Annotated in this window: 29 protein-coding genes, 2 tRNA genes, 1 other RNA gene and 1 pseudogene; 20 read left to right on the forward strand and 13 right to left on the reverse strand. The window is 64.6% G+C overall.

What is annotated here, in order from left to right; translation table 11 throughout:
• Positions 1-356: 356 nt before the first annotated feature.
• Together XBLMG947_RS17450 and folE2 are read left to right on the forward strand one after the other, a co-directional pair.
• The gene (locus XBLMG947_RS17450) at positions 357-1,514 is read left to right on the forward strand and encodes an N-acetylmuramoyl-L-alanine amidase (protein ID WP_065469872.1); all 1,158 of its coding nucleotides are present in this window, start codon (positions 357-359) and stop codon (positions 1,512-1,514) included.
• Between the two features lie 37 nt (positions 1,515-1,551).
• On the forward strand, positions 1,552-2,469 hold the full coding sequence (folE2, locus tag XBLMG947_RS17455) for a GTP cyclohydrolase FolE2 (RefSeq protein ID WP_065469873.1): 918 nt from the start codon (positions 1,552-1,554) through the stop codon (positions 2,467-2,469).
• Positions 2,470-2,970: 501 nt separating this feature from the next.
• Here the strand turns inward: folE2 and XBLMG947_RS17460 are convergent.
• Positions 2,971-3,045: transfer RNA gene (locus XBLMG947_RS17460), tRNA-Glu, on the reverse strand.
• Positions 3,046-3,092: 47 nt separating this feature from the next.
• On the opposite strand from XBLMG947_RS17460, the gene pcnB reads away from it, so the two are divergent.
• The 8 genes from pcnB (at position 3,093) to XBLMG947_RS17500 (ending at position 9,840) form a co-directional block, all read left to right on the forward strand.
• Entirely contained in the window at positions 3,093-4,460 is a 1,368-nt protein-coding gene (gene pcnB / locus XBLMG947_RS17465) for a polynucleotide adenylyltransferase PcnB (RefSeq protein WP_065469874.1), read from the forward strand.
• A gap of 3 nt (positions 4,461-4,463) precedes the next feature.
• On the forward strand, positions 4,464-4,949 hold the full coding sequence (gene folK / locus XBLMG947_RS17470) for a 2-amino-4-hydroxy-6-hydroxymethyldihydropteridine diphosphokinase (protein WP_065469875.1): 486 nt from the start codon (positions 4,464-4,466) through the stop codon (positions 4,947-4,949).
• A 35-nt stretch (positions 4,950-4,984) separates the two neighbouring features.
• On the forward strand, positions 4,985-5,800 hold the full coding sequence (panB, locus tag XBLMG947_RS17475) for a 3-methyl-2-oxobutanoate hydroxymethyltransferase (RefSeq protein ID WP_065469876.1): 816 nt from the start codon (positions 4,985-4,987) through the stop codon (positions 5,798-5,800).
• On the forward strand, positions 5,797-6,639 hold the full coding sequence (gene panC / locus XBLMG947_RS17480; protein ID WP_065469877.1) for a pantoate--beta-alanine ligase: 843 nt from the start codon (positions 5,797-5,799) through the stop codon (positions 6,637-6,639). The genes panB and panC overlap by 4 nt, the downstream gene beginning before the upstream one ends.
• Before the next feature lie 178 nt (positions 6,640-6,817).
• Positions 6,818-7,198 (forward strand): aspartate 1-decarboxylase, encoded by a 381-nt coding sequence (gene panD / locus XBLMG947_RS17485; protein WP_065469878.1) that lies wholly within the window; start codon positions 6,818-6,820, stop codon positions 7,196-7,198.
• Positions 7,195-8,709 (forward strand): glucose-6-phosphate isomerase, encoded by a 1,515-nt coding sequence (pgi, locus tag XBLMG947_RS17490; protein WP_065469879.1) that lies wholly within the window; start codon positions 7,195-7,197, stop codon positions 8,707-8,709. The genes panD and pgi overlap by 4 nt, the downstream gene beginning before the upstream one ends.
• 156 nt (positions 8,710-8,865) lie before the next feature.
• Complete coding sequence (locus XBLMG947_RS17495; protein WP_065469880.1) at positions 8,866-9,210, forward strand: type II toxin-antitoxin system prevent-host-death family antitoxin; 345 nt, start codon at positions 8,866-8,868, stop codon at positions 9,208-9,210.
• Positions 9,211-9,213: 3 nt separating this feature from the next.
• On the forward strand, positions 9,214-9,840 hold the full coding sequence (locus XBLMG947_RS17500) for an ATPase (RefSeq protein ID WP_065469881.1): 627 nt from the start codon (positions 9,214-9,216) through the stop codon (positions 9,838-9,840).
• Between the two features lie 876 nt (positions 9,841-10,716).
• Here the strand turns inward: XBLMG947_RS17500 and XBLMG947_RS17505 are convergent.
• Positions 10,717-12,672 (reverse strand): PhoX family protein, encoded by a 1,956-nt coding sequence (locus XBLMG947_RS17505; protein WP_065469882.1) that lies wholly within the window; start codon positions 12,670-12,672, stop codon positions 10,717-10,719.
• 434 nt (positions 12,673-13,106) lie between these two features.
• Here XBLMG947_RS17505 and XBLMG947_RS17510 point away from each other — a divergent pair, with 434 nt between their 5' ends.
• Positions 13,107-15,719 (forward strand): glycoside hydrolase family 3 protein, encoded by a 2,613-nt coding sequence (locus XBLMG947_RS17510; RefSeq protein ID WP_065469883.1) that lies wholly within the window; start codon positions 13,107-13,109, stop codon positions 15,717-15,719.
• Positions 15,720-15,975: 256 nt separating this feature from the next.
• The gene (locus XBLMG947_RS17515) at positions 15,976-17,538 is read left to right on the forward strand and encodes a sodium/sugar symporter (RefSeq protein WP_065469895.1); all 1,563 of its coding nucleotides are present in this window, start codon (positions 15,976-15,978) and stop codon (positions 17,536-17,538) included.
• A gap of 244 nt (positions 17,539-17,782) precedes the next feature.
• Here XBLMG947_RS17515 and XBLMG947_RS17520 read toward each other — a convergent pair whose 3' ends face one another.
• Positions 17,783-19,639 (reverse strand): putative bifunctional diguanylate cyclase/phosphodiesterase, encoded by a 1,857-nt coding sequence (locus tag XBLMG947_RS17520; RefSeq protein WP_065469884.1) that lies wholly within the window; start codon positions 19,637-19,639, stop codon positions 17,783-17,785.
• 469 nt (positions 19,640-20,108) lie between these two features.
• Here XBLMG947_RS17520 and XBLMG947_RS17525 point away from each other — a divergent pair, with 469 nt between their 5' ends.
• Complete coding sequence (locus XBLMG947_RS17525; protein ID WP_065469885.1) at positions 20,109-21,095, forward strand: cellulase family glycosylhydrolase; 987 nt, start codon at positions 20,109-20,111, stop codon at positions 21,093-21,095.
• A gap of 205 nt (positions 21,096-21,300) precedes the next feature.
• Here XBLMG947_RS17525 and XBLMG947_RS17530 read toward each other — a convergent pair whose 3' ends face one another.
• A complete protein-coding gene (locus XBLMG947_RS17530) occupies positions 21,301-21,867 on the reverse strand; it encodes a response regulator transcription factor (RefSeq protein ID WP_003481988.1) in 567 nt (188 codons plus the stop codon).
• On the reverse strand, positions 21,864-23,090 hold the full coding sequence (locus XBLMG947_RS17535) for an ATP-binding protein (RefSeq protein ID WP_065469886.1): 1,227 nt from the start codon (positions 23,088-23,090) through the stop codon (positions 21,864-21,866). Before XBLMG947_RS17535 ends, XBLMG947_RS17530 begins: the two co-directional genes overlap by 4 nt.
• 120 nt (positions 23,091-23,210) lie before the next feature.
• On the opposite strand from XBLMG947_RS17535, the gene ispG reads away from it, so the two are divergent.
• From ispG to XBLMG947_RS17550, 3 genes are all read left to right on the forward strand, one after another.
• Positions 23,211-24,476: a flavodoxin-dependent (E)-4-hydroxy-3-methylbut-2-enyl-diphosphate synthase gene (gene ispG, locus XBLMG947_RS17540; protein ID WP_065469887.1), complete on the forward strand. Its 1,266-nt coding sequence runs from the start codon at positions 23,211-23,213 to the stop codon at positions 24,474-24,476.
• Entirely contained in the window at positions 24,457-25,188 is a 732-nt protein-coding gene (locus XBLMG947_RS17545; protein ID WP_065469888.1) for a phosphatase PAP2 family protein, read from the forward strand. Before ispG ends, XBLMG947_RS17545 begins: the two co-directional genes overlap by 20 nt.
• Before the next feature lie 57 nt (positions 25,189-25,245).
• Positions 25,246-25,321, forward strand: a non-coding RNA gene (locus XBLMG947_RS17550) — sX9 sRNA.
• A 13-nt stretch (positions 25,322-25,334) separates the two neighbouring features.
• Here XBLMG947_RS17550 and XBLMG947_RS17555 read toward each other — a convergent pair.
• The 8 genes and pseudogenes from XBLMG947_RS17555 to amaB form a co-directional block, all read right to left on the reverse strand.
• Positions 25,335-26,609, reverse strand: coding sequence for an MFS transporter (locus tag XBLMG947_RS17555; RefSeq protein WP_065469889.1), 1,275 nt, complete (start codon positions 26,607-26,609; stop codon positions 25,335-25,337).
• A gap of 196 nt (positions 26,610-26,805) precedes the next feature.
• Positions 26,806-27,508, reverse strand: a pseudogene (locus XBLMG947_RS17560) (aspartate/glutamate racemase family protein).
• Positions 27,509-27,651: 143 nt separating this feature from the next.
• Entirely contained in the window at positions 27,652-28,563 is a 912-nt protein-coding gene (locus tag XBLMG947_RS17565) for a DMT family transporter (protein WP_065469890.1), read from the reverse strand.
• Positions 28,557-29,609: a UDP-N-acetylmuramate dehydrogenase gene (gene murB / locus XBLMG947_RS17570; protein ID WP_065469891.1), complete on the reverse strand. Its 1,053-nt coding sequence runs from the start codon at positions 29,607-29,609 to the stop codon at positions 28,557-28,559. The genes XBLMG947_RS17565 and murB overlap by 7 nt, the downstream gene beginning before the upstream one ends.
• Positions 29,606-30,661 carry a quinone-dependent dihydroorotate dehydrogenase gene (locus tag XBLMG947_RS17575; protein ID WP_065469892.1) on the reverse strand — a complete coding sequence of 352 codons (1,056 nt, stop codon included), beginning with the start codon at positions 30,659-30,661 and terminating at the stop codon, positions 29,606-29,608. Before XBLMG947_RS17575 ends, murB begins: the two co-directional genes overlap by 4 nt.
• 5 nt (positions 30,662-30,666) lie before the next feature.
• Complete coding sequence (locus XBLMG947_RS17580; protein ID WP_065469893.1) at positions 30,667-31,440, reverse strand: class I SAM-dependent methyltransferase; 774 nt, start codon at positions 31,438-31,440, stop codon at positions 30,667-30,669.
• On the reverse strand, positions 31,437-31,721 hold the full coding sequence (locus XBLMG947_RS17585; RefSeq protein WP_065469896.1) for a DUF4190 domain-containing protein: 285 nt from the start codon (positions 31,719-31,721) through the stop codon (positions 31,437-31,439). Before XBLMG947_RS17585 ends, XBLMG947_RS17580 begins: the two co-directional genes overlap by 4 nt.
• Before the next feature lie 498 nt (positions 31,722-32,219).
• Positions 32,220-33,752, reverse strand: coding sequence for an L-piperidine-6-carboxylate dehydrogenase (gene amaB, locus XBLMG947_RS17590; protein ID WP_065469894.1), 1,533 nt, complete (start codon positions 33,750-33,752; stop codon positions 32,220-32,222).
• A 135-nt stretch (positions 33,753-33,887) separates the two neighbouring features.
• Between amaB and XBLMG947_RS17595 the strand changes: the two genes are divergently transcribed.
• From XBLMG947_RS17595 to XBLMG947_RS23390, 4 genes are all read left to right on the forward strand, one after another.
• A tRNA-Arg gene (locus tag XBLMG947_RS17595) sits at positions 33,888-33,964 on the forward strand.
• A gap of 911 nt (positions 33,965-34,875) precedes the next feature.
• Positions 34,876-36,576: a ShlB/FhaC/HecB family hemolysin secretion/activation protein gene (locus tag XBLMG947_RS17600; RefSeq protein ID WP_065469897.1), complete on the forward strand. Its 1,701-nt coding sequence runs from the start codon at positions 34,876-34,878 to the stop codon at positions 36,574-36,576.
• A gap of 70 nt (positions 36,577-36,646) precedes the next feature.
• Positions 36,647-37,450, forward strand: a complete 804-nt coding sequence (locus XBLMG947_RS24245) for a filamentous hemagglutinin N-terminal domain-containing protein (protein WP_245228248.1) — start codon at positions 36,647-36,649, stop codon at positions 37,448-37,450.
• Positions 37,408-49,713: hemagglutinin repeat-containing protein (locus tag XBLMG947_RS23390; RefSeq protein WP_245228249.1), on the forward strand; the 12,306-nt coding region annotated here is incomplete at its 3' end. The genes XBLMG947_RS24245 and XBLMG947_RS23390, both read left to right, overlap by 43 nt.

A 49,713-nucleotide genomic window follows, 5' to 3' on the forward strand; every position in this document is an offset into this window, starting at 1 on the left:
GTGTGGTGATCGGCAGGGTCGTGGAGAGCTGCGAGGCGCTGGGCGATGAAGGTGGCTGTCAGGGGCTGGGCGCAGTCGATCTCGATGCAGTGGCGCCAGGCGGAATAGCTCTCGGGGAGATGGTGTGACATGGGCGGCTTCTGGACGAGGAGATGAACGCGGGTGCGTAAGACGAAAGCGACAGGCTTGTTTTCGCCGGATTAGTGTTACTTTATAACACTCTATCGTCGCCGCGCAGTCTTACCTCCCGTGTCGTCCCTTCTCGCTTTTTGGATGTGTTGTCCGGCCTCGTGCCAAGGTCTGTGCTGCCGCCCGCTATCGCAGGTCGATTGCTTGGGTCGTGAGGGCAGGGCGTGATGAAGCGTCGTCACCTGTTACAGGGCGGAGCTGCTGCGTTGATGCTTTCGCCGGCGTTGGGATCTGCGCAGGGGCTGCCGGTCTTGCGGGAATGCAGCGTGCAGCAGCAGGGCGAGTTGGTGCGCCTTCGGCTGGAGTTGGGTGCGCAGGTCGTCTATCGCAGTTTCCGGTTGACCGATCCCGAGCGTTTGGTCATCGATCTGTCTGGCGTGTCGTCGCAATCGCCACACATCGATCCGATGCCCGCCGGTGCTGCGGTGACCCGTATACGCAGTGCCCCGCATCTCGATGGTCTGCGCGTCGTGCTGGATCTGCAGCGGCCAAGTTCGACCAACATGCACTGGGAGGACGGTGCGCTTGTGCTGGAGCTTGCCGCCACGTCCGGCGGCGCGGTGCTGGACGCAGGCGACGCAGCGGCAGCGACAGCGCCAGTAGAGCCGGCCCGCTCACGCCTGCATCCCTACGTGGTTGCCATCGATGCCGGCCACGGCGGCAAGGATCCGGGTGCGGTCAGTGCCGATGCGCGTTACGAAAAATATGTCGCCATGGCGGTCGCTGGGCGGCTGCATCAGCGGCTGGCCGCCGATGCGCGCTACCGGCCGACCATGATCCGCAGCGATGACCGCTTCGTGCCGCTGCACGAGCGCGTGTTGATCGCGCATCGCCACAGCGCCGATCTGTTCGTCTCCATCCACGCCGATGCCGCGCCGACACGCGAAGCGCGCGGCGCTTCGGTCTTTGCGCTGTCGCAGACCGGCGCCAGCTCCGCATTGGCGCGCTGGATCGCCGACAGCGAAAACGCTGCCGACGACATGGGCGACACCGCGCGCCGGCTGCGGGTGCCGAGCAATCCGGTGCTGTCGCAGGTATTGGCCGACCTGTCGTTGAGCGGCACCATCGCCAGCAGCCTGGCGTTCGGCACGTTGATGCTGGAGCGCCTGCAGCAGGTGACGCACCTGCATCAAAACCAGGTAGGCCAGGCAGGTTTTGCGGTGCTGAAGTCGCCGGATATCCCATCGCTGCTGGTGGAAACCGGCTTCATGAGCAATCGCGACGATTGCCAGCGCCTGTGCGGAGATACGCATCAGGACGAACTCGCACAGACGCTGCATGCGGGAATCGACGACTACTTCGCTGCGTTTCCCGGTCGCGTCTGAGGCGCGGTTGTCACCTTCATCCTCCGACGAGTGCCTGATGTCCGCCACGCTTCCCGATATTGCCGTTACCGAGCCCTCCACGCTGAGCGCGCCCTTGCGGTGGGTGGGCATGCAGGACATCGCCATTCCCGTGCATCTGGACGTCGGTGGCAGTGCGCTTGCGGCGCGCGCCGGCGTGCAGGTGGATCTGCCGCGGGCAGAGCTGAAAGGCATTCATATGTCGCGGCTGTATCGCCTGCTGGATCTGCATCTGCAGCAGCCATTGTCGCCTGCCATGCTGTCGCAGCTGCTGCAGGCGCTGATCGAGAGTCATGCCGATTGCGCAAGCCGCGCCGCGCGGCTGACGCTCGGCTTCGAAGTGATGCTGCGCACGCCGGCATTGCGCAGTGAGGGGCTGAGTGGCTGGCGTGCCTATCCAGTGCAGATCGCGGCGCAGTGCCGGGCAGGGCACACCACGATCCAGCTACACGTCGATGTGCTGTACGCGTCTACCTGCCCCTGTTCGGCGGCGTTGTCGCGTCAGTTGCTGAGCGATGCGTTCGTGCAGCAGCACGCCGGGCGCGATGCGCTGCCGTTGCAGGACGTCGCGCAATGGCTGCAGGAGCACGGTTCCTACGCCACGCCGCATAGCCAACGCAGCGTGGCACAGGTACGCGTCGATCTGCCCGCGGATGCGCCGCGCTTCGCTATCCCGCAACTGATCGGTCGGTGCGAGCAGGCGTTGGCAACCCCGGTGCAGGCCGCAGTACGGCGTCCCGACGAGCAGGCATTTGCGCGCTTGAATGGCGCAAACCTGATGTATGTCGAAGACGCAGCACGACGCCTGCGCAAGCAGCTGGCCGAGCACTACCCGGTGTTTCATGTGGCGGTACGCCATCTGGAAAGCCTGCATGCCCACGACGCCGTCGCCGAAACCGGCAGTGACAACGAGACCTCTTTCCAGGTAACCGACTGAGCACACGCCATGTACTGCAAATTACCAAGGCGGCCTGCACGCACGGCGCACAAGCCAAGCCGGTTGACTGCAGCAGCCAAGCGCAGCGAACTCGGCTTGCGGGGCGCATTGCTGGTGGATCCGTCTGTTTTTTTCTGTGTGTTGATCTGGCTGATATGAACGGCGTAACCGTGATCGATACGTCGCCGAACGCTTACCCCGCGATGCCCTCGGAATATGCACGCGCGTTGGCTGCAGTGTGTGGATGTCCACGCTCGCATGGCGTCCCGACACGCGCCGATGCATGGCGCGCGTCCGATGCGATCTGCGCATCGAGGCGGGCCGGCAACCAACCTCGACCAGGTCGTGGTCAGGTCGATCCTGTCCAGACCAAGGCGCGCCGCGGAGACCGTCGCGGCGCGGCGCACGGCGGCGCAGTCCAGGGCGGATGCGATGTGCCTGCGCTACAACGCAAAAGCCCCGCAATGCGGGGCTCTGGCGTTTCTGCAGCGAAACGAGAGGTGGTGCTCCCTAGGGGGCTCGAACCCCTGTTTTAGCCTTGAGAGGGCCACGTCCTAACCATTAGACGAAGGGAGCTTTTGTCACGTCTCGTGCAGCGCGCTAGTATAGTGAGGTAATAGCCGTTGGGCAATCCTGCAACACAAGACGGAAGCGCCATCATCGAACCCTCAGTTACATCTCCGTTCACGCTGCGCGTCATTCCACGCGATCAGCACACTATCTCGCGCAAGGACATCAGCCCCAATGCGCTGCGCGTGCTGTACCGCCTGCGCGAATCGGGCTTCGGCGCCTACCTGGTCGGCGGCGCGGTCCGCGATCTGCTGGTCGGCGGCCATCCGAAGGATTTCGACGTGGCCACCAGCGCCACGCCGGAAGAGGTCAAGGCGCTGTTCCGCAATTGCCGCCTGATCGGCCGCCGTTTTCGCCTGGCGCACGTGGTGTTCGGCCGCGAGATCATCGAAGTGGCCACCTTCCGCGCCAACGTCGACGACGGCAGCGGCGACCGCGAACTCGATAACGGCCGGCTGGTGCGCGACAACGTGTACGGCACTATCGAAGACGACGCGATCCGACGCGACTTCACCTGTAACGCCTTGTACTACGCCATCGAGGATTTCTCGGTGCGTGACTACTGCGGTGGCTTCGAAGACGTTCAGGCGCGCCTGATGAAATTGATCGGCGACCCAGAGCTGCGCTACCAGGAAGACCCGGTGCGCATGCTGCGCGCGGTGCGCCTGGCGGCCAAGTTGAACTTCGATATCGAAGCCGGCAGCGCCGAACCCATTCCGCGTTTGGCCGGGCTGTTGTCCGAGGCCGCGCCCGCACGCCTGTTCGAAGAAATTCTCAAGCTGTTCCTCTCCGGGCACGGTTTGGCCAGCTTCGAAGGCTTGGAGCGTTACGGCCTGCTCGGTGCGCTGTTCCCGGAAAGCGCGGCGGCATTGAAATCCAACCGCAGCGGCGCGTTGCGCGCGATGGTGCTGGAAGGCCTGCGCAATACCGATGCACGCGTGGCCAATGACGAGCCGGTGTCGCCGGCATTCTTGTTCGCGTTGCTGCTGTGGCCGGCGTTCTGCCGCACTTTGATGGGGCTGCAGGCGCAGGGCGTGCAACCGGAAGATGCGCAGCGCCGCGCGGCCGATCGCGTCACCTTGCATCAGCTGGAGCGTGTCGCGTTGCCGCGCCGTTTTTCGTTGCCGATGCAGGAAATCTGGTTGTTGCAGACACGCTTCTCGTCGCGTCAGCGCAAGCGGGTGTTCCGCACCTTGTCGCATCCGCGCTTCCGTGCGGCGTTCGATTTCCTTGTGCTGCGTCAGTTCGCCTCGCCCGATCATGCCGCCGATGTGGAGTTCTGGCGCGAAGCGCAAAAGTCGTCCGGCCAGGAACTGGTGGATGCGATCGAATCGGCGCAGGCCGACCATGAAGGCGATGAGGGCGCACCGCGCAAGCGTCGCCGCCGCCGCCGTCGCACTGGCGCACCTGCAGGCGAGTAGGGGATGCAGACCGCCTTTGTCGGCCTGGGTGCAAACCTGGGCCGCGCCGAGGCCAGCGTGCGCGCGGCCATCGCCGCGCTCGGCGCCTTGCCGCAGACCACGCTCATTGCGGCCTCGCGCCTGTACCGCACGCCGGCCTGGGGCCGCGAAGATCAGCCCGACTTTATCAATGCCGTGGCGCAGCTGCGCACTAGCCTCGCGCCTCTGCCGCTGCTGGAGGCCTTGCTCGGCATCGAACAGTCGTTCGGCCGTGAGCGCCGCGCGGGCGAGCGCTGGGGCCCGCGTACGCTGGATCTGGACCTATTGCTTTACGCCGAGCAGGTGGTCGATCTGCCGCAATTGCAGGTGCCGCACCCGCATCTGCAGGCGCGCGCCTTCGCGCTGCTGCCGCTGTCCGAACTGGCGCCGGAGGCGATCATTCCGGGCCATGGAACAGTGCGGCACGCCCTCCAAGCTATCGATATCTGCGGGCTGGAGCCGATTGAGTAGATAATGGCCGGCTTATCACTCCACGTAATGACTTCATGAGCAGCCACGCCGACAGCAAGCCCTGGACCGTGCCCGCCTTGGCGCAGGCCAAGCGCGAGGGTCGAAAACTGGTCATGTTGACCGCGTACGACGCCGGATTTGCGCGGACCTTCGACGCCAATGGCGTGGATCTGATCCTGGTCGGCGATTCGCTCGGCATGGTCGTGCAGGGGCACGATTCCACCTTGCCGGTGACCACCGCCGACATGGTCTACCACACCGCCTCGGTGGCCCGTGCGCTCGATCGGGCCTTATTGGTGGCCGATCTGTCGTTCCAGGCCGACTCCACCCCTGAGCGTGCATTGGATGCTGCCACCCAGCTGCTGCAGGCCGGTGCGGAGATGGTCAAGATCGAAGGCGCCGGGCACAAGCTCGAGGTCATCCGTTACCTGGTCGAGCGCGAGATTCCGGTCTGCTCGCACCTGGGGCTGACGCCGCAATCGGTGCTTCGGTTCGGCGGCTACAAGGTGCAGGGTCGCGGCGAAGCCGGCGAGCAGTTGCGCCGCGACGCACAGGCGGTGGTCGATGCCGGTGCCAGCCTGGTGGTGCTGGAATGCGTGCCGACGCCGATCGCCGCGCAAATCAGCGCCGAACTCCGTGTGCCCACCATCGGCATCGGTGCCGGCCCCGCTTGCGATGGCCAGGTGCTGGTGATGCACGACATGCTGGGCCTGGACAGCGGCCACCGCCGGCCCAAGTTCGTCAAGGATTTCCTGGCCGAAGGCGGCTCGGTCGCCGGCGCGGTGCGCGCCTACGCGCAGGCCGTGCGCGACGGCAGCTTCCCCGATGCCGAGCACGCGTACGCCGCATGATCCAGACGCTCACCGATCTTTCCGCACTGCGCGCCCTGGTCACCGGCTGGAAGCGCGAGGGCCTGCGCGTGGCGCTGGTGCCCACCATGGGGAACCTGCACGCCGGGCATTATTCGTTGGTGATGCTGGCGCGCCAGTACGCCGACCGCGTGGTGTCGAGCGTGTTCGTCAACCCGACCCAGTTCGGGCCGAACGAAGATTTCGCGCGTTATCCGCGCACCCCCGAGTCCGACCTGCGCGGCCTGGAAGATGCAGGCTGCGACGCATTGTGGCTGCCTGACGTGGACACCATGTACCCGCTCGGCACCGCGCTGGCCACGCCGATCCATGCGCCCGGCGTCAGCGACGTGCTGGAAGGCGTGTGCCGTCCCGGGCATTTCGATGGCGTCTGCACGGTGGTGGCGCGGTTGTTCAATCAGGTGCAGCCGGACGTGGCGGCCTTCGGCAAGAAGGATTACCAGCAGTTGGCGGTGATCCGGCAGATGGTGGCCGACCTTGCGTTTCCCATTGAGATCCTGGGCGGCAGCATCGTGCGCGAGGCCGATGGCCTGGCGATGAGTTCGCGTAATCAGTATCTCTCGGCCGAGGATCGGCCGGTGTCGGCGCAGATCCGCAAGGTGCTGCTGCAGGTGCGTGACAGCTACGCCGCCGGCACGCCGCGCGCGCAGGTGGAAGCCGCGGCCAGCCACGCGCTGGAGCAGGCCGGCTTTCGGGTCGATTACGCAGTGGTGCGTTTGCCCGACCTGAGCGAGCCGGGCGACAGTCCAACCGGCGCACGCGTGGCCTTGATCGCGGCCCGCCTGGGCAGCACGCGGTTGATCGACAACCTGGAATTCTGAGCAGGCCGGCGCTGCGTACGCGGCGTCCGACCCAGCCGGCAATGCCAGCAAACCAGTGGACCCGCGTCTGCTCCAGATGCGCCGGCCTGAAGCCCTTACCACCGTCCGTAGCGCAAGCCGGTGGGAGCGGGCGCTTTCCGCTAAAATGCCGGCTTTCCTTTTGCCGTTGCCTGCGTCCATGCACCTGTCCCTGCTCAAAGCCAAGATCCACCGCGCCACCGTCACTCACTCCGAGCTCAATTACGAAGGCTCGATCGCCATCGACGGCCTGCTGCTGGAAGCGACCGGCATCCGTGAGTTCGAACAGGTCCATATCTGGGATGTGACCAACGGTGCGCGCTTCAGCACCTATGCCATTCGCGCCGAAGACGGCAGCGGCATCATGTCGCTCAACGGCGGTGCTGCACGTCACGTGCAGGTGGGCGATCTGATCATCGTGGCGGCGTTCGCCAGCATGAGCGAAGACGAAGCCAAGACCTTCAAGCCCAATCTGGTATATGTGGACGCGCACAACGCGATCTCCCACACCAACCACAGCATCCCCACGCAGGCCGCATGACACACACCAACGGATTCGACGCGCTTCACGCCCACGCCCAGCGCCTGCGCGGCGCTGCCATCCCCGCATTGCTTGCCGCCGAGCCGGAACGGCCGACGCAATACGCCAGGCAGGTCGGTCCGTTGTATTTCAACTTCGCGCGGCAGAAGTACGACCGTGCCGCGCTCGATGCCTTGTTCGCCATTGCGCGCGAGCGCGATCTGGCTGGTGCGTTCCAGCGCCTGTTTCGTGGAGAGCAGGTCAATGTCACCGAACAGCGCGCTGCATTGCACACCGCGTTGCGTGGCGACTTGACCGACGCGCCGGTGGCCTCTGAGGCCTACGCCACTGCGGCAGAAGTGCGCCAGCGCATGGGTGCGTTGATCGAGCAGCTGGACGCCACCGACGTCACCGATATCGTCAGTGTCGGCATCGGTGGATCGGACCTGGGCCCGCGTCTGGTGGCGGACGCACTGCGTGCGCCGTCCGGTGCGCGCTTCCGCGTGCATTTCGTGTCCAACGTCGACGGCGCCGCCATGCAGCGCGCGTTGGCCACATTGGACCCGGCACGCACCGCCGGCATTCTGATTTCCAAGACCTTCGGCACCCAGGAAACCTTGCTCAACGGCAGCATCCTGCATGCCTGGCTCGGTGGCAGCGAGCGGCTGTACGCAGTGAGCGCCAATCCCGAGCGCGCCGCCAAGGCCTTCGACATCGCACCGAGCCGCGTGCTGCCGATGTGGGATTGGGTCGGCGGTCGCTATTCGTTGTGGTCGGCGGTGGGTTTCCCGATTGCGCTGGCGATCGGCTTCGAGCGTTTCGAACAGCTGCTCGAAGGTGCTGCGCAGTTCGATGCGCATGCGCTCAACACGCCGCTGGAAGAGAACGTCGCCGTGCTGCACGGCCTGACCGCGGTGTGGAACCGCAATCTGCTCGGCAGTGCCACGCATGCGGTGATGACCTATGACCAGCGCCTGGCGCTGCTGCCGGCGTATCTGCAGCAGCTGGTGATGGAAAGCCTGGGCAAGCGGGTCAAGCTCGACGGTTCGGCGGTGGACAGCGACACCGTGGCGGTGTGGTGGGGCGGTGCGGGCACCGACGTGCAGCACAGCTTCTTCCAGGCGCTGCACCAGGGCACCAGCGTTGTGCCGGCCGATTTCATCGGCACCGTGCACAACGACGACCCGTACGCGGAAAACCATGTCGCGTTGATGGCCAACGTGCTGGCGCAGACCGAGGCGCTGGCCAACGGCCAGGACAGCAGCGACCCGCATCGCAGCTATCCGGGTGGCCGCCCGAGCACGGTGATCCTGCTCGATGCGCTGACCCCGCAGGCACTGGGCGCGCTGATCTCGATGTACGAGCACAGCGTCTACGTGCAGTCGGTGATGTGGGGCATCAATGCGTTCGACCAGTTCGGCGTGGAGCTGGGCAAGCAGCTGGCCAGCCAGCTGTTGCCGGCGCTGAAAGGCGAATCGGCCGATGTCGCCGACCCGGTGACGCGCGAGTTGCTGGGCAAGCTGCGCGGCTGAGCGGTTGCGCATCGTGTATACGGAAAACGGGGCTTGCTGGCCCCGTTTTGCTGTGGCCAACACCGTTGAATGCGCTGTTGGGCCAAAATGGACAAATTTCCTAAATTGGGAAATTGAGAGTAGCCTGATCGCCATCACTCCGCGCCGGACTGTCCCATGTCGCGCTTCCAAGATCTGCCCGAGCTCGAAAAATCTCCTGCCGCCGACATCAAGGTGAAAGGCTGGCCCAGCCTGATGCGCAAGGTGCGCTCGCACGGGGCGGTCGTCATCACCAACCACAATCACCCCGAAGCGGTGGTGGTGGATGCCGAGGAGTATCGGCGCCTGGTCAATCAGGCGAGTGCGGCGGCGGTAGCCTCGGCGCGCGCGCAATCGCTGCAGGCATTGCAGGCGAAGTTCGATGCGCATCTTGCAGCGGCGACCGACGGTGCAGGCCTGGCCAAGGCGATCGGCACACCGGCACGCCGCGGCCGCAAGGTCACCCTGGGCCCGTCGCTGTAGCCGATGGGTCATCTCCTGGTGTTGGCCGGCGTCAACGGCGCCGGCAAGAGTTCGTTATTGGGCCGTTTGCTGCAGGAGGACGGCGTCACCTGGTTCAACCCGGACGCGTTCACCAAGGAACTGGCCGAGCAGGGCTGGGCGCCCGCAGAGGCGAACGCACAGGCCTGGGAAGAAGGCGTGCGGCGGCTGCGCCAGGCGATGGCAGATGGCAGCGATTTCGCCTTCGAAACCACGCTGGGTGCGACGACCATTCCGCGCCTGCTGCGCGAGGCCTGCGTGCAGCACACGGTGGCGGTCTGGTTCTGCGGGTTGGCGACGGTAGAACTGCACATCGCGCGCGTGGCGGCGCGGGTTGCGGCCGGCGGTCATGCAATCCCTGAGCACAAGATCCGCGAGCGTTACGACGCGTCGCGCGCCAACCTGATCGCGTTGCTGCCGCATCTGGCAGTGCTGCATGTCTACGACAACAGCGCGCCGGCCGACGCGGTGGGCGAGGCGACGCCCATGCTGGTGCTGGAACTGGATCGCAGCGGCCTGCATTACCCGCAAACACCGGAGGAATTGGCGCAGGTGCCCGATTGGGCCAAGCCCATCGTGATGGCGGCACTGGAAGCGCGTCGTATGTCTTGAATCGCGCATCTGGTCCTACGAGCGGCGAGGGCGCCACGTGCCGGACTCACTCAGTTTCTGGCGCTATCCAGAGACTGCGACGACTCAAATCCTTGGCTGCTTTTGCATCTTGTCTGCGTCTGGATGGAATTCGCCATTTCGGATAGATCAAATGCAGAGCGAATGATTTACAGCTTGGCTGCAAGGCCCTTGCCCGCCCACCATCGCGGGACACGCTGCAAGTACGTCCCTGTAAGCTCTTACGCGGCATCCATGTCGCGTAAGTTCCTGCGACGGTGAGCGGGCAAGGACCAGTCGGGCAGGTCGATGTGCCAAGTTTCAGCACGGCAACCAACAACCCTAGACCGCGCGAACTGATGTCCTTTGCTCTTCAACAAACCACCAGCCAACTCTCTGGTGCGGTGTTCTCGCCGATTGCGGGACCGTTGGCGGCATGGATGCCGCCATCGAGCCCCCAGGGACGGGTTTACGGCGTGTCCCGCGAGCGGTGAGGGCGCCGCGCCCTAAGCGCCACTCAGCGTTTGACCTGGTTTCTGCCGGCACGCATCAAAGTGCGGCCGATACAACCTGCACGCACCGCCAAGCGAGCGCTCGCAACGTTGTGTAGCCGCTCCAAGTCTATGCCCAAGGAACGCCACGATTGCACAAGCGCGGACCTGTCTCCCCCGATTCGGCAAGTATTGGTGTCTCGGAGCAAACGCGTCGCCAAGCCGCAGAAATGCAGACGGATCGGATTCAACGCATCGGGTTGTCCGCACGGAATGGCCCTATGCCTGCGCGCCCTTATGCAAGCGCCCGTCGCGCAGGTGAGACGACGGATGAAAGAAAATGCCGCTCGCAGCGCTTTACCAGCCCTGCGAGCGACGACATCTGCGCTTACGCCTTGCCCAACTGCACCGCCACCGGATCGCCGGTGAGGTAGCCCACCGCTGCGCCGAAGCGATCCTTGTAGTTGGCGCGGACCAGCGGATCCAGCGTGGCCTTGACGGTGTCGTGCAACGGGCTTTCCCAGTCGCCGGGGTGCTGGAAATTGCTCATCACATAGGTCCAGCCGTGGATCTCGTCGACCGCATGCAGGCCGGTCGATTCGGCGCCGGCCGGCACCGACAGCACGCGCGTCAGCGTGCCGTTGTCGACGTGGTAGGCCCACAGGAAATTGTTGACGTGCAGGCTGCTGTCTTCGCCGATGAACAAGGTGCGCAGCGACTCGGAGAACTTGAGGTTGTCCGGGTTGGCCAGGCGTTCCGGATCGGCCAGATTGCCCAGCGCATCGGCCTTGGCCAGGTTGTGGCCGGTGAGGGCCGCCGGGGCGGCCATGTCGATCGGCACCCAGTCGCTGTGAATCGGCGCGCCGTGACTGTCGCGCTGGCCGCCGCGCAGGTTCAATGCATACACCGCGCCGGCTTCCGGGCCCTGAACTTTCACATCGCCCGAGCCATTGAGCATGCTGGTGACGATGTAGGACATCGCCATGTAGGCGATCTTGTCCTTGGCATTGACGGTGGTGCCTTCGAGCTTGGTAAAGCCCAGGCTGCCGCCGGCCAGCGCGGCATAGCGATGGGTTTCTAGATAGGTGGCGGCCTTCTCCATGCCGGGTTTGATGCGGATCCAGTTGAAGGTGCCGTTGAACGGGATCTTGGTGAACGTGGCATCGCCCGGGTCGCTCAGGTGTACGTCGAGGATGTCTGCGGCGGTGAGGCGGTCGGCCATGGCCTGGATCTCGGTGCTGGTGGCGTGGCCCAGCTTGATCCAGCTCAGCGTGGCCGCGCCCGGGCCGACGCCGGAGGTCTGGTGCCACTTGCCGACGTACAGGGTGCCGGCAGAGAGGTCCGCCTTGCGGTCGGCAATGAACATGAACAGCCCGCCGTTGGTGGCGTCGTCGCCCATCAGCACGGTGCGCTGGTCGGGCATCACCTGCACCAGTTCGTGCGAAATGCGGCCCAGGCAGTAGTGCTTGCGCACGCTGCCGGTGCCGTCCGGATGCACGGTGATTTCCGGCAGGTGGCCGTAGTGATACGGATTGGCTTTTTCCGGGTCGCCGTACAGATGCGTGCTGTAGCTGCGGAACTGGGTGTTGCCGGCCAACGCGGTGGCGTCGGGCTCGTACTCTTCGCTGGACAGGTGGGTATTCCAAGGCGACAGGCTGGCGCCGCAGGTGGTCCATAGCCCGTGGACCGGCGCGGTGTCGACGTTGTGGTACTTCACCAGCGACAGCTTGCCGGTGGCCGGGTCCTGATCGAGGGTGAGCACGGCGATGGGCGCGGGCAGGTGGCGGTTGGTGTCGTTGCCGGCCTGGTCGCGGGTGGTGTATTCGAACTGCACCACCGCGAACACGTGGTTGCCCTTGACGCCCGTCACCTTGGCATTGGGCAGGGTCAGCAGCGAGGAGCCGTCGGGGCAGTCGGAAAAGAACGGACGTTCGGCACCGGGCCTGGAGCGGTCGATGATCGGGCGATGCTGGATGTCGTAGTACCCACCCGCCAGTAAGGTGCCGCCCTTGCCGTCCGGCACTTGGTCGCCGGTAACGAAGAACGGGTGGTAGGCCAGCGCATAGCGCTGCGTGCTTCCGTCGCTGCGCGTCACGCTGAGTGCCGAGCCGACCGTGGTGGTGGCCATTGCCGCAGGGTTCGCCAGGCTGGGGGCCGGCATGCCGTGGAAGGTGGCCGAGACCAGCCGGGGCGGGTCATTCGATGGACGCAAGAGGCGTGCGGCCGATGCCGCGCCACCCAGTTGTTGCAGGGCGGCAGCACTGGCGTTGCCGAGCGGCAACAGGGGAATCGCCGCCAGCAACTGCATCAGGCGACGACGGGAGGGGTCGGGGGAGGCGGACATCGAAACTCCAGGCAAAGGCAACGATCAACGATGGCAATGGCGCATCGGCAAGCCGGTCACGCTAGGCTGCGGATATGACAGTTGTTTGACAACAAGCTCACCGGTTGGCCTGTCGTCGAACGACTCGGCACGAGCGAGCGCTGCCAGGCGTCAGCCGCATGCCGATGCTGCGCACTGAACAAACCTCTAGGTGGTGCGATGCAGCAAAATGCGCTCGCCCCGAACGCCAGGAGCGTCAGCGGATTGGGCGGTTTTGCGCGGTTTCGCAGGTGCTGCCGATATTCCAATGCTATAGCCCCTGTCGATAAGTAGCCTGTTATTCGGCATATAGGCAGCTGTGGTTGACAGGGTAGGGGAATCACGCAAGCGTACGCCGCCTAATGGCCTGCGACGCAACGCATCGCCGTGGGAGAACCACCCTGGAGAACCGAATCTTGGACAAGCTGCTCCGTCGTACCGCCGCGCCCGTCGCGCGTTGCGCCCTCTGCCTGGCAACCGCTGCGGCGGTGCTGACATTGGCCGCCTGCCAAGGCAAGGACACCGCTGCCGAGGCGAGCAAGACCGCCCCGGCCGCCGCACCTGCCGAGGCTTCGACCACCATCCATCCGGACCAGTGGCCGTCGCCGAAGTGGCCGTTCGCGCAGGACGCGGCGCTGGAGCGGCGCATCACCGATGTAATGGCCAAGATGAGCGTGGAAGAGAAAGTCGCCCAGACCATCCAGGGCGACATCGCCAGCATGACCCCGGACGACGTACGCAAGTACCGCATCGGCTCGGTGCTGGCCGGCGGCAACTCCGATCCGGGCGGCAAGTACAACGCCAGCCCGGCCGAATGGTTGAAGCTGGCCGACGCGTTCTACGAGGCGTCGATGGACACCTCCAAGGGCGGTCATGCGATTCCGATCATCTTCGGTATCGATGCGGTGCACGGCCAGAGCAACATCGTCGGCGCCACGCTGTTCCCGCACAACATCGCCCTGGGTGCCACGCGCAACCCCGACCTGATCAAGAAGATTGGCGAAGTCACCGCCGCCGAAACCCGCGTTACCGGCATGGAGTGGACCTTCGCGCCCACCGTGGCGGTGCCGCAGGACGACCGCTGGGGCCGGACGTACGAAGGCTATTCCGAGTCGCCGGATGTGGTGGCCAGCTTCGCTGGAAAGATGGTCGAAGGCGTTCAGGGCGTGCCAGGCACGCCGCAGTTCCTGGATGGCAGCCACGTGATTTCGTCGGTGAAGCATTTCGTCGGCGACGGCGGCACCACCGACGGCAAGGACCAGGGCGATACCAAGGTGTCCGAAGCCACCATGCGCGATATCCACGCCGCGGGTTACCCGCCGGCGATTGCGGCGGGCGCGCAGAGCGTGATGGCCTCGTTCAACAGCTTCAACGGCGAAAAGATGCACGGCAACAAGGTCATGCTGACCGACGTGCTGAAGGGTCGGATGAACTTCGGCGGTTTCGTGGTCGGCGACTGGAATGGCCACGGCCAGGTCAAGGGCTGCACCAACCAGAACTGCCCGGCGGCGTTCATTGCCGGCGTCGACATGGCGATGGCCGCCGACAGCTGGAAGGGCATCTACGAAACCGAACTGGCGGCGGTGAAGTCCGGCCAGATTTCGGCCCAGCGTCTGGACGATGCGGTACGCCGCATCCTGCGCGTGAAGATGCGTCTGGGCTTGTTCGAGGCAGGCAAGCCGTCCAAGCGCCCACTAGGCGGCAAATACGAGTTGCTTGGCGCACCGGAACATCGTGCGATCGCCCGCCAGGCGGCGCGTGAGTCGCTGGTGCTTCTGAAGAATCAGGCGGGCATCCTGCCGCTGGATCCGAAAAAGCGCGTGCTGGTGCTGGGCGACGGTGCCAACGACATGGGCAAGCAGTCCGGCGGCTGGACGCTGAACTGGCAGGGCACCGGTACCAAGCGCAGCGACTACCCCAACGGCACGACTATTTGGGAAGGCCTGGACAGGCAGATCAAGGCCGCCGGCGGCAGCGCCGAGCTGGCTGTAGACGGCGCCTACAGGACCAAGCCGGACGTGGCCGTGGTGGTGTTCGGCGAAAACCCGTACGCCGAGTTCCAGGGCGACATCGCCACTTTGCTGTACAAGCCGGGCGACGACAGTGAACTGGCCTTGATCAAGAAGCTCAAGGCCGCGGGCATCCCGGTGGTGGCGGTGTTCCTGAGCGGGCGCCCGCTGTGGATGAATCCGTACATCAACGCATCCGACGCTTTTGTGGCGGCCTGGTTGCCGGGTTCCGAAGGCGAGGGCATCGCCGACGTGCTGTTGCGCAAGGCCGATGGCACGGTGCAGAACGACTTCAAGGGAAAACTCAGCTTCTCCTGGCCGAAGACGGCGGTGCAGTTCGCCAACAACGTCGGCCAGAAGGACTACGACCCGCAGTTCAAGTTCGGCTTCGGCCTGACCTATGCCGACAAGGGCGACCTGGCCGCGCTGCCGGAAGAATCGGGCGTGTCCGGCGAGCAGTCGGTGGGCGGGGTGTACTTCGTGCGCGGCAAGCCGGCGCTCGGTATTGCGATGCAGCTGTCCAACGCGGGCCAGGCCAACATGCCGGCGACCACGCTGCCGGTGGGCCTGTCCGATGGCAGCCTGAAGATGACCGCAGTCGATCACAAGGCGCAGGAAGATGCGCGCCGCCTGGTGTGGTCCGGCAGTGCGGCGTCCAGCGTGCTGCTGGTGTCCGGCAAGCCGGTGGATGTGTCGCGTGAGAGCAATGGCGATGTGCAGTTGCAGCTGACCCTGCGCCGCGACAGCGCAGTGACGGCGCCGGTGTGGCTGGGCGTGGGCTGCGGCGACAGGTGCAGCGGACGCGTCGATGCACACAAGACCCTGGCTGCGCTGCCGCAAGGCCAGTGGAAGGTGGTGGGCATTCCGCTCAAGTGCTTTGCCAAGGCCGGTGCCGACGTGACCAAGCTGACCCAGGTCGCCAGCATCGAAAGCGCTGCTGCGCTGGACCTGTCGGTGTCGAAGGTGGCGCTGGGCGCGCTCAACGAAGCCGAAGTCACGGTGGATTGCCCGGTCAAGTAAGCAGCATTCCCGCAGGCGTGCGCGCGCCTGCGGGAGATCGAACGAAACAGATGCGTCGCCAGTCCTGGCGACGCGTTATAGCGGCCACCCTGATCGGTGGTGTCATCAGCCGCCGCGGGACGCGTGCGTCGATCGGCCCGGATGGCCTGCAGCCGCGGTTCGCCGCGCTGCCCTGGCGCACGCTGTGCGTTGCGGCGGCATGCTGCAGGGTTATCCCGCCTTAGACGCATACCCCAAAGCCAGACAGGAGAGTGCAGTGGGTTTGGCGACGTTGGATATCGTGATTGTGTTGGTGTACCTGACCGGCATCTTCGTGCTCGCGCAGTGGGTCTCGCGCGAGAAGGCAGGCCACAGCAAGAGCGCCGAGGATTACTTCCTGGCGAGCAAGTCGTTGCCGTGGTGGGCGATCGGCGCCTCGCTGATCGCTGCGAACATCTCGGCCGAGCAGATCATCGGCATGGCCGGTTCCGGCTATGCGATCGGGCTGGCGATTGCGTCCTACGAATGGATGGCGGCATTGACGCTGCTGATCGTCGGCAAGTTCTTCCTGCCGATCTTCCTGCGCAACGGCATCTACACCATGCCGCAGTTCCTGGAGCAGCGCTACGGCAAGTGGATCCGCACGCTGATGGCGGTGTTCTGGCTGCTGCTCTACGTGTTCGTCAATCTGACCTCGATCCTGTGGCTGGGGTCGATCGCGGTCAGCCAGGTCACCGGCATGGACCAGACCCTGGCGCTGGCGTTGATCGGCGTGTTTGCGCTGGTCTACCAGCTGTACGGCGGGCTGAAGGCGGTGGCGCTGACCGACATTGTGCAGGTCACGCTATTGGTGCTGGGCGGTCTGTTGGTGGCCGGGTTGACGCTCGCGCGCATCGGCGATGGCGCTGGCGTGCTGGCCGGCTTCCAACACCTGTGGAATGCGCACCCCGAGCACTTCCACATGATCCTGACCAAGGACAACCCGTTCTACAAGGATCTGCCGGGCCTGAGCGTGCTGCTGGGCGGGCTGTGGGTGGTGAACATCAGTTACTGGGGTTTCAACCAGTACATCATCCAGCGCGCGCTGGCGGCCAAGAACATTGGTGAAGCGCAGAAGGGCATGGTGTTTGCGGCATTCCTGAAGTTGCTGATGCCGTTGGTGATCGTGGTGCCGGGCATTGCCGCAGTGGTGCTGGCGCCGGATCTGGCCAAGCCCGACCAGGCCTATCCGACCATGATGCAGCTGCTGCCGACCGGCATCCTGGGCATGGTGTTTGCGGCGCTGGTCGCCGCGATCGTGGCCTCGCTTGCGTCGAAGATCAATTCGGTGGCGACCATCTTTACCCTGGATTTCTACGCCAAGTTCCGTCCGCAGACCGAGCAGAAGCAGCTGGTGCGCGTGGGTCGGATCGTGGCAGCGGTGTCGGTGCTGATCGGTATCCTCACCGCGCGGCCATTGCTGGGCAACTTCGATCAGGGTTTCCAGTTCATCCAGGAATTCACCGGCTTCTTTACTCCGGGCGTGGTGGTGATCTTCATGCTCGGCCTGTTCTGGAAGCGCGCCAACGAAGCCGGCGCGCTGACTGCGGCAATCGGCTCGGTGGTGTTGTCGTTCGCGCTCAAGTTCGCTTGGCCGGAACTGCCGTTCATGGACCGCATCGGTGTGGTGTTCGTCGCCGCGCTGGTGCTGGCGGTGGTGGTGTCGCTGATGACTGCGCCTACCCAGGCACGCGACCTGATTCGTACCAACGATGTGGCCTACGGCACCACGCTGGGCTTCAAGATCGGCGCAGCGGGCGTGATCGCGATCCTGATCGTGCTGTACACGGTGTTCTGGTAGGCAGTTGATGTCGTGAGACGCAGCGCGGCGCGGCACGTCGAGGCCGCGCCGCGCTACGTTTACAGCCTGCGGTTTCGATGTTGTCTGGAGCAGCGGCTATCAACGCGTTGCGCTAGCCATCGTCAGGTGCGTGTGGGCGAGATGCAGGAACCGCAGCCTGCGCGTGGGATATGCCGCACCGCGCACCGCGCACCGCGCACCGGTCGCCCGCCGAGTGGCGAGCGCAGTCCGTTGTTCGATGCGATTAGACGCGTGCTGCGGTCAGGCTGGCGGCAAGCAGGTTGGCCGGCGCGGTATGCTGCGCGTGCCACGGCGTTTCCAGCCAGGTTTCTAGTGCGGCGGCCGGCATTGGTTTTGCGATCCAGTAGCCCTGGCCTTCGTCGCAGCCCCATTCGCGCAGCTGCGCATAGGCCTCTGCCGATTCGATGCCTTCGGCCACCACGCGCTGGCCCAGGCTGTGACCGAGCTGGATCATCGCCGGCACCAGGGTGCGGTCGGTGCGGTTGTCCGGCAGCGAGCGGATGAAGGATTGGTCGATCTTCAACGAGCTGGCCGATAGCTGCTTGAGATAGCTGAAATTGCTATAGCCGGTGCCGAAGTCGTCGATGGCGATATGCACGCCCAACGCAGCAATGCCAGACAGCTGTTCGGCCAGCTGTTCGGGGTGACGGATCATTGCGCTTTCGGTGAATTCGATTTCCAGCCGGCGTGGGTCCAGTTTGTGACGATCCAGGCCGCGCCGCAGCAGGCCGGCAAAGCCGGGACGGTCCAGATCGGCAGCCGATACGTTCAGGGCCAGGTTGAAGTCCAGACCCTGCTGCTGCCAACGCGCCGCCTGTGCGATGCCGTTGTCGATGACCCAGGCTGTGATGCGGTTGATCAGCGCGGTTTTCTCGGCCATTGGAATGAAATCCGACGGCATCACCGGGCCGGTCATCGGATGCTGCCAGCGCAGCAACGCTTCCACGCCCACGCAGCGGTGGTCGTGCAGATCCACGCGCGGTTGATAGTGCAGGCGCAGCTGGCTGGCGCTGTCCAGGGCAGCGGGCAGGGCGGTGAGCAGGCGGAAGGTGTTGCGCTGGGCCACATCATGCTTGCGCTCGTACAGGCTCCACGGCTTGCAGCGCTCGCGCGCGATATCCACCGAGGTGGTCAGCGAACGGATGGTGTCAGCGGCGCCGTAGCTGGAGTGCAGCAAGACCGCGCCGATCGACGCCACCGCGGTATGCGGGATGCCTTGATGTTCCAGTGGCTTGGTGAATGCTTTGGAGATCTTGGTGCACAGCGTGGCCAGGCGCTGGCCTTCGGCCTGCGCCAGGAAGCCGAAGGTGGTGGGGTCCAACCGATACAGCAGGATGCTGCCGGGTAGATAGGCGACCAGGCGGCGCTGCGCCATGGCGACATAGCCGTCTGCGTATTCCCAGCCCAGCGCCTTGACCATGTCGCGGAAGTAATCGCTGCCGCAGACGTCGATGGCCACCGCCGTGGTGGCCGGTGCGGCGTCGCGTTGCGACAGCCAGGTATCCAGGTCTTCGCTGAAACGCGAGCGGTTGGGTAGCCCGGTCGGACCATCGCGGTAGGTGGTGCTGCGCAGGTTTTCCACGCGCAGCACGGCCAGGTCGCGCAGGCCTTCCAGCTGGGTGAGCGCTGCTGCATCCAGTCCCGTGCGCGGGCTGGTGCCGATCACGCACAAGGTGCCGATGCTGTGGCCATCGCGCAGCTTCAGCGGTGCGCCGGCGTAGAAGCGGATGAACGGCGGGCCCAGCACCAGCGGGTTGTCGCAGAAGCGCGGATCCAGTTGCGCATCCGGCACCACCATCACTTCGTCCGAGCAGATCGCATGCGCGCAGAACGCCAGGCTGCGCGGCGTTTCGCGGGCTTCCAAGCCAATGCGCGCCTTGAACCACTGACGATGTTCGTCCACCAGTGACACCACCGCAATTTCCGCGTCCAGGCTACGCGCCGCCATGGCGGCAACGGTGTCGAATACCGGGTCCGGCAGCGAATCCAGCAGACACAGGCCGCGCAGCACTTCGAGCCGGGTGGACTCGTCGAGCGTGGGCGGAAGAAGAGGGTCGACGGAGGCAGGCACGGGATGCATGTGTCCGTATCGGCCTGAAGCGTCATCCCTTGATTGGCGGAGATTGACTCCATTCAGTTGCGGCAGGGCGAGGCGTGGGACGCGTTGTTGCTTATGAACCGCGCCACCGCTGCGCCAGTGGTCCACCGCACGCGCTCTGCGACGCCATCTGGCTGGCGCAACAGCCCCACGCTGTTCCCGCGACCGGTCACCGTCTGTCTGAGCGGGAAGGTGTATTAACACCAACATACATGTCGCGTGTTTTGTGCGGCGACACGCCTAAATATTACGCGTGCGCTGCCGATCATTGTCTTACCCACAACAATGCTCATTCAACGCAACCATCCTGTATCGCTCATGCGACCAATGATCGCTTGCGGATGTCTGTGTTTGCGCATTCGACTCAAGCGTGTAACGAATCGACGCGGCTTTCACTCGCGCTGCGAAATTCGCCATCGCGGTTGGTGGCGCCCTTCCTCTGGAATTCATCGTGAACTCACTGCGGTCTTTTGCACAACGCACGCTGTTGGTCGCCGCCGGTCTGGCGCTCTCGTCCGCCGCCCACGCAGGGCTCACTGTATCGGGCACGCAGTTGCGCGAGTCCAATGGCAATGCGTTGGTCCTGCGCGGCGTCAACCTTCCGCATGCCTGGTATGCGGGCCGCACCGATGCGGCGCTGGCTGCCATCGCTGCCACCGGCGCCAATAGCGTGCGCGTCGTGCTGAGTTCCGGCTACCGCTGGACACGCACACCGGAGGCCGACGTGGCACGCATCATCGCGCGCTGCAAAAGCCTGGGTCTGATCGCCGTGCTGGAAGTGCATGACACCACCGGGTACGGCGAACAAGCCGCAGCTGCGAACCTGGTCAATGCGACCAATTACTGGGTCAGCATCCGCAAGGCGCTGGTCGGCAACGAAGACCATGTGGTCATCAATATCGCCAACGAACCGTTCGGCAACAGCCTCACTGCCAGCGAGTGGGTCAACGGCCATGCCACCGCCATCGCGACCTTGCGCAAGAACGGATTGACCCACGCCTTGATGGTGGATGCGCCGAACTGGGGCCAGGACTGGCAGTTCTACATGCGCGACAACGCCGCCGCCCTGCTCGCGCGCGACAGCCGCCGCAACCTGATTTTCAGCGTGCACATGTACGAAGTATTCGGCAGCGACGCCAAGGTCAACAATTATCTGCGCGCCTTCAGAGATAAAAAGCTGGCGTTGGTGATCGGCGAATTCGGTGGCGACCATCGCGGTTCGCACGTGGACGAAGCGGCGATCATGCGCCGCGCACGCGACTACAACGTCGGCTACATGGCCTGGTCGTGGTCGGGCAACGACAGCGGCACGCAATCGCTGGATATCGCGGTCGGCTGGAATGCCGCACAACTGAGCAGCTGGGGCCGCAACTTGATCCTGGGCGCCGATGGCATCGCAGCGACCTCGCGCAGGGCAAGCGTGTTCGGCCCACGTTGAGATTGAAGTGCTCCAGCCAGCGCTTGTGGCTGCTCGGGGCGCATTGACCGGGCACGGCACAGCCGGAGATCTGCGACTTTGCTGCAGGCCTTGCCCGCCCACCAGCGGGCGCCGGCGCCGCGCACTCGACTCAGCAAGGCTTGACTGAAGCAGCGACCGCAGCCGACATGCTGCACAGGCGTGATGCCAAAGCTCAACGGCCCGGTTAGCGTAACGGTCCTGGACTAGGGCGCTTGGTCAACTTGCGCTGCAGCGAGCGGCGATGCATGCCGAGCAGGCGCGCGGCCGCCGACACATTGCCGCCGGTTTCGTGCAGCGCTTGCTGGATATGCTCCCACTGCAAGCGGCTGAGCGGGGTCATCATTTCCTGCGCGCTTTCTTCTTCGTCCGGCTCGGGCAGATCGTCGTCTTCTTCGCCCAGCGCCCGCATGATGGTGGGGATATTGGCCGGCTTGGGCAGATAATCATCGGCACCGAGTTTGATCGCTTCCACCGCAGTGGCGATGCTCGCGTAACCGGTGACCAGCAGGATGCGCATGTCGGCGCGGATCTCACGCAGCGGCTGGATCAGGCTCAACCCGGAATCGTGACCGAGCTTGAGATCGATCAACGCGAAATCCGGCAGTGCGCTGCGCGCAGTCGACAGCGCGCTTGCGGCATCGGTGGCGGTGAGCGTTTCCACGCCGCGGCGCGCGAGGCTGCGCTGCAGCGTCCGCAGGTACAAGGTGTCGTCGTCGACCAGCAGGCCGGTACGGATCGGGGGACTTGTCATGCGAGTGCCTCGTGTTCGGAGAGCGGCAGACGGAAACCGACGCGCGCGCCGCTGCCTTCGGCGGGCAGCATCCACAACTCGCCTTGCAGGCGTTCGACGGTGGCATGCGACAGCGCCAGCCCGACGCCCATGCCGTCGTGCTTGCCGCTGTTGAACAAGGTGCCCGGCAGCATCGCCTGAGCCGTATCGAAGCCGGGGCCGTAATCGCGGACTTCGCCGCTGAGGTGGTCGTCTTCCACCCGCAAGGTCAGGTCGATCTGCGGGCGCCCGGCGCGCTCGCCGGCATCGGCGGCGTTGTTGAGCAGCACCATCAGCAGATGGCTGACGCCGGGCTGCAGCATCAGCCGCATCGGCGCGTCTTCATTGCGGCGCAGCTCGATGGTGGGGCGTACCAGCCGCCATTGCTCCAGCACCTCCTGCACCGCCACTTCGCGGCTCAGGTGGCCGTTGTCGGCCGGCGCGGCCAACGCCAGCACGCGTTCGTGGCACTGCACCAGCAGCTCGCGCAGGGTGTCCAGGTCTTCGCGCAGTTCGTTCTGTTCGCACTGGTCGGCGATGTCGTCCACCAGCAGCGTCATGGTGGCAAGCGGTGTGTTGAGTTCGTGCGCCACCGACGCCGCATGCGTGGCCAGTGCCACGATGCCTTCGTTACGCGCGAAGCGCTCGCGCAGGGAGGAGATTTCGCGCTCGCGCTCGCGCATCGACAGGGCCAGCCGTGTGGCAAATGCCAACACCACCACGGTGGACAGCAGGAAGTTGGCCGCCATGCCCCACATGTGCAGGCTGAGCGGGTCGAAGCCGCCATAGGGCAGCGGCAGCCCGAACGCCGCGCTGATCACATAGCCGGCCACGCACGATGCCGCTACTGCCATCGCCCAGCTCAGCGGCAGCGCCAACGCCGCCAGCGCAATCAGTACCAGAAACAACGAACCGAAGGGGTTGGCGATGCCGCCGCTCCAGCCCACCATCCAGGTCAGCACCGTCACATCGACCAGGATGTGGCCGAACTCGGTCGCCGGGCTCACCGCGCCGCGATGCGCCACCCGCAGCTGCGCATACAGGTTGAACGCCGCCAGCGCAGCCACGCCGGCCCACAGCGGTTGTTGCGGCAGGTGCAAGCCCATCAGGCCGGAGGCGACCAGGATGGTGGCGGCCTGGCCGGCGGTGGCCAGCCAGCGCAGGCTGCACAGGGTCCGCAGGAAGGAGGCGTCGGAGCTGTTCATCACGGCAATGCTATGCGCTCAGGGAGATGATGGCCTGCGACAAACCGTCGCATCTGCCCGGATGGTGGCCCGCACGACGCTTCAGCTGTGAGCGGACGGCGGACAGGCTAAAATAGCGCCATGTACGACGCCGTGACTCGCCCAACCCCTCCCGCCGACGCCACCGCCTGGCCGCGCCGCATCACCCAGGCCGTCAAGATCGGCGGCGTGACCGTCGGCGGCGGGCATCCGGTGGTCGTCCAGTCGATGACCAATACCGACACTGCCGACATTGCCGGCAGCGTCAAGCAGGTGGCCGAGTTGTGGCGTGCCGGCTCGGAGATGGTGCGGCTGACCGTCAACAACGCCGAGTCCGCCGCCGCCATCCCGCGCATCGTCGACAAGTTGCGCATGATGGGAATCGAGGTGCCGCTGATCGGCGACTTCCATTACAACGGCCATCAGCTGCTTGCCGCCGAGCCGGCCTGTGCCGAAGCGTTGGCCAAGTACCGCATCAACCCGGGCAACGTCGGCTTCGGCAAGAAGAAGGATCTGCAATTCGGTCAGCTGATCGAATTCGCCATCAAGTACGACAAGCCGGTGCGCATCGGCGCCAATTGGGGCTCGCTGGACCAGTCGCTGGCCGCGCAGCTGATGGACGAAAACTCCAAGCGCGAATCGCCGTGGGACGCCGGTCGCGTGCTGCGCGAGGCGTTGATCCGTTCTGCCGTGGATTCGGCCGAGCGTGCGGTGGAGTTGGGTCTGCCGCGCGAGCGCATCATCCTGTCGGCCAAGGTGTCCGGCGTGCAGGAGCTGATCGCGGTGTATCGCGATATGGCCGCACGCTGCGACTTCGCGCTGCATCTGGGCCTGACCGAAGCGGGCATCGGCAGCAAGGGCATCGTGGCCTCGGCGGCGGCGCTGAGTGTGCTGCTGCAGGAAGGCATCGGCGATACCATCCGCATTTCGCTGACCCCGGAGCCAGGGCAGTCGCGCACGCAGGAAGTGATCGTGGCGCAGGAACTGTTGCAGACCACCGGCCAACGCGCGTTTACCCCGATGGTCACCGCATGCCCGGGCTGCGGCCGCACCACCTCCGAGTTCTTCCAGGAGCTGGCAGGCGTGGTGCAGAACCATGTGCGCGCCAAGATGCCGGAGTGGAAGATTTCCAACCCCGGCGCCGAGAACATGACCCTGGCGGTGATGGGGTGCGTGGTCAACGGCCCGGGCGAATCGCGCCACGCCAATATCGGCATCTCGTTGCCGGGGACGGGCGAAGCACCATCGGCGCCAGTATTCATCGATGGCGAAAAAAGCGTCACCTTGCGCGGCGAAAATATCGCCTATGAATTCATCGATCTGATCGATCAATACGTCGAACGCACCTATGTCCGCCGCGCCGGCTGAATCGCCGACGGGTTTCAGTGGGTGGTTGCGCAACAATGCCTGGCGCATGGCGTTGCTGTTTGCCGGCGTGCTGCTGCCGCTGGGGTTGTTCGTCGACCTGGCCGATGAAGTGCATGAACTGGAAAATTTCTATTTCGACGAACCCTTGCTGTGGAGCATGCGCAGCATCGCCACGCCCGAACTGGATACTTTTTTTGGCGTGATTTCCAAGCTGGGTTACCAGTACGGCGTGATCCCGATCGATATCGTGATCGTCTTGGTGCTGCTGGCCTTACGGCGCTGGCGCGAGGGGACCTTTGCAGCGCTGGGCTTGGGCGGTTCGGCGTTGTTGAACATGGGCGCCAAGCAGTTCTTTCAACGCGATCGGCCCAGTCTGTGGGAGTCGATCGCGCCGGAAAGCACCTTCAGTTTTCCCAGTGGTCACGCGATGGGCTCGATGACGCTGGCGGCGGTGGTCATCGTCCTGGCCTGGAACACCGGTTGGCGCTGGCCGGTGACCATCGCCGCCAGCGTGTTTGCACTGCTGGTGGGCATCTCGCGCATCTATCTGGGCGTGCATTACCCCTCCGACATCCTCGGCGGCTGGTCGGCGGCATTGGTGTGGGTGGTCGGGCTGTATCTGGTGATGTTCCGCGGCGCGCGCCGTCCGCACTGGCGCACGCCGGACGGTGCGGTGGTGGAGCAACCCGGGCGCGTGCCGTTCGCCGATTAAGCGCATCCAACAAAACTACTGCGCGGCAGGCAGACGCGGTCGGTGCTCGGGATCGGCATGTAGCACTGATACCCTCCGGCTTCTCCGCGCCGCCCGCACCCACCTGACGCCCGCTCGCGACGTTTTGTCAGCCGCTCTAAAAGCGGCTAATGACGATCTTGCTGCCATAGCCGGGCGCCAACGATGGCTCCGATGGATGCCAGCAAAATCACGTAACAGGCCGGTCCCATCGGATGCTGCTTGAGCAGCATCACCACCAGCAACGGGGTCAGGCCGCCGAACACGGCATAGCCCAGGTTGTAGGCGAACGAGACGCCGGAAAGGCGGACCACCGGCGGAAATGCTTCGACCATCACCCGGGGAATCGCACCCAGCACACCCAGCGCAGCGCCGAGCAGGGCATACAGTGGAAACAGCAATTGCGGGTCGCCGGCCAGGCGATAAAAGAGCCACGCGCTGATACCCAGAAACACGCTGCCTGCCAGCAGAACACGTCCGTTGCCCCAGCGGTCGGAGAGCGCGCCGGCCACCACCGAGCCGACCGCCTGCAGCAGCACCGCCAGAAGATTGGCCTGCAACGCGACCGGCGCCGGATAGCCATACGTGCTCTGCAGCAGCGTGGGCGTCATCAGCGACACCACCAGCACGGCGGCCGCGATCACCCAGGTCAGCCACAACGACAGTGCCAGACTGCGCGGATGATCGCGCAGCACCACCTTTAGTGGCGTCTCGCGCGCCAGTGCGCGCATGGCGACCAGCTCGGCGAACACGGGCGTTTCATGCAGCCAACGCCGCAAATACACCGACACCAGGCCAAAGATGCCGCCGGCCAAAAACGGCAGGCGCCAGGCGTACTCGGCAATTTCGGGCGGGGTGAACGCGCGGTTGAGCGCGCCGGCACTGAGCGAACCGAGCAGCACACCGGCAGCCAGCCCGGCGGTCAATGTGCCGCAGGCCAGCCCTCTGCGTCGCGCGGGCACGTGTTCGGCGACGAACACCCACGCGCTGGGCACTTCGCCACCGATGGCTGCGCCCTGCAGCAGGCGCAGTGTCAGCAACAGCAGCGGCGCGGCCACGCCGATCTGCGCATACGTCGGCAGCAGGCCGATGGCGAGCGTGGGCAACGCCATCAACCCGATGCTCAGCGCGAACATGCGCTTGCGGCCGAGCAGGTCGCCGAAGTGGGCCATCACGATGCCGCCCAACGGGCGGATCAGGTAGCCGGCTGCAAAGATGCCGAAGGTCTGCAACTGCCGCGTCCATTCCGGAACGCCTGGCGGAAAGAAGACCTCGCCCAGCACCTTCGCGAAAAAAATGAAGATGATGAAGTCGTAGAATTCCAGCGCGCCGCCCAGCGCGGACAAGCCCAGCGTTTTGTAGTCGCTGCGGGTGAGCTGCGTTGATGGGGCGTCGGTGGTCATGCAGTCGCATCCTGTCGCGAGTGGCGACGCAGTGCCATTGAAGCGTGGTAACGCGCCGAGCATCCAATGCTAGCTGCCATGCGAGGCCGTCGCTATGGCGTTTCGACGATGGAATGTCGATAGGACCTGGATGGCCTCACGCGGACACGCCCGCGTGCGTCGGTAACGCGCGTTGTTTCGGCCTTCGCCGCGCGCGTCAGTCGGACACACTTGCCAACGCCGCTGCTTCGGCGTGAAGCGCGGTGGTGTCGAACAACGGCAGCTGCGCATCGGTGCTGTCGACCAGCAGCGAAATCTCGGTACAGCCCAGTATGGTCGCTTGCGCACCGTGCTGGCCGAGGTCGGCCATGACCTGGCGGAAGTACTCGCGTGATTCGGGCTTGATCAGGCCCTGGCAGAGTTCATCGTAGATCACGCGATGCAGTTCTTCGCGTGCCTCGGCCGGCGGTACCAGCACGTCCAAGCCGCGCGCTTGCAGGCGCGCGCGATAGAACGGCTGCTCCATGGTGAAGCGCGTACCGGGCAACCCGACCCGGCTGATGCCCGCTGCGGCCAGTGCGTCGGCGGTGGCATCGTGATATGCAGCAACGGCAATGATGTGGCGGACGTGATCGCGTCGGCCACGCAATGCATGGTGTTGGTGCACAGCACGATGAAGTCGGCGCCTCCCACCTGCGGCGCACGCGCTGCTGCCGCCATCGCGTGACCAGCGCCATCCCAATCGCCAGCATGCTGCAGCCGCTCGATGTCATGGAAATTGACGCTGTACAGCAGCAGCTTCGCCGGTGCAAGCCGGTGCATACATGGCGCACGCGCTGATTGATGATGCGGTAGTAGGGCAGGGTGGATTCCCAGCTCATTCCGCCGATCAAACCGATTGTCTTGCTTGGAACCGGCATGCGAACTCCATGACAGTGCAGCGGATGGCGGATCGCGGGATGTGCGGCGCACGGCCTGCACTGCGCATGAGAACCGCAGTGTCCGTCTGCAGTACCGACAACATGCATTCCAGACCATGCTCGGGCCAGCTCGGGATCTTCGCTCACTCGCCCGGCTTGGCGCCTTCTACCGGGGCGTGCGTGGCGGCGCGGCGTGCCAGCACGGTTTCGCGATGGGCGATGTAGACGTTGGCACCGATGATGATCGCCGCGCCAATGACGGTGTGGCGTTCGATCGCCTCGCCGAACAGCCACCAACCCAGCAGCGCTACCAACGGCAGTTGCATGAAGCTGATCGGCTGCAATGCAGAGACTTCGCCCAGCTTGAGCGCGCGCGTCCAGAACAACTGCCCGGCGGTGCCGAAGATGCCGGTGGCCACCAACCACACCCAATCGATGCCCTGCGGCCAGGTCCATTGGAACAGCGCCGGAATCAGCGACATCGGCACCCAGAATACGTAGGTGTAGAACACCACCGTGTCGGAGTCGTCGCTGCGCGCAAGCTGTTTGATCTGGATCGCGACGATGGCGCTGATCACCGCAGCCAACAGCGCAATCAACAGGCCGGGCGTGAATGTTGACGAGCCTGGCCGCAAAATCACCAGCACGCCGATAAATCCCGCCGCCACCGCCAGCCAGCGACGTAGCCGCACCTGCTCATGCAGCCAGATCACCGCCAGCACGGTGACGAACAACGGGGTGGCGTAGGAGAGCGAGATGGCCTGCGACAACGGCAGATGGCCGATCGCCCAGAACCCGCACAGCATCGAGGCCAGCCCAATAAGCGTGCGTGCCAGGTACTGGGGTAATTGCCGGGTGCGCGGCAGCGGCTTGCCTGGCCGCACGATCAACGGCAGCAATGCCAATAATCCGAAGGCATTGCGGAAAAACGCGATCTCGGTCGTCGCGACAGTGCTTGATGCCATGCGGATGGTGATCGCCATCAAGCCGAAGGCGCATGTACTGGTGAGCATCCATAGCGCGGCACGCCGCGACACCTGCGCTGGCGTCACCAATGCGCCCCGATGATGCGCGGTTCCGGTTCCAGGATCACCGAATAGCGCTCGCGCACCGATTCGGCGATGCGTCGCGCAAAATCCAGCAACTGCGCGCCGGTGGCGGTGCCGTAATTCACCAGCACCAGCGCATGCTCGGGCGATACGCCGGCATCGCCTTCGCGCTTGCCTTTCCAGCCACATTGCTCGATCAGCCAGGCAGCCGACAATTTGCCTTGGCCTGCCTGTTCGCCGGGATACACCGGCATGTCGGCAAAGCTGGCGTGCAACGCGGCAATCTGCTCGCTCGGCAGCAGCGGGTTCTTGAAGAAGCTGCCTGCATTGCCGAGCACATCCGGGTCCGGCAACTTGCGCCGACGGATATTGATCACCGCTTGCGCGACATCGGCCGCGCCTGCCAGTTCTGCACCCATGCTGGCCAGCTCTTCGCGGAGACCGGCATAGTCCAGCCGCAACTCGTGCAGCAGTGGCAGATTGAATTCCACTGCCACGATCAGGTAGCGCTCGGGTTGCTGCTTGAACACGCTATCGCGATAACCGAACGCGCAGTCGGCCGCATCCAGCCGCACGAACTGCTGGCTGTGCCGATCGAAGGCTTCCACCATGTGGATGAAGTCGCCCACCTGTGCGCCGTACGCACCGATGTTCTGGATCGGGCAGGCGCCCACGGTGCCCGGAATCAAGGCGAGATTTTCCAGGCCCGACAACCCCTGCTGCAGCGCGTACAGCACCAGCGCATGCCAGTTCACGCCGGCGCCGGCGCGGACGATGGCGTGGTCGGCATGGTGCGCAATGATCGCGGTGTCGCGGTTCTCGAAACACAGCACGCAGCCCGGCGGGTCGCCAGCCAGCAAGACATTGCTGCCACTGCCCAGCACCAGCAGCGATTCTCCCGCAATCTGCGGCGCTGCCAGCGCCTGCGGCAAGGCCTCGGGCGTGTGGACGCGGAGCAACCAGCGCGCAGTGGCCTCGACATGGAAGGTGTTGAGCGCGTGCAGCGGCGCATGTTCGCTCAGCCGCCAGCCGGCCTGCGTCGTATCGCTCATAACGGCGACACCGCACCGCCGCTGGGTGCTTCGCGGCGGCGCCGGATTGCGTTGACGCATTCGCCGATGAGCGGCGGGCCGCGGTACACCAACCCGCTGTAGCACTGCACCAGGCTCGCGCCGGCCGCCATCTTGGCCACCGCATCCGCGCCGGAATTGATGCCGCCCACCCCGATCAACGGAATCGATTCGGGCAGGCGCGCGCGCAAGCGCCGCAGCACCAGCGTGGATTGCGCCAGCAGCGGCGCACCGGACAGACCCCCGGCCTCGGCAGCCAACGGGTGATTGGCGATCAGGGTGCGCGTCACCGTGGTGTTGGTGGCGATCACGCCATCCACCGCCACGTCGGCCAGCACGCGGGCGGCCGCGTCGATGTCGCGGTCGTTGAGGTCCGGCGCCACCTTCACCAGCATCGGTACGCGCTTGCCATGCTGCGCGCCAAGGGCTTCCTGTGTCTCGCGCAAATCGGAAATCAGGCGGCGCAGCGATTGTTCTTCCTGCAACTCGCGCAACCCGGCGGTATTGGGCGAGGAGATGTTGACCGTGATGTAGTCGGCCAGCGGATACACGCGTTCCATGCAGTAGCGGTAGTCGCTGGTGGCCTCTTCGTTGGGCGTGTCCTTGTTCTTGCCGATGTTGATGCCGAGCAGGCCTCCACGGCGGCGCGCGCGCTGCACGTTGGCGACCAGCGCATCCACGCCCAGATTGTTGAAACCCATGCGATTGATCACCGCCTGGTATTCGGGCAAGCGGAACATGCGTGGTTTCGGGTTGCCCTCCTGCGCGCGCGGCGTCACCGTGCCGATCTCGACAAAGCCGAAGCCCAGCGCAAGCAATGCGTCGATGTGCTCGCCATTCTTGTCCAGCCCGGCGCCGAGCCCCACCGGGTTGGGGAACATCAAGCCGAAGGCCGGCGTGGGCAACGGCACCGGTCGCTTGGCCAGCAGCGACGTGGTGCCGGTGCGGTAGGCGGTGTCGATGGAGCGCAATGCCAGCGCGTGGGCACGCTCTGCATCGAGAGAAAACAGGAAGGGGCGGGCAAGCGAATACATGCGGGTCAGTTCAATGTCCCGGCGAAAACACGGGTTTGGTATTGAAAGTCGATCAGCCCATCGTGCGCATACGCATCGAACAGCGTGCGCAGCGCGGCGAGCATCGGGGAATGCCGTGGATCGTGCGCAAGCGGGGCATACGAGGACGACAGCAGGCGGCCACGCAAGCTGTCGAAATCCAGTCGCTGCACATTCGGGAAGCGTGCCGCCGCGCGGAAGCCCTCGCCGAACCACGTTTGCATGGTGGCATCGTCCTGGTAACGCTCGGCCACAGCCGAATAGTCGGTGCCGTAATCCAGCAACAGCTGCTCATAGCCGCGCAGGAACGCGGTGCTGTCCAGCTCGCGCGAGTTCCAATACACCGCCGCCAGCCCGCCGGGCTGCAGGATGCGCGCCCATTCGGCGCGCACGGCCTGCATATCGAACCAGTGGAAGGCCTGCGCTACAGACACCATGCCCACGCTGGCATCGGCCAGCCCGGTGGCTTCGGCGGTGCCGTCGATCGCCTGGAACTTGGGGAATTCCGCCAGCCATTGCAGCGCGGCTTCGCGCATGGCGGGGTTGGGTTCCACGGCGGTCACCGCATACCCGGCTTCCAGAAACAAACGACTGGAAATGCCGGTGCCGGCGCCGATATCGGCGACCGCCGTCGCTGGCGTCACGCCCAGTTCTTCATGCAGCCAGCGCAGCAACTGCGGCGGATAACTGGGCCGGTAGCGCACGTAGGCCGCCACGCGGTCGTTGAAGCGCTGGGCGGAGGAGGGCGCGGACGTGCTCAACTGTTGGCCGCCGCAAGCCAGGCCATGCCACCGAAGAACAGCAGGAACAACGCAATTCCCACGATCCACAGCGCCACCGCCAGCCAGCCCATGATCAGGCCACCGATGGCCAGACCGTCGCCATCCAGGCCCTGCGGGTTGCGGCGGATTTCCGCCCGCGCCAGATGCCCGGTGATGATGGCGCAGATGCTGCCCAGGAACGGGATCAGCGTCCAGCCGAGAATGCCTGCGACCAGGCTGACGATCGCCATGGCACTGGTCTGTCGAACGACAACGTTCATCATGAACTCCTTGAAGGGCGGGCAGCGGAAGGCAGGCGCCGCACGATTATCCCAGAGCCGTCGGGCAAAAGGCGTGCCATTTGCGGCGAAACGCAGTTGTGGGGGCTGGTTTGGTGGATGGGGGGCGCTGAAATCGCCGCTCGTGCGGGTAGGGCGTGTCATGCCCGTTGAGTCGAGTCTTGCCGGACATGCTGGCCGTCGGCGGCGCCGAACCGGCGCTGGGTGGCCTGGCCGGCAGGAGCCCAGCGGTGCTGCATAGCACCCGCGTTGTCCCCCTGGAGGCAAACGCTACGCCGCCGATGGGATGTTGCGTGCTCTGCACAGCACAGCATCGGTGAGTGTCGACCGCAGCCGCCGATGTTTCTGCACTTGCGTTGCCACTGCGCTAATGAGAACCGGCGGATCGAGTGCGGCGCGTGTTCCGAACAGTCACCATCCTCATCTCGGCAACGCGACGCCACGCGCCGAGCCTGTGCCCGGCGCGCCTTGTAGGGTCGATCAAAGATCGAACTTGATGCCCTGGGCCAGCGGCAACGAATCGGAGTAGTTGATGGTGTTGGTCTGACGACGCATATACACCTTCCACGCATCCGAGCCGGATTCGCGACCGCCGCCGGTTTCCTTCTCGCCACCGAACGCGCCGCCGATTTCCGCACCGGAGGTGCCGATGTTGACGTTGGCGATGCCGCAATCGCTGCCCGCAGCGGACAGGAACTTTTCGGCCGCCTTGAGGTTCTGGGTGAAGATCGAGGACGACAGGCCCTGCGGCACGCCGTTCTGCAGGTCGATCGCCTCGTCCAGCGTGCGGTACTTCATCACGTACAGGATCGGCGCGAAGGTCTCGTGCTGCACCACCGCGTCGCTGTTCTGCAGCCCGGTCACGATCGCCGGCAGCACGAAGTTGCCCGGGCGGTCGATCGCGGTGCCGCCCACTTCCACCGTGCCGCCAGCGGCCTTGGCCTTGGCGATCGAGTCGAGGAACTGCGCAACCGCGCCCTGGCTGTTGAGCGGGCCCATCAAGTTGGCTGGGTCGGTCGGGTCGCCAATCTTGCTGTCGAGCTGCTTGTACGCCTTGACCAGCGTGGCCAGCACGTTGTCGTAGATGGACTCGTGCACGATCAGGCGGCGGGTGGTGGTGCAGCGCTGGCCGGCGGTGCCGACCGCGCCGAACACGATGCCGGGAATCGCCAGCTTCAGGTCGCCGGTTTCGTCCAGGATGATGGCGTTATTGCCACCCAGTTCCAGCAGGCAACGGCCCAGGCGGTGGGCGACCTTTTCGGCGACCACACGGCCGATCTGGGTGGAGCCGGTGAAGCTGATCAGCGGGACGCGGGTGTCTTCGACCAGCTTCTCCGACAACGAGGTGCCGGCATCGTTGATCAGGAAGAAGAGGTCCGGGAAGCCGGCTTCCTTCAGCGCCGCGTTGCAGATCTTCATCGTGGCGATCGCGGTCAGCGGCGTCTTGTTGGACGGCTTCCAGATGCAGATATCGCCGCAGATCGCCGCTAGGAAGGCATTCCACGCCCACACGGCCACCGGGAAATTGAACGCGCTGATGATCCCCACCAGGCCCAGCGGCTGGTACTGCTCATACATGCGGTGGCCGGGGCGCTCCGAGTGCATGGTGTAGCCGTAGAGCATGCGGCTCTGGCCGACCGCGAAATCGGCAATGTCGATCATTTCCTGCACCTCGCCATCGCCTTCAGGCTTGCTCTTGCCCATTTCCAGCGCCACCAACGAGCCTAGCGCATCCTTGTGCGCACGCAGCGCCTCGCCACACAGGCGCACAGCTTCGCCGCGACGCGGCGCCGGGGTGGTGCGCCACACTTTGAAGGCTGCCTGCGCGCGCTGGATGATCAGCTCGTAGTCTTCCGGCGTGGTGGCCTGCACATCGGCGATCACCGCATTGGTGGTCGGATTGAGCGGTTGCAGCACCCCGGCGCCGGTGGCCTGCGACCAGGTCGCCTCGCCGAGGTAGGTGCCGGAATTGGACGCGGCGAGGTCGAGCGCCTTAAGCAGGTCAGCGGACATGGGATCTCCTGGAAACGGTGGCGGTCGCGCGGCGGCAAAGCCTGCCTACGACACGGGTAGCCTCCGATTTTAGCAGGCTCCGCCGTCCACCTAGCGGCTTGGCAATCGCAACGATCGTGCGACAATGCCGCCCTTGGCCCCGTAGCTCAGCTGGATAGAGCATCCCCCTCCTAAGGGGAAGGTCGCCCGTTCGAATCGGGCCGGGGTCACCAGATTGAGGTTGCGGTTTCCAAGCGCTCTGCGAATTTGTCAACCGTCAGATGCCGTGCTCCTGATGTGCAGATCGGCAGCAACTTGCTTCATTTGGCAGCGCCTGGCTCTACAGCGTCCTTATTCAAGCGCCTCCAGCGACCGATCCTCAACGCGCGTGCCACACCTCCGCTTGGTTGCCGTGCGTATCGAGGACCCAAACGAACAGGCAGAGGTCTGACGTCACCACGCTGTCTGATACGCGGCGGCCTCAGCCTTTGGCTTGGTTAGGAGCGACTTCAGGTTGTCCACTTGGTAGTTAATGACTGGGGCTGTGGTGTCTTCGAACCTGGCTCTCGCATCGTCGTGAACCGTCCAGGCCGCTGGCGTCTCCGTACCGTTGGCGCTTGGTCCTGTATCGAACACAGCGCCGCCTCACGGTTGTACCTCTATCCCAGCTGCGCTAGGCATCACTGTTGTGGCAGACGCGTGCTGTCAAAGGTGCCCTTGCCGCATTCTGAAATAGAGTGCAGGAGTTGCTAGGACGCAGTGTCATTCGGCGTTATTTTCACGAAAAATTAACGACTTTATCGAGCGCCTCATGGTTTTGTATGCCTTTATAGGCATCTTCAATATGTAATTTTACCGGCACGATGGTGGACGTTAGGCCTACAAGTCTCAGCTTTCTAAGGCCGGGAGGGCAATGAACTTGCTGATACCTCATTTATTTTGTGATTTTAATCACAAAATAAAATGTCTCGGGTTTTTCTTACAGGGTTTCCCCTACATGGCACGTTGACCGTTTCCTAACGTTCCCGCACAGTCGCTCCGCATTCCAGCGGGCTGAAGGGGTGTGCTGCCGTTTTGGTGGCCAGGCACGCTGATGCGAGTGACGGCGCGCAGCAGCGCGACCGCCGCACAGGGGGCAGGACAGATGTGGATGCGATCAGCGCCATTGGCGCTGGCGGCTTGTCTGTGGGCAGTCGCCGGGCTAGCGGCTGCACAACAGTCGGTACCGACAACGCTGGATCGGCAGGAGCAATTGCGCCAAGCCGAGGAGATTCAGCGTCGCCAGGAGCAGGAGCGTCAGGCGCCCTTCGCCGGACCGCGCGAGGAAGCCGACCGCGTGGACGCGCGCAGCATCGTGCTACCCAAGGAAGACCTGTGTTTTTCGATCACCCTCGTGCGCCTGTCCGGTGCCGGCGATGACGCGGCGCGCTTTGCGTGGTTGTGGAAGTCCCTGCGCCGTTACGAAGGCCGCTGCATTGGGCGCGCGGGGATCGACATCATCCGGCGCCGCGCGTTGGATCAACTCGTCGCACGCGGTTTGGTCACCACCCGCATCGGCGTGCCGGAACAGGACCTGTCGCGCGGCGAACTGCGTTTCGAACTGATGCCCGGCCGCTTGCGTGAGGTACGCGTGGTGTCCGACACCGACGGCGCTCACTGGAAAACGGCATTGCCGCTGCGAACGGGCGACTTGCTGGATTTGCGTGCCATCGAACAGGCGGTGGAGCAGTTCAAACGGCTGCCATCGCAGGACGCCAAGATCGATATTGCGCCGGGCGAAGCGCCGGGCGAATCGGATCTGGTGATCACCTTGCAGCATGGGCGGCGCTGGCGCGGCGTGGCCAATGCCGACGATTCCGGTGTGGAAGCCACCGGCCGAATGCAGGGTGGAGTGGATGTTTCGCTGGATAACCCGCTGGGTCTCAACGATCTGCTCAGCCTTGGCTACAGCCATGACTTGGCCACGCGCGATGAAGAACGCGGCACACGCGGCAACATCCTGAGTTACAACCTGCCCTGGGGATGGTGGACGTTCGCGCTGTCGGCATCGGCCTATCGCTATCACCAGCGCGTGGATGGGTTTTTGCAGACCTTCCAATCCAGTGGCGAGTCCAGCAACGCGCAGTTGGATATCCAGCGCGTGCTGCGTCGCGATGGCACCAGCAAGACCTCGGCTGGTGTGGTGGTTGGCCGGCGGCGTGCACGCAGTTATCTGGATGGCGTGGAGATCGGCATCCAGCGCCGCGATACCAGCAGCGCGGAGTTCTACTTCACGCATCGGCGCTATCTGGGCGCGATGCAGCTGGACGTACGTCTCGCGCATCGGCGCGGAACGCCATGGTTCAACAGCCAATGGACCGGCTACGATCCGCAGATCGGCTTCCCGACATTTCGCTACGGCGTGACCACGCTGGACGTGAGCACGGCTCTGCCGTTCAAGCTGGGCCCGGTGCCGATGGCGTGGGAAAGCAGCCTGCGTGCCCAGACCGCCGGCGAGCTGTTGCTGGGCTCGGAGTTCGTCACCATCGGCGGGCGTTTCAGCGTGCGCGGTTTCGACGGCGAAGCGACGTTGGGTGCCGAAAAAGGCGCGTATTGGCGCAATACCTTGAGTTTCCCGGTGCAGCAGATCGGGCTGACGCCCTATCTGGGCCTGGATGCCGGCCGTATCGATGGCACCAGCGCCGCAGGGCTGCGCGGCCGCAGTTTGGTTGGCGGTGCGGTGGGCCTGCGTGGCGGTTGGTTCGGTGCCAGCGTCGATGCATTTGCTGGTTGGGCGATCCACCGCCCCGACGGATTTGGAAGTGCGCAGCCGGCCTACGGCGTGCGTGTGATCTACCAGTTTTGACACGGATCGTGCAGCCAGCCCGCTGCGCGTTTGTTGATTGATGACGCCAATAAGCGGCGAGAGAGAAACGATGGACAACGAAACGATGAGCATGCGTGGTTATCTGGCCGAGCAGGGCAAGCGTGCGCTTGCACTGTTGCTGTGCTGCACGATCACCTGGACATCGTTTCCGGCATGGGCGCAGGTTGCGCCAACCGCTAACCCTGGAGGGCAAACGCCCGGCCAGCAGGTCGCTGCCAATGGTGTGCCGGTGGTGGACATCGTCGCGCCCAATGCACGCGGCATTTCGCACAACCGCTACAGCAATTTCAATGTCGGCCCGAATGGGTTGATCCTCAACAACAGCGCGCAGATCTCCAAGACCGAGCTGGGCGGCTACGTTGCCGGCAACAACAACCTGCAGCGCAGCGGTGCCGCGTCGCTCATCCTCAACGAGATCACCTCGGCCAGCAGCCGCCTGCAGGGTTATACCGAAATCGCCGGTACCAAAGCGCCGCTGGTGATCGCCAATCCCAACGGCATTTCCTGCGATGGCTGCGGGTTCCTCAACACCTCGCGCGTGACCCTGACCACCGGCACGCCGACCCTGGGTAGCGATGGTGCGTTGAACGGTTTCAGCATCACCGGTGGTGCGCTGAGCATCGGCCGCAATGGCCTGGACGCGTTCAACGTGGATCGATTGGATTTGCTGTCGCGCCAGCTCAGCGTGGATGGCGCGATCTGGACCAAGGAGCTGGTGGCTGTTGCCGGCACCGGGCGCGTCAATTACGACGGCATGTTGCTGGATGTCTGCCAGGTACCGACGGTGCCGCTCCTGCAATCGGTATCGACGTGGCGCAGTTGGGGGGCATGTATGCCGACCGTATTCGCCTGATCGCCACCGAGGCCGGTGTCGGCGTGGTGAGCCGTGGAACATTGGCCGCGCAAAGTGGCGACCTGCTGATCGACAGCGCCGGGCAAGTGAGCCTGAGCGGAACCACCGTGGCACGCGATGGTGTGAATGTCCGTGCCACTGGCGCGCTGGACCAGCGTGGCGTGCTTGGTTCGCAACAAGGCGACGTGCGTCTGCGTGCGGCAAGCATGACGCTTGCGGGCGACTTGGTCGCCGCCGGTGCGCTGGATGCGCAAGCCGGTGGCGTGGTGAATCATGCTGGCCGCAGCAGTGCTGGGTCGATCCGTCTGTTGGGCTCGCAATTGAATGCCGATGGCAGCTTGCACACCACCGGTGCGCTGGAGCTGGGCGCCGATGGGCTATTTCGTAGCGGCGGTGCCGCCTACGGCGGGGCAGGCGCCAATGTGCGCGCGGCGCAGATTGCGTTGTCAGGCACCTTGCAGAGTGGGGCGGCCATTGCGCTAGACGCCAATACCATCGATGCACTCGGCACGCTGGATGCGGCAACTGCGCTGCGGATCAACGGCAATGGCAATGTGCGCCTGGCTGGATTGGCGCAGGCCGGGCAGGGCGCAGATGTGCAGGCGGGTGGCCGCCTGGAGCTGCAAGGGCAGCTGATCGCGGCCGATGTGCTGGCCTTGAACGCAGCGTCGATCGACATCGCACAGCGCGCCGCGGTGTCTGCAGGCAACGATCTGGACCTGCGCAGTGCCGGTGCAGTCAACAACGCGGGTAATGCGTATGCCGGCCGCGATCTGCGGCTGCAGGCCGCCAACGTCAGCACGGCGGTTAGCCTGTCTGCGGCACGCGATGCGCAGCTGGCGGTTGCCGGCGAATTGGTCAATAGCGGCACCATTGTCGCAGGCAATGCATTGAGCGCGGACGCAGCGCAGCTGGAGAGCTGGGGCGATATCGGCGGCCAGCGTGGCGATGCCACGTTACGCAGTCGCGGCAATCTGCGCCTGAGCGGCAATGCCGTTGCAGGTGGCGCATTAGCATTGGATGCCGCAAGCGGTGCCCAGATGTCGGGCGCTGTGAATGCGGCTAGCGTCAGCCTTCGTAGCGGCGGCGACGCCAGCCTCTCCGGCACGCTGCAGAGCACGCGTGGCCCGCTGAGCGTTGCCGCAGCAGGTGAGCTTGCAACCGATGCCACCCTGCGTTCGGCAGGTGCGCTCGAGTTGCAGGCCGGTGGCGCATTGCGCCAGCGCGGGCAACTGCACAGCGATGGCGCGTTGCAACTGCGTGGGGTCAGTGTCGCGCATGACGGTGTGATCGATGCGGGCGGCGACCTGCGCATCGCCAGCGCTGGCACGCTGGCATTGAATGGAACCGTGCAGAGCGCGGGCAGTACTACCTTGCAAGCGGCCGGCGCACTGGACAATCGTGCAAAGGTGATTGCAGCCGGCCCACTGCAGGTCGATGCAGCCATTCTGCGCAACGCGCAGGGCGCGGCGTTCTCTTCTGATTCCGATGCGCAGCTGCGGATCGGCGGCGCGCTTGAAAACGCAGGCAGCCTGTACGCGGCCAACGCACTGCAGATCACTGCCGATGCGTTGACTCAGAACGGGAGCGTCAGCTCAGGCAATACACTTTCGGCAACGATTGCTGGCACGTTCGACAATACCGGCAATGTGGTGGCCCGCAATGGGCTGCAGATCGATGCCGGCGATGTGCGCAGCAGCGGCCAGCTCGGCAGTGAAGCCGCAGGCGTCGTGCTGGGCAGCCGGGGCGATATCGCGCTGCAAGGCGTGGTGGCCGCCGCAACCGCCCTGCAGGCCACCGCCGCTGGCGATCTCCAGCAGGCCGGCTCGCTGAAGGCGCAATCGGTAGTGCTGCGTGCGGGCCGCGACCTCACCGCGAGCGGCACGCTGCAATCTGCCTCGACGCTGGACCTACAGGCACAGCGTGCATTGACCTTCGCTGCGCAAGGCCAGGCCGCTGGCGACATCAGCATGCGCGCCGCCACGCTGACCACAAGCCAGGATGCGGTCCTTCAGGGTATCGGTGCGATCGCGCTGGATGGCGCAACGATCGATAGCCGCGGCAAGCTCGATGCAGGCAGCGATCTGCGCGTGCGCAGCTTGGGCGAGCTGACGCTGGCAGGCATTGCACAGGGCGGCGGCGATGTCGCGCTGACGGCTGCAGGGGCGCTGACCAATGCAGCGCAGGTCTTTGCGGGGCGCAGCTTGACTGCGCAGGCGCAACGTATTGAAAACACCGCCGCAGGCGTACTCGCAGGCAATGGAGATGTAGCGCTCACCACCGCGACACAGTTGAGTAATGCCGGCCGCGTGCAGGCCGCCGGCGACCTGCAGATGACTGCGGCAAGCATCGATCAGAGCGGTAGTGCATCTGCCGGCAAGACCCTGCGCGGTACGATCGCCGGCACACTGGAGCATCGCGGCAATCTGATCGCCAAGGACACGCTGCAGATCGATGCGGGCACGTTGCGCAGTAGCGGCCAATTGGGAAGCGAGCTGGCCAATGTCGCGTTGAGCAGCCAGGGCGCGATGCAACTGGAAGGTGTGGTCGCCGCCGCGACTGCATTGCAGGTATCGGCCGGCGGCGATCTGCAGCAAGCCGGCTCGCTCAAGGCGCAGGCGATTGCGTTGCAGGCCGGGCAAGATCTTACTGCCAATGGCAGCCTGCAGTCCGCATCCACGCTGGATCTGCAGGCACAACGCACGCTTGCATTGAACGGTCAGGCATCCAGTTCTGCAGATGCCACGCTCAATGGCGCAACCATCACGACCGGCTCTGCGGCGGTGCTGCAGAGCGGTGCGGCGATCACCTTGGCGGGCAACACCATCGATAGCCGTGGCGCGCTCGATGCAGCTGGCGATTTGACTCTCCGCAGTGCGGGCGATCTGACACTGGGCGGCCTGGCGCAGGCCGGGCGCGACATTGCGCTGACCGCGACAGGTGACTTGAACAACGGTGCTCAAGTGATCGCCGCGCGCGATCTGAGCGTGCAGGCTGCCAGTGCCACGAATACGTCCGACGCAATCCTGGGCGCCAAGCGCGATCTGCGTGTCGATGTTGCCGGGGTACTGGACAACCGCGGTAGCCTGCATGGAGAGCACGCACTGTCGCTGACGTCCGGGTCGCTGCTGCAGCACGGTCGTGTCTATAGCGGCGATGCGCTGTCGATTGCTTCCACAGGTGCGTTCGAAAATGCAGGTCAGTTGATTTCCGGCAAAGCGTTGAGCATCACTGCCGGCAACATTGTCAGTCGTGGCCAGCTCGGCTCGGTGACCGGCGCGCTGACACTGACCAGCCAGAACGACATTGCGTTGCAAGGCCTGGTGTCTGCCGCGACCACGTTGCAAGCCACTGCCGGTGGCGATCTTTCACAAGCAGGCACGCTCAGTGCGCAGACCGTTGCGCTACAGGCTGGCCGCGATCTCGTTGTCGGCGGTACGCTGCAATCGGCGTCCACGCTGGACTTGCAGGCACAGTATGCGCTGAGCTTGAACGGCCACGCCCAGGCCGGCACCGATGTGGCCCTGTATGGCAACAGCATCGCGACCGGTCGCGATGCGGTGCTGAAAAGCGGTGGCGCCATCACCCTGGACGGTGCGGCAATCGATAGTCGTGGCACGCTGGATGCCGGAACGGATCTTGCAGTACGCAGCACGGGCGATCTTGCCCTGGCCGGTGTTGCGCAAGCCAACCGCGACGTCGTCTTGAGCGCCAGCGGTGCACTCGATAACGTCGGCCAGGTCTTCGCGGGCCGTGACCTCTCGCTACAGGCAGGTTCGATCAACAACGCTGCAGCTGGCGCACTTGCAGCAGCAGATGGCGTCACGCTGGCGACAGGTGCACTGCAGAACGCCGGCAGCCTGCAGAGCGGTGGCGATCTGCGTATCACCGCAGCCAGCATGGATCAGAGCGGTACTGCCGTCGCCGGCAAGGCGCTGACCGCCACGGTCACCGGCACGCTGGACAACCGCGGCAGTCTCATTGCCAGGGATGCGTTGCTGGCGGGTGCGGGCACGTTGCGTAGCAGCGGCCAGCTCGGCAGCGAAGCCGCGAACGTGACCTTGACCAGCCAGGGCGAGATGACCTTGCAGGGCGTGGTCGCAGCAGCAACCACATTGCAAGCTACCGCAGGCGGCGATCTGCAGCAGGCCGGTTCGCTCAAGGCGCAGTCCATTGCGCTGCAGGCCGGGCGCGATCTCACTGCCGCAGGCACGTTGCAATCGGCATCGCAGCTGGATCTGCAGGCGCAACGCGCACTGACCTTGAACGGTCAAGCGGTGTCCATGGCGAATGCAAACTTGCGCGGCGCGCAGATTGGGACCGGGCAATCTGCAGTGCTGCAAAGCGGCGCTGCGATCAGTTTGGATGCAGCGGCGATCGATAGCCGTGGCGCACTCGATGCGGCCACCGATGTCACTCTACGCAGCACCGGCGAGCTGGCGGTTGCCGGCGTGGTGCAGGCAGACCGCAACGCGGTGCTGAGCGCAACCGGTGCGTTGACCAATGCCGCACAGGTCGTGGCCGGTAGTGGCTTGACTGTGACTGCAGCCAGTGCAACCAACACCGGCACGGGCGTGCTGATCGCGCAAAGCGACGCCACGCTGTCCATCGCTGGCCTGCTCGACAACGCCGGCGCCGTGCGCGCTGGCAACCAACTCTCGCTCGGTGTCGGCTCGCTGCGTCAGACCGGTCAGGCGTATGGCCTGCAGCGGCTTGGCGTCACCGTCAGTGGTGCCGTGGATAACCGTGGCGATCTGATCGGCGGCAACGGCTTGCGTGTGGAGGCCGGGCAACTGAGCAGCAGTGGTCAGTTAGGTAGCGAGCGAGGCGATGTGGCGTTGATCAGTCGCGGCAACCTGCAGCTCGATGGTCGCCTGGCGTCGGCAGGCGCGCTGACGGCACAGGCCGATGGCACGCTGACGCAGAGCGGCAATCTGAGCGCAGCCAGCACACTCGACCTGCGTTCCAAACGCGACCTGACGGTTGCCGGCCAGGTCGCGGGCCAGCAACTCACGCTCGTCAGCGATGCGGTCGTGCGCCAGCAGGGCACTGTCAGCGGGACAACGATCGGCGTGCAAGGCGGGCGGATCGAAAATGCCGGGCAGACCACGGCGGCGGGCAATCTGAGTCTGCGCGCAGGCGAGATCGGCATCACCGGCACGGTGGGTGCCGGCATCAACGCAGACGGCAACCTTGGCAGCGGAAGTACGCTCAGCCTGATTGCCGACCGTCAGCTCACTGCCTCCGGCACCGTGCTGGCAGGCGGCAACTTCACCGCGCAGGGCAGTCAGCTGCAATTGGCTGGCAGCAGCACGCGTGCCACCGGCAATGCGGCGCTGACCACCGGCGGTAACCTCGATCATCGTGGCGGCAATCTGCTCGTTGGCGGCACGCTCACCGTGCAGGCCGGGGGCAGCATCGACAATGGCCGTCTCAACAGCGTCGGCGGGCAATTGCAGGCCAATCAGTTGAGCATCGACGGCGGAAGCCTGGGTAATGTCGGCGGACGCTTGGTGCAAAGCGGCGCTGGCCTGACCCGCGTCGCCATTGGTGGCGCCATCGATAACACCGCCGGCACGCTTGCCAGCAACGGTCAGGATCTGACCATCACCGCTGCCAGCATTGAAAATGCGCAGGGCCGCATCGAACATGCCGGCACTGGCACGCTGTCGGTGACCAGCCGCGGCGCATTCGGCAACAGCGGCGGACGCCTTCTGACGCAGGGTCAGCTGAGCCTGGGCGCCAGCGGCGCCTTGAATAACCAGAATGGCGCCATCGCTGCGGCAGGCGATGCAGGGGTGACGGCGGCCAGTCTCAACAATCTGTCCGGGTCGGTGTCGGCACGCACATTGAACGTGCAAAACAGCGGCGCGGTCGATAACCGTAACGGGCTGCTGCAGGCCAGCGGTGGTGCGCTGACCTTGCGCGCCGACAGCCTCAGCAATGCTGGCGGTACCGTGCAGGCGGTTGCCAATGCGGGCGTGGGCGGTGGTCTGCGCGTGGAATTGAACCGCGGTCTGGACAATGGCAATGGCACGGTTGGCGCCAGCACCGATGCAGTGATCATTGCAGAAAACATCAGCAGCGCCAGCGGCAATCTGCAGGCCGGTCGCGACCTCAGCATCACCGCGCGTGGCCAACTCGATAATCATCAGAGCGGCAAGCTCAGCGCCGGTCGTGATCTGAACGTTGCGGTCACCGGTGCACTGCTCAATAGCGGCGGCCAGCTCGATGCCGGCAACACCTTGACTGCATCCGGTGGACGGATCGACAACACCCAGGGCAGCATCGTCAACAACGGCGGCGGCCTGATACGCATCACCACCGGCGGCGGATTGACCAACACCAGCGGCAATCTGGGTGGTCGCGGCAGTGTGGTGATCGATGCGGCCAGCATCGCCAACAATGGCGGCCAGCTGGTGGCAGGCGGCGACCTGATCGCCAATACCAATGCGCTGAACAATCAAGGCGGCAACGTCTACGCTGGCGCCAACTTCCTGTTGCAGCGCGCAGGCGCCACGCTCGACAACCGGAACGGCAAGATCAAGGCCGAGCAATCGGTCCGCTTGAATCTGCAAAACCTGAGCAATGCCGGCGGCCAGATCGGTGCCGGCAGCGTGACCGGCGGCACCGGCGATGTGGTCATCGACACGGTGGGTTTCGACGGAGGCGGCAGCATTCTCGCGCAGAACCTGCTGGATCTGACCCTGCGTAGCGACTACACGCACCGCGCCAGCGCCGACCTGGTCAGCAATGGCAATTTCAACCTGCGCGTGGGCGGCAACCTGGTCAACGAGTCCACGCTCAAGGCTGCGCGGACCCTGGATATCATCGCCAGCAGCATTACCAACCGCGCCGGCGCCAATATCCTGTCCAACGATACCCGTCTCAATGGCGGCAATGTCATCGACAACGCCGGCAGTATTTCCGGCAACGGCGCGTTATCGCTCGTCGCCAACAGCGTCTACAACACCGGCAGCATCGTCGGCGGCAATGTCTCGGTGAATACCGGAACCTTGGTCAACGGTGCCGATTTCGGTGGTGCAACCGATAACGCTGCCTACGGTTCGGCATTGCTCGGCTCCACCGGCAACATGAAGCTGATCGTGCGCGATCAGCTGCTCAATCGCGACGCCCGCATCTTCAGCCTGGGTGATATCGCGATCGGTGGCGCGCAAGACGGTGCCGGCACATTGGTGTCGCGGACTGGTGCGGTGAATAACCTGTCTGGCAGTATTGAGGCCGATGGGAGTGTTTTGATTGCGGCGAGTCAGATCAATAATCGGCGGCGGGTGGTAAATGCTAGGACCGGCCCGTTGACTGACGCCGAACGTTTCTCTGCAAATTTAGCGATGCCTGAAGATGTGATTCGGCGTGATCCCAGCCCAGGGGCGACTGTCATGGGTATTCGCTATACAGGACATCAACCTGGGCTCTATCGATCTTACAGCGTGCGCGAGCGCGAACAACTCATTGCTGCCAGTGCGGAAGGGCGCATCGCTGCTGGTGGGAATGTCGCGCTGTCCGGATACGTGACGAACAATGGGTCCACCATCGCGGCCGGTGGGGCGCTACTGTTGAATCAACGCGGCGTTGCTCGTTTGTCTGACGCGATGCTTTCCAGCAGTGACGACGTACTCAATCAATCGCTGGCGCTAAGGCAAGTTGTCGACTATACGGACACCGAATACAGGGCCATGCCGATCAATGGCGACTGTATGCATCGTCCCGGTCAAAATCTTCCGTGCTATTGGGAAGAGGACGCGCGCGTTGTCGGATCCGGCACATTGGACAACAGCTACCTGGCGCTAGGCGCCAGCATGACCGGCGGCCAAGGCGTCAGCATCAATGGCGCCAATATCAGTAATGGTGCTGTCGGAAGCGATGGGCGAGCGGTCAGCGGCGCGTCGCTTGTCGCAGTCGGCGGTCAGGCTGGACTCAGCGGCCGTGGCAGGCAGATTGCTGGAAGCGTCGGCGGCCAGACCGTCGTCGGTCGTACCAATGGCGGCGCGAGCAGCATCCGTGTTGCCACCGCCACCGCCACCAGCGGCAGCGCAGGCACTCAAGTTGGCGCCAACACCCAGGACGCCACGCTTGCTACGTCGGGCGGCATCGTCAAGATGTCGGTCGCACCGGTCATGTCCAACGACAGTGGCCTGGTGCGCAGCACCGTCGATCAGACGAATGTGCAAACCACCGCAGCTGGTACCGGTGTCACCGCAGGCGCGAACGAAACCCGCAGGCAAGTCGACCCCGCCACCATTCCAGTCACCAATATCGTTGGCGGTGGCCAGACCTCGCTGACGCAGATCGATCTGCCCATCGGTGGTCTGTATCGCCTGTCCAATGGCATGGCCACCGATCGCACGGCGATGGGGCGCGCGGCAACCGGCCTTGGTGGCATCAACGCCTGGCGCAGCAACGGCCCGGGCCGTCGCTACCTGATCGAGACTGACCCACGCTTCGTCAACTACGACAACTTCATCAGCAGCGACTTCCTGCTGGACAAGCTGGGCGTAGACCCGGAATGGACCCAGACCCGCCTGGGCGACGGCTTCTATGAGCAGCGCCTGGTGCTGGATCAGATCACCCAGCTCACCGGCCGTCGCTATCTGGGCAACTACGCCGACGGCGTGGCGCAATACCGCGCCTTGCTGGAATACGGCGTGGCTGCTGCAGGCCAGCTGCAATTGAGCATGGGCGTCGGCCTCACCGCCGCGCAGGCGGCTGCGCTCACGCAGGACATCGTGTGGATGGTGGAGCAGGACTACCAGGGCCAGAAGGTATTGGTGCCGGTGGTCTACCTGGCCTCCAACTCGCTGCAGTTGCGCGGCAATGGCGCCTTGATTGCTGGTGGCAATGTCGAGCTCAATGCCACCAACGCCATGAGCAACCAGGGCGTCATCGCCGGTGCCGATGTCAGCGTCACCGCCGGCAATCTGCTCAACCAGGGCCGCATCAGCGGTACTGGCAGCGTGGCGCTGGAAGCGCGTAACGACCTGCTCAATCAGGGCCAGATCCAGGGCCGCGATGTCGCATTGGTGGCCGGCAACAACCTGGTCAGCGAAGCGGCCAAGGCCATCAACGGTGTCGGCATCCTGTCGGGCATCACGGCCAGCAACACGCTGCAACTGATGGCCGGCAACGACATGACGTTGACCGGCACCCGCGTGCATGCCGGCGGCAGTGCGGCGCTAATCGCAGGCAACAATCTCAGCCTCACGCCCAGCACCTTGCGCGACGACAACGGCCTGCTGCGCGGCGGCGACGCCGTGTCGGTAACCACGGGCAAGGACCTGATCGTCTCCGCAGGCAATGACCTGCAACTGCATGGCGTGACCGTCGCGGCCGGCGGCAGTGCAGCCCTGCACGCAGGCAACAACCTGTCGCTGACCCCGACCACCGGTCTGGACGGCAAGGTTGCCACCAGCACCAGCATCAGCACCGGCGACAGCCTGCAGCTGGCCGCCGGCAACGATCTGACCATCCGCCAGGCCGAGGTCAAGGCCGGCGGTGATCTGATCGCTGCAGCGGGCAACAACCTCAACGTCGAGTCGGTGCTCAACGACAGCGAGACCAACAGCTACAACTCGCGCAACGGCAAGACCCGCGTCAGCACCACCATGACCACCCAGAGCATCGACCAGCAAGCGCTCACCGCCGGCGGCAACTTGATCTTCAGCGCCGGTAACGACGTGAACTTGGTTGCTGCCAAGCTGGACGCCGGTAAGGGCCTAGGAATCAGCGCTGGCAACGACATCAATGCCAGCACGTTGACCACGGTCGATACCAGCACCACGGAGGAAACGCGCAAGCGCTTCAAGCAGACCATCAGCACCAGCGACGAAACCGTCCACGGCACCGAGTTCACCGCCGGCGGCAACCTCGCTATGCAGGCGGGCAACGACATCACTCTCACCGCCGCATCGGCTGCCACCAAGGACGGCGGCATCACCCTGGCCGCCGGCAACGACGTCAACCTGTTCGCAGCGAGCGAGCAGCACGACGCCGTGCAGGACATGACCAAGAAGAAGAAGGGTACGTTCAGCAGCAAGATGACCACCACGCATGATGAGTGGCAGGACAACGTGGCGGTCACCACCACGCTCAGTGGCGACACGGTGCAGATTGCGGCGGGTAACGATCTGCTGTCGCAGGGCGCGCAGGTCGCTGGCACTGGCGATGTGGTACTGGCCGCTGGCAACAACCTCATGCTGGATACGGTGCAGAACACACGTAGCGAAGAGCATGAGAAGACCGTCAAGAAGTCTGGTCTTTACGGCGGTGGCGGATTCAGCGTCGCCCTGGGCGTCACAAAGAACACCGATGGTCTGGACGTCACCGAGGTCACCAATACCGGCAGTCTGGTCGGCAGTACCGACGGCGCGGTGACGATGACTGCTGGCAACAAGGTGTCCATCACCGGTAGCGATGTACTGAGCGCCACCAGCACCACCATCGTGGGTAAGGAGGTCACGATTGCCGCGGCGGAAAATACCGTGGATACGGTGCAGACGTCTAAGCAGCAGAGCGCCGGCATTACGTTGGGATTGACCGGTGGGGCTGTAGACGCCGCGCAGGCGATCTACGGCGCAGTCAAGCGGGGCTCGGAGGTCGAAGACGATCGCCTGAAGGCGCTCTATGCCGCCAAGGCAGGCTATGCGGTCAGCGACACCGTGGGGCTGGTCGGCAATGGCCTGAAGGGCTACGACGGCCAAGCGGTTGCCGGAAACATGACAAAGACAGGCGCCGCCGCAGCCGATGGTGCGCAAGGTGCCGCCAATGCGACGGGGGTGAGCTTGCGCCTTGGCATCGGTGCCAGCAGTTCGTCGAGTAAGACAAGCACACATGAAGAGACCAACGGTGGTAGCCGCATCCTCAGCAATGGCGACGTCACCATTGCCGCGACCGGTGGCGATCTCAATCTCATCGGAAGCAAGATTTCCGGCGAAAACGTGGCCTTGGCTGCGGCAAACAATTTGAACCTGCTGAGTAACAAAGAAACCAATACAACCAAGTCCGAGAACAAGAATGCAGGTGGAGAGATCGGCATCAGTGTTGGTGCAGTCACCGGCTATTACCTGTCGGTGTCAGCGGGCAAGGGCAGCGCCAAGGGCAACAGCGATCTACGCACGGAAAGCGTCATAACGGCCAACGACACTTTGACCCTGGTCAGCGGCAACGACACCACAATCCAAGGCGCACAAGCCATCGGCAACAAGGTGCTAGCCAATGTCGGCGGTGATCTGCTGATCAAGAGCGAGCAGGACACCAACGAGTACAAGAGCAAGCAGCAACAGGCTAGCCTGACCCTGGCGACTGGCTCGGGAAGCGGCGGCAGCTACAGCGAACAGAAGGTCAATAGCAGCTACACCAGCGTGACCGAACAGAGCGGCATCCAGGCTGGCAATGGCGGCTTCGACATCACGGTGGGCGGCAAGACGAAGTTGGTGGGTGGCGCAATTGCCAGTGCAGCCGATTCCAGCCTCAATCGGCTGTCTACCGACAGCCTGACGGTCGAGGACCTGCAGAACAAAGCCGAGTACAAGACCAGCGGCGTATCGGTGGCTGGCGGCACGGGTAGCAGCATGGCCAGCGTAGCCGTTGGTGCCGGGTTGAGCATGTTGGGCAATGCCAGCGACAGCTCGAGCAGCACGACCAAGAGCGACATCGCCGCCGGCTCGATCCAGATCCGCAACGGAGACGCATCTGCGCTGGCAGGATTGGATCGTGGTGCGACCGAGTTGCAGCAGTCTGGCCTGAAGGAGATTTTTGACGAACAAAAACTTGCCGAGCAGCAAGAGCTTGCTCAGGCAGCTGGCGAAGTTGCGTTGCGGTCTGCCAAAGAACTAATTGCCTACAAGCGGGGGCAGGCAGCAGCAGCTGCAGACCAAGCGATGAATGATTTGTCTGTCGCCGAGCGTGATGGTGACGCAGCGGCGGCGGCCGAAGCCCGTGGTCGATTGGTAGATGCCAAGCAAAATTTGACGAGCTGGAACGACAAAGGAACTGCTAAGCAAATCACGCAAGTTGCTGCCGGTGCGCTCGCAGCAGCGGCATCTGGCGGTAACGTATTGGCAGCCGCAGGTGGCGTGCTTGTTAGCGAGAATGCACTCTCTAGATTTGCCGAGGCTTTGCAACGTAATGGCATTAGTCCCGGTAGTGAAGTCGAATCGGCGCTTGTGAGCGGCATGGCCGCTCTGTTCGGTGCCGCCGGTGGCCTTCTTGCCGGTGACGCGCAGGCAGGCGCCTCTATGGCGAGC

It is taken from the genome of Xanthomonas bromi, assembly GCF_900092025.1.
Lineage (GTDB): Bacteria > Pseudomonadota > Gammaproteobacteria > Xanthomonadales > Xanthomonadaceae > Xanthomonas > Xanthomonas bromi.

Excerpts from the sequence above, each read along its gene's own strand:
- XBLMG947_RS17450 (WP_065469872.1), top strand. The coding sequence starts at position 357 with ATGAAGCGTCGTCACCTGTTACAGGGCGGAGCTGCTGCGTTGATGCTT.
- folE2 (WP_065469873.1), top strand. The coding sequence starts at position 1,552 with ATGTCCGCCACGCTTCCCGATATTGCCGTTACCGAGCCCTCCACGCTG.
- folK (WP_065469875.1), top strand. The coding sequence starts at position 4,464 with ATGCAGACCGCCTTTGTCGGCCTGGGTGCAAACCTGGGCCGCGCCGAG.
- panB (WP_065469876.1), top strand. The coding sequence starts at position 4,985 with ATGAGCAGCCACGCCGACAGCAAGCCCTGGACCGTGCCCGCCTTGGCG.
- panC (WP_065469877.1), top strand. The coding sequence starts at position 5,797 with ATGATCCAGACGCTCACCGATCTTTCCGCACTGCGCGCCCTGGTCACC.
- panD (WP_065469878.1), top strand. The coding sequence starts at position 6,818 with ATGCACCTGTCCCTGCTCAAAGCCAAGATCCACCGCGCCACCGTCACT.
- pgi (WP_065469879.1), top strand. The coding sequence starts at position 7,195 with ATGACACACACCAACGGATTCGACGCGCTTCACGCCCACGCCCAGCGC.
- XBLMG947_RS17495 (WP_065469880.1), top strand. The coding sequence starts at position 8,866 with ATGTCGCGCTTCCAAGATCTGCCCGAGCTCGAAAAATCTCCTGCCGCC.
- XBLMG947_RS17500 (WP_065469881.1), top strand. The coding sequence starts at position 9,214 with ATGGGTCATCTCCTGGTGTTGGCCGGCGTCAACGGCGCCGGCAAGAGT.
- XBLMG947_RS17505 (WP_065469882.1), bottom strand. The coding sequence starts at position 12,672 with ATGTCCGCCTCCCCCGACCCCTCCCGTCGTCGCCTGATGCAGTTGCTG.
- XBLMG947_RS17520 (WP_065469884.1), bottom strand. The coding sequence starts at position 19,639 with ATGCATCCCGTGCCTGCCTCCGTCGACCCTCTTCTTCCGCCCACGCTC.
- XBLMG947_RS17530 (WP_003481988.1), bottom strand. The coding sequence starts at position 21,867 with ATGACAAGTCCCCCGATCCGTACCGGCCTGCTGGTCGACGACGACACC.
- XBLMG947_RS17535 (WP_065469886.1), bottom strand. The coding sequence starts at position 23,090 with ATGAACAGCTCCGACGCCTCCTTCCTGCGGACCCTGTGCAGCCTGCGC.
- ispG (WP_065469887.1), top strand. The coding sequence starts at position 23,211 with ATGTACGACGCCGTGACTCGCCCAACCCCTCCCGCCGACGCCACCGCC.
- XBLMG947_RS17545 (WP_065469888.1), top strand. The coding sequence starts at position 24,457 with ATGTCCGCCGCGCCGGCTGAATCGCCGACGGGTTTCAGTGGGTGGTTG.
- XBLMG947_RS17555 (WP_065469889.1), bottom strand. The coding sequence starts at position 26,609 with ATGACCACCGACGCCCCATCAACGCAGCTCACCCGCAGCGACTACAAA.
- murB (WP_065469891.1), bottom strand. The coding sequence starts at position 29,609 with ATGAGCGATACGACGCAGGCCGGCTGGCGGCTGAGCGAACATGCGCCG.
- XBLMG947_RS17575 (WP_065469892.1), bottom strand. The coding sequence starts at position 30,661 with ATGTATTCGCTTGCCCGCCCCTTCCTGTTTTCTCTCGATGCAGAGCGT.
- XBLMG947_RS17585 (WP_065469896.1), bottom strand. The coding sequence starts at position 31,721 with ATGAACGTTGTCGTTCGACAGACCAGTGCCATGGCGATCGTCAGCCTG.
- amaB (WP_065469894.1), bottom strand. The coding sequence starts at position 33,752 with ATGTCCGCTGACCTGCTTAAGGCGCTCGACCTCGCCGCGTCCAATTCC.
- XBLMG947_RS17600 (WP_065469897.1), top strand. The coding sequence starts at position 34,876 with ATGTGGATGCGATCAGCGCCATTGGCGCTGGCGGCTTGTCTGTGGGCA.
- XBLMG947_RS24245 (WP_245228248.1), top strand. The coding sequence starts at position 36,647 with ATGGACAACGAAACGATGAGCATGCGTGGTTATCTGGCCGAGCAGGGC.